The sequence below is a fragment of the Arthrobacter sp. M71 S08 genome (genome assembly GCF_059089725.1).
The window spans coordinates 1-56,071 of record NZ_JBNHEY010000001.1 but is presented as its reverse complement, the minus strand read 5'-3'; the positions used below and the strand labels follow the sequence as shown (position 1 = coordinate 56,071).

Annotated in this window: 57 protein-coding genes, 2 tRNA genes, 1 rRNA gene, 1 pseudogene and 2 riboswitches; of the genes and pseudogenes, 30 read left to right on the top strand and 31 right to left on the bottom strand. The window is 63.6% G+C overall.

From position 1 onward, the window contains the following. Nucleotides 1-124: 124 nt before the first annotated feature. From AC5RTB_RS00305 to yczE, 3 genes are all read left to right on the top strand, one after another. Nucleotides 125-721 (top strand): hypothetical protein, encoded by a 597-nt coding sequence (locus AC5RTB_RS00305; protein WP_494059069.1) that lies wholly within the window; start codon nt 125-127, stop codon nt 719-721. A 53-nt stretch (nt 722-774) separates the two neighbouring features. Then, nucleotides 775-848: transfer RNA gene (locus AC5RTB_RS00300), tRNA-Arg, on the top strand. Between the two features lie 81 nt (nt 849-929). Then, nucleotides 930-1,571: a membrane protein YczE gene (gene yczE / locus AC5RTB_RS00295; protein WP_494059068.1), complete on the top strand. Its 642-nt coding sequence runs from the start codon at nt 930-932 to the stop codon at nt 1,569-1,571. A gap of 26 nt (nt 1,572-1,597) precedes the next feature. Here yczE and AC5RTB_RS00290 read toward each other — a convergent pair whose 3' ends face one another. Genes AC5RTB_RS00290 through fdhD form a run of 3 tightly spaced genes read right to left on the bottom strand, consistent with a single transcriptional unit; the run spans nt 1,598 to nt 5,478 of the window. Next, a complete protein-coding gene (locus AC5RTB_RS00290) occupies nt 1,598-3,517 on the bottom strand; it encodes an ABC transporter ATP-binding protein (RefSeq protein ID WP_494059067.1) in 1,920 nt (639 codons plus the stop codon). A gap of 27 nt (nt 3,518-3,544) precedes the next feature. Beyond that, nucleotides 3,545-4,618 (bottom strand): LLM class flavin-dependent oxidoreductase, encoded by a 1,074-nt coding sequence (locus AC5RTB_RS00285; protein ID WP_494059066.1) that lies wholly within the window; start codon nt 4,616-4,618, stop codon nt 3,545-3,547. Nucleotides 4,619-4,647: 29 nt separating this feature from the next. Next, nucleotides 4,648-5,478, bottom strand: coding sequence for a formate dehydrogenase accessory sulfurtransferase FdhD (fdhD, locus tag AC5RTB_RS00280; RefSeq protein WP_494059065.1), 831 nt, complete (start codon nt 5,476-5,478; stop codon nt 4,648-4,650). A gap of 151 nt (nt 5,479-5,629) precedes the next feature. Between fdhD and AC5RTB_RS00275 the strand changes: the two genes are divergently transcribed. Beyond that, the gene (locus AC5RTB_RS00275) at nt 5,630-7,987 is read left to right on the top strand and encodes an FdhF/YdeP family oxidoreductase (protein WP_494059064.1); all 2,358 of its coding nucleotides are present in this window, start codon (nt 5,630-5,632) and stop codon (nt 7,985-7,987) included. A 37-nt stretch (nt 7,988-8,024) separates the two neighbouring features. Here AC5RTB_RS00275 and AC5RTB_RS00270 read toward each other — a convergent pair whose 3' ends face one another. The 8 genes from AC5RTB_RS00270 to AC5RTB_RS00235 form a co-directional block, all read right to left on the bottom strand. Continuing rightward, entirely contained in the window at nt 8,025-9,278 is a 1,254-nt protein-coding gene (locus tag AC5RTB_RS00270) for a molybdopterin molybdotransferase MoeA (protein WP_494059063.1), read from the bottom strand. Beyond that, a complete protein-coding gene (locus tag AC5RTB_RS00265; protein WP_494059062.1) occupies nt 9,275-9,559 on the bottom strand; it encodes a DUF6457 domain-containing protein in 285 nt (94 codons plus the stop codon). Before AC5RTB_RS00265 ends, AC5RTB_RS00270 begins: the two co-directional genes overlap by 4 nt. Before the next feature lie 13 nt (nt 9,560-9,572). Continuing rightward, nucleotides 9,573-10,190 carry a molybdenum cofactor guanylyltransferase gene (gene mobA, locus AC5RTB_RS00260; RefSeq protein ID WP_494059061.1) on the bottom strand — a complete coding sequence of 206 codons (618 nt, stop codon included), beginning with the start codon at nt 10,188-10,190 and terminating at the stop codon, nt 9,573-9,575. Continuing rightward, nucleotides 10,187-10,687: an HNH endonuclease gene (locus AC5RTB_RS00255; RefSeq protein WP_494059060.1), complete on the bottom strand. Its 501-nt coding sequence runs from the start codon at nt 10,685-10,687 to the stop codon at nt 10,187-10,189. Before AC5RTB_RS00255 ends, mobA begins: the two co-directional genes overlap by 4 nt. A gap of 212 nt (nt 10,688-10,899) precedes the next feature. Then, nucleotides 10,900-11,724 (bottom strand): NlpC/P60 family protein, encoded by an 825-nt coding sequence (locus tag AC5RTB_RS00250; RefSeq protein ID WP_494059059.1) that lies wholly within the window; start codon nt 11,722-11,724, stop codon nt 10,900-10,902. Between the two features lie 27 nt (nt 11,725-11,751). Then, the gene (locus AC5RTB_RS00245; protein ID WP_494059058.1) at nt 11,752-12,564 is read right to left on the bottom strand and encodes an NlpC/P60 family protein; all 813 of its coding nucleotides are present in this window, start codon (nt 12,562-12,564) and stop codon (nt 11,752-11,754) included. A gap of 5 nt (nt 12,565-12,569) precedes the next feature. Continuing rightward, a riboswitch (cyclic di-AMP (ydaO/yuaA leader) is annotated at nt 12,570-12,721 on the bottom strand. A gap of 152 nt (nt 12,722-12,873) precedes the next feature. Next, nucleotides 12,874-13,872 carry a M23 family metallopeptidase gene (locus tag AC5RTB_RS00240; protein ID WP_494059057.1) on the bottom strand — a complete coding sequence of 333 codons (999 nt, stop codon included), beginning with the start codon at nt 13,870-13,872 and terminating at the stop codon, nt 12,874-12,876. A gap of 4 nt (nt 13,873-13,876) precedes the next feature. Continuing rightward, nucleotides 13,877-14,064, bottom strand: a riboswitch (cyclic di-AMP (ydaO/yuaA leader). Between the two features lie 119 nt (nt 14,065-14,183). Continuing rightward, complete coding sequence (locus tag AC5RTB_RS00235; protein WP_494059056.1) at nt 14,184-14,888, bottom strand: iron-dependent transcriptional repressor DtxR; 705 nt, start codon at nt 14,886-14,888, stop codon at nt 14,184-14,186. A gap of 240 nt (nt 14,889-15,128) precedes the next feature. On the opposite strand from AC5RTB_RS00235, the gene serC reads away from it, so the two are divergent. Beyond that, entirely contained in the window at nt 15,129-16,256 is a 1,128-nt protein-coding gene (gene serC, locus AC5RTB_RS00230) for a phosphoserine transaminase (protein WP_494059055.1), read from the top strand. On the opposite strand, the gene AC5RTB_RS00225 is transcribed toward serC, so the two are convergent. Genes AC5RTB_RS00225 through AC5RTB_RS00215 form a run of 3 tightly spaced genes read right to left on the bottom strand, consistent with a single transcriptional unit; the run spans nt 16,253 to nt 18,606 of the window. Continuing rightward, nucleotides 16,253-17,539, bottom strand: coding sequence for an MFS transporter (locus tag AC5RTB_RS00225; protein ID WP_494059054.1), 1,287 nt, complete (start codon nt 17,537-17,539; stop codon nt 16,253-16,255). The genes serC and AC5RTB_RS00225 overlap by 4 nt on opposite strands. 33 nt (nt 17,540-17,572) lie before the next feature. Next, on the bottom strand, nt 17,573-18,217 hold the full coding sequence (locus AC5RTB_RS00220; RefSeq protein WP_494059053.1) for a DUF3027 domain-containing protein: 645 nt from the start codon (nt 18,215-18,217) through the stop codon (nt 17,573-17,575). Between the two features lie 5 nt (nt 18,218-18,222). After that, entirely contained in the window at nt 18,223-18,606 is a 384-nt protein-coding gene (locus tag AC5RTB_RS00215; protein WP_309070157.1) for a cold-shock protein, read from the bottom strand. 179 nt (nt 18,607-18,785) lie between these two features. Between AC5RTB_RS00215 and AC5RTB_RS00210 the strand changes: the two genes are divergently transcribed. From AC5RTB_RS00210 to AC5RTB_RS00185, 6 genes are all read left to right on the top strand, one after another. Then, entirely contained in the window at nt 18,786-19,061 is a 276-nt protein-coding gene (locus AC5RTB_RS00210; protein ID WP_494059052.1) for a hypothetical protein, read from the top strand. 83 nt (nt 19,062-19,144) lie between these two features. Continuing rightward, a complete protein-coding gene (locus tag AC5RTB_RS00205) occupies nt 19,145-21,535 on the top strand; it encodes a helicase-associated domain-containing protein (RefSeq protein ID WP_494059051.1) in 2,391 nt (796 codons plus the stop codon). Further along, nucleotides 21,528-23,171 (top strand): DNA repair helicase XPB, encoded by a 1,644-nt coding sequence (locus AC5RTB_RS00200; protein ID WP_494059050.1) that lies wholly within the window; start codon nt 21,528-21,530, stop codon nt 23,169-23,171. Before AC5RTB_RS00205 ends, AC5RTB_RS00200 begins: the two co-directional genes overlap by 8 nt. Nucleotides 23,172-23,234: 63 nt before the next feature. Next, entirely contained in the window at nt 23,235-23,945 is a 711-nt protein-coding gene (locus AC5RTB_RS00195; RefSeq protein WP_494059049.1) for a response regulator transcription factor, read from the top strand. A 20-nt stretch (nt 23,946-23,965) separates the two neighbouring features. Further along, on the top strand, nt 23,966-25,411 hold the full coding sequence (locus AC5RTB_RS00190; protein ID WP_494059048.1) for a sensor histidine kinase: 1,446 nt from the start codon (nt 23,966-23,968) through the stop codon (nt 25,409-25,411). A gap of 173 nt (nt 25,412-25,584) precedes the next feature. After that, nucleotides 25,585-25,875 (top strand): WXG100 family type VII secretion target, encoded by a 291-nt coding sequence (locus AC5RTB_RS00185; protein ID WP_494059047.1) that lies wholly within the window; start codon nt 25,585-25,587, stop codon nt 25,873-25,875. Nucleotides 25,876-25,973: 98 nt separating this feature from the next. Here the strand turns inward: AC5RTB_RS00185 and groL are convergent, their stop codons facing one another. The 4 genes from groL to AC5RTB_RS00165 form a co-directional block, all read right to left on the bottom strand. Beyond that, entirely contained in the window at nt 25,974-27,608 is a 1,635-nt protein-coding gene (groL, locus tag AC5RTB_RS00180; protein ID WP_490892107.1) for a chaperonin GroEL, read from the bottom strand. A gap of 298 nt (nt 27,609-27,906) precedes the next feature. Next, entirely contained in the window at nt 27,907-28,113 is a 207-nt protein-coding gene (locus AC5RTB_RS00175; RefSeq protein ID WP_090585827.1) for a cold-shock protein, read from the bottom strand. A gap of 124 nt (nt 28,114-28,237) precedes the next feature. Then, nucleotides 28,238-28,918 carry a LytR C-terminal domain-containing protein gene (locus AC5RTB_RS00170; protein WP_494059046.1) on the bottom strand — a complete coding sequence of 227 codons (681 nt, stop codon included), beginning with the start codon at nt 28,916-28,918 and terminating at the stop codon, nt 28,238-28,240. Nucleotides 28,919-28,955: 37 nt separating this feature from the next. After that, nucleotides 28,956-29,261 carry a DUF3263 domain-containing protein gene (locus AC5RTB_RS00165; protein WP_494059738.1) on the bottom strand — a complete coding sequence of 102 codons (306 nt, stop codon included), beginning with the start codon at nt 29,259-29,261 and terminating at the stop codon, nt 28,956-28,958. 127 nt (nt 29,262-29,388) lie between these two features. Between AC5RTB_RS00165 and AC5RTB_RS00160 the strand changes: the two genes are divergently transcribed. Next, nucleotides 29,389-30,126 carry a uracil-DNA glycosylase gene (locus AC5RTB_RS00160; protein WP_494059045.1) on the top strand — a complete coding sequence of 246 codons (738 nt, stop codon included), beginning with the start codon at nt 29,389-29,391 and terminating at the stop codon, nt 30,124-30,126. Between the two features lie 6 nt (nt 30,127-30,132). On the opposite strand, the gene AC5RTB_RS00155 is transcribed toward AC5RTB_RS00160, so the two are convergent. After that, entirely contained in the window at nt 30,133-31,740 is a 1,608-nt protein-coding gene (locus tag AC5RTB_RS00155; protein WP_494059044.1) for a threonine/serine exporter family protein, read from the bottom strand. Between the two features lie 57 nt (nt 31,741-31,797). Beyond that, on the bottom strand, nt 31,798-32,871 hold the full coding sequence (locus AC5RTB_RS00150; RefSeq protein ID WP_494059043.1) for a lipid II:glycine glycyltransferase FemX: 1,074 nt from the start codon (nt 32,869-32,871) through the stop codon (nt 31,798-31,800). 111 nt (nt 32,872-32,982) lie between these two features. Between AC5RTB_RS00150 and AC5RTB_RS00145 the strand changes: the two genes are divergently transcribed. From AC5RTB_RS00145 to AC5RTB_RS00095, 11 genes are all read left to right on the top strand, one after another. Continuing rightward, on the top strand, nt 32,983-33,987 hold the full coding sequence (locus tag AC5RTB_RS00145) for an aldo/keto reductase family protein (protein ID WP_494059042.1): 1,005 nt from the start codon (nt 32,983-32,985) through the stop codon (nt 33,985-33,987). Beyond that, a complete protein-coding gene (locus AC5RTB_RS00140) occupies nt 33,984-34,835 on the top strand; it encodes an NAD-dependent epimerase/dehydratase family protein (RefSeq protein WP_494059041.1) in 852 nt (283 codons plus the stop codon). Before AC5RTB_RS00145 ends, AC5RTB_RS00140 begins: the two co-directional genes overlap by 4 nt. A gap of 120 nt (nt 34,836-34,955) precedes the next feature. Then, nucleotides 34,956-35,375, top strand: coding sequence for a hypothetical protein (locus tag AC5RTB_RS00135; protein ID WP_494059040.1), 420 nt, complete (start codon nt 34,956-34,958; stop codon nt 35,373-35,375). 59 nt (nt 35,376-35,434) lie between these two features. Continuing rightward, nucleotides 35,435-35,755, top strand: coding sequence for a hypothetical protein (locus tag AC5RTB_RS00130; RefSeq protein WP_494059039.1), 321 nt, complete (start codon nt 35,435-35,437; stop codon nt 35,753-35,755). A gap of 76 nt (nt 35,756-35,831) precedes the next feature. After that, on the top strand, nt 35,832-36,278 hold the full coding sequence (locus AC5RTB_RS00125; protein ID WP_494059038.1) for a hypothetical protein: 447 nt from the start codon (nt 35,832-35,834) through the stop codon (nt 36,276-36,278). Beyond that, nucleotides 36,275-36,886, top strand: coding sequence for a hypothetical protein (locus AC5RTB_RS00120; RefSeq protein WP_494059037.1), 612 nt, complete (start codon nt 36,275-36,277; stop codon nt 36,884-36,886). Before AC5RTB_RS00125 ends, AC5RTB_RS00120 begins: the two co-directional genes overlap by 4 nt. Before the next feature lie 58 nt (nt 36,887-36,944). Further along, nucleotides 36,945-37,268, top strand: a complete 324-nt coding sequence (locus AC5RTB_RS00115) for a hypothetical protein (protein WP_494059036.1) — start codon at nt 36,945-36,947, stop codon at nt 37,266-37,268. A gap of 70 nt (nt 37,269-37,338) precedes the next feature. Beyond that, a complete protein-coding gene (locus tag AC5RTB_RS00110; RefSeq protein ID WP_494059035.1) occupies nt 37,339-38,223 on the top strand; it encodes a DNA/RNA non-specific endonuclease in 885 nt (294 codons plus the stop codon). Nucleotides 38,224-38,373: 150 nt separating this feature from the next. Beyond that, nucleotides 38,374-38,973 (top strand): uracil-DNA glycosylase family protein, encoded by a 600-nt coding sequence (locus tag AC5RTB_RS00105; RefSeq protein WP_494059034.1) that lies wholly within the window; start codon nt 38,374-38,376, stop codon nt 38,971-38,973. Between the two features lie 95 nt (nt 38,974-39,068). After that, nucleotides 39,069-39,962: an HNH endonuclease gene (locus tag AC5RTB_RS00100; protein WP_494059033.1), complete on the top strand. Its 894-nt coding sequence runs from the start codon at nt 39,069-39,071 to the stop codon at nt 39,960-39,962. A gap of 67 nt (nt 39,963-40,029) precedes the next feature. Next, nucleotides 40,030-40,359, top strand: coding sequence for a hypothetical protein (locus tag AC5RTB_RS00095; RefSeq protein WP_494059032.1), 330 nt, complete (start codon nt 40,030-40,032; stop codon nt 40,357-40,359). A gap of 38 nt (nt 40,360-40,397) precedes the next feature. Here AC5RTB_RS00095 and AC5RTB_RS00090 read toward each other — a convergent pair whose 3' ends face one another. Further along, nucleotides 40,398-41,120 (bottom strand): hypothetical protein, encoded by a 723-nt coding sequence (locus AC5RTB_RS00090; protein WP_494059031.1) that lies wholly within the window; start codon nt 41,118-41,120, stop codon nt 40,398-40,400. Nucleotides 41,121-41,362: 242 nt separating this feature from the next. Further along, nucleotides 41,363-42,601 (bottom strand): cobalamin-independent methionine synthase II family protein, encoded by a 1,239-nt coding sequence (locus AC5RTB_RS00085; RefSeq protein WP_494059030.1) that lies wholly within the window; start codon nt 42,599-42,601, stop codon nt 41,363-41,365. A 1,099-nt stretch (nt 42,602-43,700) separates the two neighbouring features. Here AC5RTB_RS00085 and AC5RTB_RS00080 point away from each other — a divergent pair. The 3 genes and pseudogenes from AC5RTB_RS00080 to AC5RTB_RS00070 all read left to right on the top strand — a co-directional run. Further along, nucleotides 43,701-43,895 (top strand): annotated as a pseudogene (locus AC5RTB_RS00080) (hypothetical protein); the annotation flags it as partial. A 153-nt stretch (nt 43,896-44,048) separates the two neighbouring features. Beyond that, the gene (locus AC5RTB_RS00075) at nt 44,049-44,459 is read left to right on the top strand and encodes a MarR family winged helix-turn-helix transcriptional regulator (protein ID WP_494059029.1); all 411 of its coding nucleotides are present in this window, start codon (nt 44,049-44,051) and stop codon (nt 44,457-44,459) included. A gap of 162 nt (nt 44,460-44,621) precedes the next feature. After that, nucleotides 44,622-45,419: a DUF2382 domain-containing protein gene (locus AC5RTB_RS00070; protein ID WP_494059028.1), complete on the top strand. Its 798-nt coding sequence runs from the start codon at nt 44,622-44,624 to the stop codon at nt 45,417-45,419. A 379-nt stretch (nt 45,420-45,798) separates the two neighbouring features. Here AC5RTB_RS00070 and AC5RTB_RS00065 read toward each other — a convergent pair whose 3' ends face one another. The 5 genes from AC5RTB_RS00065 to AC5RTB_RS00045 form a co-directional block, all read right to left on the bottom strand. After that, a complete protein-coding gene (locus AC5RTB_RS00065; RefSeq protein ID WP_494059027.1) occupies nt 45,799-46,011 on the bottom strand; it encodes a hypothetical protein in 213 nt (70 codons plus the stop codon). 344 nt (nt 46,012-46,355) lie between these two features. Then, entirely contained in the window at nt 46,356-46,619 is a 264-nt protein-coding gene (locus AC5RTB_RS00060; protein WP_494059026.1) for a hypothetical protein, read from the bottom strand. 70 nt (nt 46,620-46,689) lie between these two features. Then, on the bottom strand, nt 46,690-46,977 hold the full coding sequence (locus AC5RTB_RS00055) for a hypothetical protein (RefSeq protein WP_494059025.1): 288 nt from the start codon (nt 46,975-46,977) through the stop codon (nt 46,690-46,692). Between the two features lie 169 nt (nt 46,978-47,146). Then, nucleotides 47,147-47,223, bottom strand: a tRNA-Thr gene (locus AC5RTB_RS00050). A gap of 105 nt (nt 47,224-47,328) precedes the next feature. Beyond that, nucleotides 47,329-48,177, bottom strand: coding sequence for a DsbA family protein (locus AC5RTB_RS00045; protein ID WP_494059024.1), 849 nt, complete (start codon nt 48,175-48,177; stop codon nt 47,329-47,331). Nucleotides 48,178-48,309: 132 nt separating this feature from the next. Here AC5RTB_RS00045 and AC5RTB_RS00040 point away from each other — a divergent pair, with 132 nt between their 5' ends. The 4 genes from AC5RTB_RS00040 (at nt 48,310) to AC5RTB_RS00025 (ending at nt 53,228) form a co-directional block, all read left to right on the top strand. Beyond that, nucleotides 48,310-49,755, top strand: coding sequence for an alpha,alpha-trehalose-phosphate synthase (UDP-forming) (locus tag AC5RTB_RS00040; protein WP_494059023.1), 1,446 nt, complete (start codon nt 48,310-48,312; stop codon nt 49,753-49,755). Next, the gene (gene otsB / locus AC5RTB_RS00035) at nt 49,748-50,533 is read left to right on the top strand and encodes a trehalose-phosphatase (protein WP_494059022.1); all 786 of its coding nucleotides are present in this window, start codon (nt 49,748-49,750) and stop codon (nt 50,531-50,533) included. The genes AC5RTB_RS00040 and otsB overlap by 8 nt, the downstream gene beginning before the upstream one ends. Nucleotides 50,534-50,671: 138 nt before the next feature. Beyond that, the gene (locus tag AC5RTB_RS00030) at nt 50,672-51,760 is read left to right on the top strand and encodes an ABC transporter ATP-binding protein (RefSeq protein WP_494059021.1); all 1,089 of its coding nucleotides are present in this window, start codon (nt 50,672-50,674) and stop codon (nt 51,758-51,760) included. A gap of 109 nt (nt 51,761-51,869) precedes the next feature. Further along, the gene (locus AC5RTB_RS00025) at nt 51,870-53,228 is read left to right on the top strand and encodes a DUF4032 domain-containing protein (protein ID WP_494059020.1); all 1,359 of its coding nucleotides are present in this window, start codon (nt 51,870-51,872) and stop codon (nt 53,226-53,228) included. 101 nt (nt 53,229-53,329) lie between these two features. On the opposite strand, the gene AC5RTB_RS00020 is transcribed toward AC5RTB_RS00025, so the two are convergent. The 4 genes from AC5RTB_RS00020 to rrf form a co-directional block, all read right to left on the bottom strand. Beyond that, entirely contained in the window at nt 53,330-53,896 is a 567-nt protein-coding gene (locus AC5RTB_RS00020; RefSeq protein ID WP_494059019.1) for a hypothetical protein, read from the bottom strand. Nucleotides 53,897-54,029: 133 nt separating this feature from the next. Then, the gene (locus AC5RTB_RS00015) at nt 54,030-55,421 is read right to left on the bottom strand and encodes an FAD-binding oxidoreductase (protein WP_494059018.1); all 1,392 of its coding nucleotides are present in this window, start codon (nt 55,419-55,421) and stop codon (nt 54,030-54,032) included. Continuing rightward, nucleotides 55,418-55,900, bottom strand: a complete 483-nt coding sequence (locus tag AC5RTB_RS00010) for an SRPBCC domain-containing protein (protein ID WP_494059017.1) — start codon at nt 55,898-55,900, stop codon at nt 55,418-55,420. Before AC5RTB_RS00010 ends, AC5RTB_RS00015 begins: the two co-directional genes overlap by 4 nt. Nucleotides 55,901-55,982: 82 nt before the next feature. Continuing rightward, a 5S ribosomal RNA gene (rrf, locus tag AC5RTB_RS00005) occupies nt 55,983-56,071 on the bottom strand; the annotation flags it as partial.

The following is a 56,071-nucleotide window of genomic DNA, read 5'->3' as shown; positions in this document are numbered from 1 at the left end:
CCCGCTTCGCCCTGTGATTGCAATCACAGGGCAGAGTGTGCTCGCATCGATACCAAATCGATACCAAATACTGTCTGGATTTTCAGGCACTGCTGTTGCATGGTAACCGTCTACCATTGGAGCCATGGGCAAAACGAGGGCACAGATCGCGCGCAAGCACGGGCCGGCGGCGGCCGGGATGCCTGCGTCGCCCAGTGGACCGGAAGCCCCGCCCCGCCACAACGGAAACCTCATCCTTATACCGGCGGTTGCGGCGGCGCTCTTCCTGTTCTGGTACTTCCATCTGCTCACGCTCTCGCAGATGACCCAGCTGTCCGGCGGGCTCAGCATGCCCGACATGCTCATCGGCGGCTACGACGCGGCGTACATCGACCAGCTTCGTTCGGCGATGGACACCGCTGCGCTCGGCCAGTTGAGCTACGTGCACAAGACTGCGGGCACGCTGTTCCCGTTGCTCTTCGGTCTGGCATGGCTCCTGCTGGTACAGCTCAACGTCTCGCGGCGGTGGCTTCGTTGGGTGCTGTGGAGCCCTGTGCTTCTGTTTGTGGTGGTGGACCTGTGGGAGAACGTTGCAATCGACTCCGTTCTTGCCGGGCCCGACGCCGGTTCGGTTGCCCTCGCGTCCACCCTCACGGTGACGCGGTGGGTGCTGTTCGCCGCGAGCTGCCTAGCAGGCCTGGTTGCAGTCCTGCTGCCCCGTAGTGTGCGGTCGGCGAGCTAGGAAGACTGTAAGCTAGTACCGCCTGCGGCACTGTTGAGTGCAACGCAGCACCCGCCTCTGTAGCTCAGTAGGATAGAGCGTCCCTCTCCTAAAGGGAAGGCCGTCGGTTCGATTCCGGCCAGGGGCACATTTGCTCCACCTGGGCACTCCTGCCCACGGCACTGTCTCCCCGCTACACCACGACCCGGACGTAGCCGATACTTGGAGGGTGTCTTTTCTCTGGGTGCGTCGCATCGTGCAGCTCCTCGTTGGCCTGTTCCTTTACGGATTCTCGATCGGCATGATGATTCGGGCTGGGATCGGTGTCTCTCCGTGGGATGTGCTGGGGCAGGGTGTGTCCGTCCAGAGCGGCATCCCGTTCGGTCTGACCACCAACCTCATCGGGCTGGCGGTACTGCTCCTGTGGATTCCGATCCGCCAGAAACCCGGTGCGGGAACCGTGCTCAACGTCCTGCTGGTCGGACCGAGCGCGGAGGTTGGCCTGGCAGTGATCCCGCAGCAGACCGTCCTCTGGGTGCAGATTCTCCTGTTCACCGGCGGGCTCGTTCTTCTTGCGGTCGCCACTGGCCTCTATATCGGCGCGCGCATGGGCCCTGGCCCGCGTGATGGCCTCATGACAGGAATGCACAAGCGCTGGGGCTGGCCCATCTGGGCCGTGCGCACAGGCATAGAGGTGACGGTCCTCGCCATCGGCTGGGTTCTGGGCGGCACCGTGGGCGTAGGTACCGTGGCATTTGCGCTTTTCGTGGGGCCGCTGGTGAATCTGACACTGCCTCGCCTCCAGGTGCCGGAGAAACCAGGCGAAGCACGGCTCGACGGACATGCAGCGCCGTCCGGCGTGACGCCGTAACCCGACCGTTCCGAAGGGACGCTGGATCAGGCTCCGGGACCGGACACCGACAGGGCTTCGGCAGGCTCGTCCGCTGCGACGGCTTTCTGCACGGCGAACTGCGTGCGGTGCAGCTCGGCATACCGCCCACCCGCGGCGAGCAACTCCTCATGCGTACCGCGCTCGGCAATGCGTCCGTCTTCAACTACGAGGATCTGGTCCGCGCTGCGGATGGTGGACAGTCTGTGGGCAATTACCAGCGCCGTGCGCCCTTCCAGCGCCTCGGTGAGCGCCGCCTGCACGGCGGCTTCCGAGGTTGAGTCCAGCGCTGCGGTGGCTTCGTCCAGGATCACCACACGCGGTTGCGCGAGGAGGAGGCGTGCGATGGTCATGCGCTGCCTCTCGCCACCGGACAGCCGGTAACCGCGCTCCCCCACCATCGTGTCCAGCTGATCAGGGAGCGAGCGGATCAACGTTTCCAGCCGGGCGCGGCGAACCGCGTCCCAGATCTCCTCGTCAGTTGCATCCGGGCGTGCGAGCCTGAGGTTGGAGGCAATGGTTTCGTGGAACAGGTGTCCGTCCTGCGTCACCATGCCCAGAGTGTGCCGCAGCGATTCGAATGTCACATCGCGGACGTCTTTCCCGCCGATCCGGACCGAGCCGGCGTCCACGTCATACAGCCGGGCCAGCAACTGTGCAATGGTCGATTTGCCGGCACCTGAGGTACCCACCAGGGCTACGGTGTGACCTGGATCGATACGGAAACTGATGCCGTGCAGCACTTCCTCGCCGCCACGGGTGTCCAGCGTCGATACCTCTTCCAGCGAGGCCAGCGAGACGCGGTCCGCCGACGGATAACCGAAGCGGACGTCGTCGAACTCGACCGCCACGGGACCGTCGGGGATAGTCTCTGCGATCGGCTTCTCCTTGATCAGCGGGTCGAGGTCGAGCACCTCGAATACCCGCTCGAAGCTCACCAGAGCACTCATGATTTCAACGCGCGCGTTCGCGAGCGAGGTCAGCGGCGCATACAGGCGCGTGAGCAGCAGCGCCAGGGTCACCACTTCACCGGTGTCCAGTGCGCCCCCGAGCGCCAGAGTGCCCCCCAACCCGTACACCAGCGCCAGTGCCAGCGCGGAAACCAGCATCAGCGCGGAAAAGAATACGAACTGCAGCATTGCTGTGCGAACACCGATATCCCGTACCCGGGCAGCCCGCACGCGGAACTCCTCAGACTCCTCCTCGGGGCGTCCGAACAGCTTCACGAGGGTGGCACCGGGAGCCGAGAACCGCTCGGTCATCTGCGTGCTCATAGTGGAGTTGTAGTCAGCGGCCTCGCGGCGAAGCGATGCCAGCCTCCTGCCCATCCTGCGCGCGGGCAGCAGGAAGATGGGCAGCATGATGATCGCGAGCACCGTGACCAGCACCGACGTGCTCAACATGACGATCAGGGTAAGGATCAGGGCCACCAGGTTGCTGACCACCCCGGACAGGGTGCCGCTGAAGGCCTGCTGTGCACCAATCACGTCATTGTTGAGTCTGCTCACAAGCGCGCCGGTGCGGGTACGGGTGAAGAATGCGATCGGCATTTTCTGCACGTGGTCAAAAACCGCCGTGCGCAGATCCAGGATCACTCCCTCGCCGATCCGCGCTGAATACCACCGGGTCAGCAGTCCCACGAGCGTGTCCGCAACGGCGACGATCGCAATGACGACGGCGAGCCACACGATAGTGCTGACTGCCTCTTCGGCGATGATGGCGTTGACTACCTGCCCAGCCAGAACGGGTGTAGCGACCGCCAGGAAGGCAGACACCACGGACAGCGCGATGAAGAGAATCAGCTTGAACTTGTAGGGTACGGCGAATGACAGGATCCGCTTCAGCGTCTCCTTGGAGAATTTGTTGTTGCCGTTCTTGGCGGAGGAGATCCGGTAGAGGGAACTCCAGGCCGCGCCTTCCATGCTCATGGATGCCTCCCGTAGTGGATTCCAAGCTTAGGTCCCGCGACTGACACTTTCGGTCCGCGGTGCCGGATCGTCGCGGAGTTGTACGCCAAGGGCGTCATTAACGAGCGGCAACACCTCGGTTCCGAGCAGCTCGATCGACTCCAGAACCTGTTTCTGAGGAACGGATGAGAAATCGAGCTGGAGGATGTGCCGGTCGTGGCCCATGGCGGCGTGCGTCAGGACGATCTTCTCCGCCACCTCCTCGGGCGTGCCAACGTAGAGCGCACCAGTGCGTGCCGTTTGCATGTTGTAGGTGACCCCGCTCGGTCGGGGGAAGCCCCGCTCAGCCGAGATACGGGTCATGGTGTCGAGCCAGTGCGGACGGAACGTCTCCTTGGCTCCGTTGCGCAGCACCAGTCCGACGCCGCTTACTCCGACCCGCGGCGCGGCTCCCCCGGTTGCACTGAACTGTTCGCGGTACAGGGCTGCGTGCTGCGCGAAATTGTCAACGGCGCCGCCCAGCAGCGCGTAAATGACCGGCTTTCCCAGGCGCGCAGCGCGGACCGACGACGACGGCGTGCCGCCTGTTGCGATCCAGATGTCCAGATGCTTGCGGGTCGGCCGGGGCAGGATCAGCGCGTCCTGAAGGGGCGGTCGAAACCGGCCCGACCAGGTCACCCGCTCCTCGGCGTCTATGCGCAGCAGCAGGTCGATCTTTTCCTCGTAAAGTTCGTCGTAGTCCTCAAGCGCGGCACCAAACAGGGGGTAGGACTCAATGAAGGATCCACGTCCCGCAGTCAGCTCCACCCGTCCGCCGGAGAGCAGGTCAAGGGTGGCGAACTGCTGGAATACCCGCACCGGATCCTCGGTGCTGAGCACCGTCACTGCTGACCCGACGTGGATGGTCCGGGTTTGCGCCGCGGCAGCAGCGAGCACGGGCACCACTGAGGACACTGCATAGTCGGGGCGGTGGTGCTCTCCGACGCCGAAATAATGCAGCCCCACTTCGTCGGCGAGCCGCGCACGCTCCAGAAGGTCGGCCATCCGTTGTTCGGGTGAAACCCTAACGCCTGTGACGGGGTTGGGGTGGATATCGCCGAAGCTGAAGATGCCGAGTTCCATACTCGTGTGCAACCCCGCCCGAGGTGCCTCTATTCCGTATTAATGCGATGCGGATGCGTGTAACAGTTCAGTGTCTGCCCTCGGCTGAACCCGACAAGGGTGATCCCGGATTCCTCCGCCAAATCTGCAGCCAACGACGACGGCGCGCTCACCGCCGCGAGGGTCGGTATCCCTGCGAGATGGGCCTTCTGAACCAGTTCGAACGAGGCCCGGCCCGAGACCTGCAGGATCATTCCCCGCAGCGGCAGCAGATTCGCGCGCAATGCCCAGCCGACCACCTTGTCCACGGCGTTGTGACGGCCCACATCCTCGCGAAGGCACAGGAGCTCGCCCTCGCGCGAGAACAGGCCGGCGGCGTGAACACCCCCGGTGCGGTCGAAGAGCTTCTGGCTTGTCCGCAGCCGATCCGGCAGGGAGGCAAGGACCGCGAGGTCCACCGTGCCGCCGTCGTCGTGCACGTCAAAACGGGCCGACTTCCGGACCGCATCAATCGAGGCTGTCCCACAGATACCGCACGAACTGGAAGTGTAGACATGGCGATCCATCGACGCGTCCGGCAGCGCAACGTCCGGCCGGAGCTGCGCCTCCACCACATTGAACGTCTGCCGGCCTTCCTCATCCACGCCCGCGCAGTAGCGGAGCGCCAATACTTCGCCCTGTTCGGCAACCACTCCCTCGGACACAAGGAAGCCTGCCACCAGGTCAAAGTCATCTCCGGGTGTGCGCATGGTGACGCTGAAGGCACGGCCGCCCAACCGAATCTCCAGCGGTTCCTCACCGGCAAGTCGGTCCTCCCTCTGGGTGACCGGGCCGTCAAGCCTGTAGCGCATGATTTTGCGCCGATCCATTACTCGCGTCATCGACGTGCCTTCCGAATAAGTTTGGGTCGAGCCTAGTTCACCGCCCGCCGCCCAGCCACCGGCACATCCGGTATACCCTTCAGTGGCTTCTGAGCGACAATGGTCACGTAGGACCACTCAACGCTGAGAAGCGGCCTAGAAAGGATGCGCGATGACTCGCTCAAACCCTCCCGTAGAGGAAGCTGACGAGAACGATCTCGATGTTGGTAAGCCCAAGGACTGGGCTGCCGGACTGCCCGGCGTCTATCACTCGATGCAGCCCGCAATCAAACATATGGGCGTCGAACGGACAGTGCGCACCCTGCTCAGGATGAACCAGAAGCAGGGATTCGACTGCATGAGCTGCGCATGGCCGGATCCTTCGGACCACCGCAGCACATTCGAGTACTGCGAGAACGGCGCCAAGGCAGTCACGTGGGAGGCCACCCCGGTCACGGTTTCGTCGGAGTTTTGGGCCGAGCACTCGATCAGCGAACTGCGCGAGCGGTCCGAGTTCTGGCTCGGCATGCAGGGCCGGCTCACCGAGCCTGTGTACAAGGCCGCCGGCGAAGACCACTACCGGCCCATCAGCTGGGATGAGGCGATCACCATCGTTTCCGAGAAGCTCAAGAGCCTCGCATCCCCGAATGAAGCCGCGTTCTACACCAGTGGCCGTGCTTCAAACGAGGCGGCATTCATCTATCAGCTGTTCATCCGCGGACTTGGCACCAACAACCTGCCCGACTGCTCGAACATGTGCCACGAATCGTCCGGCGTCGCAATGGGCGAGACCATCGGGATCGGCAAGGCGACCGTCGCCTACAACGACTACCTCAACTCCGATCTGATGATTGTGATCGGGCAGAATCCCGGCACCAACCACCCCCGCATGCTGAGTGCCATGGAGAAGCAGAAGGAGAACGGCGGCCAGATCGTGGCCGTCAACCCCCTGCCGGAGGCAGGCCTGCGCCGGTTCAAGAACCCCCAGAAGCCCAAGGGTGTCGTCGGGCGTGGAACCGATCTCGCGGATCAATTCCTGCAGATCCGCGCCGGCGGGGACATGGCATTGCTTCAGGCTCTGTCCAAGCGGGTGCTCGAAGCTGAGGACAGGAATCCCGGCACCGTGCTGGACCATGAGTTCATCGCTCAGTACACCGAGGGATTGGATGAGCTGCGCGGGCACCTGGCGAACCTGGATGAGCAGACGGTACTCGAGGCAACCGGGCTGCGTTCGGAGGAGATCGACGAGCTGGCTGACCGGTACATCAAAGCCAAGAAGGTAATCATCACCTGGGCCATGGGCGTCACGCAGCAGAAGAACGGCGTCGGCACCATCAAGGAGATGATCAACCTGCTCCTGCTGCGCGGAAACATCGGCCGGCCGGGTGCAGGGGCCTCCCCGATTCGCGGGCACTCCAATGTGCAGGGCGACCGCACCATGGGCATCTGGGAGCAGATGCCGCCGTCGTTCCTTGACGCGCTCGGAAAGGAATTCCGGTTCGAGCCGCCGCGCGAGCACGGTGTCGACGCGGTGGCCGCCGTCAGGGAGATGCGCGACGGCGACATCAGGTTCTTCATGGCACTGGGCGGAAACTTCGCGGCCGCGATGTCCGATACGGCGGCGACGGAAGCGGCCATGCAGAACCTCGAGATGAATGTGCAGGTATCCACGAAACTCAACCGTTCACACACCGTGGTCGGCGAGGAAGCGCTGATTCTGCCGACGCTTGGCCGCACCGAGATCGATATTCAGGCAACCGGCCCGCAGTTCGTCTCGGTTGAGGACACCGTAAGCGCTGTTCACTCCTCCGAGGGCAGGGTTGAGCCGGTAGCGCCAGGGCTGCTCTCCGAGATCGCCATCGTAAGTAGGCTCGCGAAGGCCACTCTTGGGGACCGGGTTGCCGCTGACTGGCAGGGTTTCGAGGACGACTACGACCGCATCCGCGACCACATCGCCCATGTTGTGCCCGGTTGCGAGAACTACAACCGCCGAATCCGCGAGAAGGACGGCTTCCTGCTGGCGAACGGGCCCCGCGATTCGCGGAAGTTCAACACCCCGAGCGGCAAGGCGCTGCTCACAGTCAATGAACTGGATCCCATGGACTGCCCGCCCGGGCGCCTGATCCTGCAGACCATGCGCTCGCATGACCAGTTCAACACCACCATTTACGGTTACAACGACCGGTACCGCGGAATCAAGAAAGGCCGCCATGTCGTGTTCGTGAACCCCGAGGACCTCGCCGAACTGGGTTTCAAGGACGGCGACCTGCTGGACGTTCACGGTGAGTACATCGACGGCAAGGACCGCGTGCTGCGCAAGTTCCGCGCGGTGGCCTATCCCACCGCCCGCGGCTGCGCGGCCGTCTACTACCCGGAGGGGAACGTCCTGGTGCCGCTGGATGACACCGTCCAGGGCAGCAACACCCCCGTCTCCAAGGGCGTCATCGTCCGCCTCGAGGCAGCAGGGGACGGCCCTGCCGGCGGCAGCAGCGAAGAGAACAGCCAGAAGGACATGCCCGCAACCGTCTAACCGGCGGGCGCGCCGTGGTTCAGCTACCGGCCCCCGGTTAGCTGAACCACGGGAGGGGCAGCACGGTTACCTTCTCGTCGGGTTCGCAGCCCTGCTCCGGGATCACGAGGACCCCGTCGGCGTCTGCCAGTCCCCGCAGCATGCCCGAACGGTGGTGAACCGTTGGCATTCCGCGCCCGCTCTCGTGGCGGTATGGCACCAGCCGGGTGCGTCCGGGCAGCGGCTCGAATGCCTCACCGACCAGGATCGAGCGCGATTCAGGGAAGGCGGCTCCGCGCAGTCCGGCCAGGAGGGGTGCGCCGACCGTCAGGAGGGCCATCATGGCGGCCAGGGGGTTGCCTGGCAGACCGACGAAGAAGCGCCCGTCCGGCAGTCTCGCGAGAAGGGTGGGGTGTCCCGGCCGCATCGCGATGCCGTCGATGATGAAGTCGGCTTCGAGCACCGCCAGCGCACGGCGGATGTGGTCGGCGTCGGACGCCCCGGTGCCGCCGGTACTGATCAAAACATCGCCGGACGCCCGCGCCAGTGAAAGTTCGTCCAATGCCTCCGCGCTGATCGCGGCGACGACGTCGTCAAGATCGTCGCGTGCGCGGGCCACGGTGTCCACATGGCCGCCCAGCATGGTGACGAGGCCGGGCAGCTGCGGACCAAAGGTGTCCCGGACCTGGCCCGGCTCGGGCAGTCCCGCCTCGATGACCTCGTCGCCGGTCAGCAGCAGGGAGACGCGGGGAGCGCGAAGGACCGGGAGCGTGTCCCACCCGCAGACGGCAGCCAGGGCGATCTGTGCCGGATTGAGCACCGAGCCGGCTCGGATGGTCTCGGTTCCCTCGGCGGCTTCCTCGCCGGCCGGCCGGATATGCTCGTTCCCCGCGGGTTCGTCGGCCCGCGCGCGTTCGTTACGGGTCAGCACACCGTCGCGGACGGCTCCGTGCTCCGTACGCAGGATTCCGGTAGCCCCCGGCGGGACGACACCGCCCGTGAGGATGAAGGTTGCCTGGCCCGGTTCCAGCGTGGCGTACCCGGACTTCTTATGCTCGTGTGCGCGGTGCCAGGGACTCTCATCCTTCTGCACCGGCGTAACGAGCGTCCAGGGCGGCTCACCGTTCAGCGCCCAGCCGTCCATCGCCGAGGACGCGTAATGCGGGATGGGCTGCAGCGCCACAACGGGTTCCGCCAGGGTCTGGCCGAGAGCATCAGCGAGGTTCACGGTCTGCGCCGTCTTTGGTGTGGCGGATTCGTACGCTAGCCGCCGTGCTTCCTGCCAAGTGACGTTGTGCCCGAAACCGCTCACCGGCGGTCCTCCGTCTCGACGATGGGCGGACAGGCGGAGTGCGCTGCCTGCATTGCCGACCGCATGGCTGTGGCGCTGTCCGCCTGACCGTACCCAACTGCCATTCCTGCCGCGTAACCGGCGATGAAAGTCGTGAGCGGAGCCGCAGGGCGGACCACGGAGTGCGCGGCCTGGCCCGCCAGGGCCAGGACGGCATCAACGTCAACCTCCGTGCCCTCAAGTTCGAATATCTCCAGAAGCTTTTCGCTCCACTGCCTGAGCAGGCGATCCCGATCCTCCATGGTGAACCTCTCGCTATTTGCCCGCGTCTGGCTCCTCCACCCCGAATTGCCGGGCGTCGGACCACGTATCGATGTCGATGGTTGAGCCCGCGGGAACTTCGACTGGACTCCATGTCACCCTAGCAAGGAGGGCGCGCATAGACAGGTTTCTTACTTCCTGCAGATCAACAGCACTCGCGAGGTCAGTCCAGCGATACAGGGCTGCGAGCGGCTGGTCCCTGCCGCCGTCGTGCGCCAATACCGATAACCCGGTTGCGAGGGCACCCGCGGTGAGCGAGGGCAGTGCGTCGCTGATGCGGGGCATGTCGCACGCGAGTACAAGCACCCAGGGCGCGGGATTGTCCCCCAAATGCATGACGGCGGCGCGCACCGCCGCCGCCGGCCCACCAAATGGTGGGTCCTCCCGGATCAGCTCCGCTCTCGGAGGCAAGTCGGGCGAGGGGCCGCCGACCACGACGAGCCGTCGCGCCGATTCGAGCGCGTCACAGGTCCGCACCAGCAGCGATGTGCCGTCGACCCGCAGGGAGGACTTTGGAACCCCGCCCAGTCGGGACGACCTGCCGCCACTGAGCACGACGGCGTCGAACATCAACTCTTCGGCGGCGCTCCCGTCCGCTTCCGGGCTGCTCACGCCGCGTTGTCGGCGGGCAGGAACTCGCTCCACTGCGGCGAGGGTTTCTCAAGTTCCCGGATCTGCCAGGAAGTCCCGCGGGGAGGCCTGGGCACAACCCGGAGTGACCAGCCGAGGGACCCGAGGGTCTTGTCCCCCTTCGCGTTGTTGCATCTCAGGCAGCAGGCGACGAGGTTCTCCCAGCTGTCCTCTCCCCCGCGCGAGCGCGGGACCACATGGTCGATGGTGGATGCGGCCTTACCGCAGTAGGCGCACATATGATTATCACGCCTGAGCACGCCGCGTCGCGTTGCTACCGTGCTATTGCGATACGGGATCTTCACATACCGGTTCAGCAGAATGACTGAAGGCCTGGACAGAACTTCGTTGGGGCCAACCACCGGGTCCTCCCCTTCTGCGACGACGCTGGCTTTACCTGTGAGAACAAGCACCAGCGCCCGGCGGAAGGTAACCACCGCCAGTGGTTCATATCCAGCATTAAGAACGAGAGTGCGCATGCACATTCCTCTTTGCCGTCCATAGCCCAGAAGATTCCGGAAAATCCCTGACGTCCCTGAAGCTACAGCGAAGGTACTTCGGATTAACAGTGCAAGAGTAAGCCGTTCGGCTCATGGTTCGTCAATCGCCACACTCGCTTTTCCCGGCAGACGGGCACGAAAAAGCCCCTCGCCGGCTACGGCGAGGGGCTTCATACGAATCTGTTGCAGAGTTAGCCGCCGACGCGGATGAACACGGGGCCTGATCCGAGCTCAGCCGGCGCGATGACCGTCTGGTTGCCGTTGAACCCACCGTGGACGGCCTGGCCACCGCCGATGTAAACGGCGATGTGGGCCAGGCCCATCCCGCCGTCGGCATAGTAGATAAGGTCGCCGGGGATAGCTTCTGCAGCGCTGACCGTGCGGCCGAGGGAGAGGTAGCCGGCCGGCCATCCGTGGAAGTTGATGCCTGCAGCGGCGAGGGCGTTGCTGGCGAGGCGGGTGCAGTCCTGGGTCACTCCCAGCTGCGCCTTGGCGGCAGCAGCGATGGTGGCGGCTACGCCCGAGGACGCCTGGGCGGCTGCTGCGGGGGCAGGCGTCTTGGCGATGGCCGGCTGCGCCGCGACAGTGGCCGTTGTTTCCACTGCTACTGCGGGCTCGATTACGGCAGGTTCTGCCTCGTCGACCGGTGCAACAGCGGGAGCGACCTCAATAGTTTCGGCCTGCGGCTGAACTACAGGGGCAACCACTACAGGAGCGGCGACGGCCTTGACGGCGGTCTTGTTGAAGGAGATCTTTGCATCGGCCGGTGCCTGGATCGGCGCCGTGGCAGGCTGAACCTCAAGGGTGGTGGTGACGGTGTTGCGCTCCGCAGGCAATTCGACCGCGTTTGCGGCAACGCCGCTGGTAAGAACCAGACCGGATGCCGCGGCGATGACGGCTGCCTGGCGACCTACGCCGCCGGCGTTGCCACCGACGGCGCGCGCAATGGTGGAGAGAGAGGCTGATCGCTGCACTTCGGCGCGGTGGCGCGCGATGGCACGGATGTTCGGGGTCATATGTGTGAGCTCCAGGTTTTCTGGTTCTTAGCTAACGCGGACGAAGCTGTAGCCAGAGAGATCGGACAGGCTGTGAAGACCGGTGTTCATACCGTTCAGGCCACCGCTGATGACCTGACCGTTGCCTACGTAAATGGCAACGTGACCACCGGAGACCACGAGGTCGCCGGGAGCGGGAGTGGGGACGACTGATCCGAAAGCGAAGAAGTCGCTCGGAGCGATGTCGCCGACGGACTTGCCGATTGAGCGGAGGGCCTTCTCGACCATAGCGGTGCAATCCTGTGCGACACCGATCTGGGAGTAGGCCGAGCCGACCAGTGCTGCTCCGACTCCGCTGGCGCTGGGCGCCTTGACCGGAACGGGAGCCTCAACTGCGGCGGGCTCCACCTTCGCCGGGGCCGGGGCTGCTGCTGCGACCTGGACGGCCGGCGTCACGACCTCGACGACGGTTTCGACGGTCGAGGCCGGGGCGGGGGCCGCCTCGACAACTTCAGCCTGCGCTGCGACGGGAGCGTCCTCAACGGCCTCGACAACCGGAGCAGCTACAGCCTCGACAGCCGCACGCTCGAAGGTGACAGTCGCATCAGCAGAAGCGCTGACTGCGGTGGGCTGAACGGCGACTGTGCTGAGCGTCTTGACGGCCTGCGCCGAGCGCTGGGCGTCGGATGCGCCGTGGGCCGGAAGTCCGGCCGTGAGGACCAGGCCGGAAGCTGCCACAATGACCGCTGCCTGGCGTCCTACGGAACCGGCGTTCGAAGATACAGCCTTCGAGATTGCTGCGAGCGAGTTTGTATGAGCCGGCACCGCACGGTGGCGGCCCAGCGCAGAGCTGTTTGACACGTTAAATTGCCTCTCCCTACGCCTGCGAGGTGAGCTGTCGGATTCGGATGGGAGTCACCCGGCCGCGGATCGTCTCAAATCCTGCGACTTAACCCCAAGGACTTCTGGAAAGAAGCCCGCAATTGGTTCCCCCGCCCCTGCCATGCGATTTACGAACGGACCTCGCGCAGTGGCAGAGCTAGGCGATCTGCGCGAGAGTGCCGAACCCCCTGCGATTCGGCACGAGTTGAACGCTACCTCAGAATTTAAGGTATGTCACATTCCGATCACGGAACGGTGTGTTCTCGATTACGACGGCGTTGAAACCGTTCAAAGCCAACCCAACGGGTCGACGTTCTTGCCGTCGACAAGGACCTCAAAATGCAGGTGGCACCCCGTCGAAGCGCCGGTGGATCCCACCCTCGCGATAGCTTCACCCCGGTCAACTACCTGACCCACTGTCACGTCCATCGCGGACAGGTGGTTGTAGGTGGTCTCCAGGCCGTTGGCGTGCTTCACAACAATGCGATTGCCGCCACCGTAGGCGTGCCACCCTGCGAAAGTCACGGTGCCGGCCGCTGCGGCCTTGACGGCCGTTCCGCAGGCTTCACTCATGTCCTGCCCCGTGTGGAGCTCACCGGCGCCGGTGATGGGGCTGATTCGGGAACCAAAGGGCGAGCTCATCACTCCGCCGTCCAGTGGCGCCGAGAGGGAACCCTGGGATTCTGCGGTCACGATGTCATTACCCGAAGCCGAGACCATCTCGGCCAGTTTCGCGTCGGGATCGAACTTGCCGTTCAGAGCAGCCCGGTCAAACGAGACGTCCGCACCTGCGGCAGCCTGGACTGGCTGTGGCTCGTCCTGCTCCGCTGGAGCAGCAACAGTCAGCGCGTCGGAAGGCGAGACTGCTGCGGTTGTGGGCAGCGCGACGGTGAGGACCATTCCGGATGCAGCGGCGGCAATGGCAACCTTCTGGCTGAGCCCCGCCAGGGAAACATCCCGGCGTGCGGTGACCGCGCGTCGTCGTCGTTCAATCCGTTGCGGGTCTCGGGGACGGAGGCTAACAGTGGACTGGGCCCCAGGCGCGGATTGTGCAGGCGCCACGGAGCCATTGCGGGCTTCCCTCCGGGACATCGGCGCAGCCGCGCACGCACCAACCGGCGCCGTCGGGGTCGCGCACTCCCGGACAACTGAAGTGGCCGGCACAGCGACGTGAGCGGCTGTGAGGTGGGCGATTCGCTCGGCCCGGTGGCGCCTGTGGGCGTCACGCGGCCGCGCTTCAACGACCGGGGTGCCGGCACGGCGACGCCCCGAAGCAGTGTTTGACAAGGAGACCCTTTCTCATTTCCGCCTGCGAAGTTAGCTGTCGGGTTCGAGTATGAGAAAACTCGGTTCGAATACCTCCGATAAGGCAGCATCCGGAACTTCACCCCAAGGTCATGGCGGGCCATGACCGGTGGTGGGTCCTCCGCCCCTGTCATCTGTTCAACACTGCGTTCGCTGACAGGGTTAGGCATGCGAACCAGGTAACGCTGGAGTATCAGCGCCAGATATCAACTATAGATCGACGAGGCCGACCGTAATCATTTCGTAACCAAACTGTGGATAACCTTAGGCAATCCAGAGCTTCCCGCCTTTGGTTAAGACTGGGGATGAACGGCCACAAAAACGTGTGAAGCGACTTCCGGCGGCAGTTCCAGTGCGCCCTCTACACCGGGCACCCGAACAGACACGTAGTCACCCACCGCCTGAAGGGTCATGGACGCTCCGGGACGCAGGCCACCCTCATCCAGCTGCGTGAGCAGTTCGGGATCCACCTGGATAGGTTCAGCCAGGCGGATAAGAGTCACAGCGGAGCCGGCGGTGTTCGTCTCCAGAGCTTCGCTGAGAGTGCACACACCGAGGGTCAAGGTTTCGGAGGGCGTTCCGCCGATCGCTTCGAGGCCGGGAATGGGATTGCCGTAGGGCGACTGTGTCGGCTTCCCAAGCAATTCGTAGAGGCGCCGCTCGACCCGCTCACTCATGACGTGTTCCCACCGGCAGGCCTCATCGTGGACATAGGCCCAGTCAAGACCGATCACATCGGAGAGCAGGCGTTCAGCCAGCCGGTGCTTGCGCATCACCTCGGTGGCCCGTCGACGTCCGAGTTCGGTCAGTTCAAGGTGACGGTCACCGGTCACCACAACCAGCCCGTCACGTTCCATTCGGCCCACCGTCTGGGACACCGTGGGGCCGGAGTGACGAAGACGCTCTGCGATCCGCGCACGCAGGGCCACGATGTTTTCTTCCTCGAGCTCAAGGATGGTCCGCAGGTACATCTCGGTGGTGTCGATGAGGTCCGTCATGCGGGGTTCAGCTCCTTGGCACTGGTGCGGATTGAGCGTTGATGCAGCGGCTGCCTGCAGTCCCTGGAAGGTGGGCCGCCGTCGTCATCCCTACGCCCCACAAGGTTAACCCATTTAGTTGGCCGGTTTGACGGCTGTCCCGTTGCCGCCGAACCCAGCGGTCATAATGCGTCCCCGACGGAAACACTGGGGCAGAATGGTCTGCGACCCCACAACGCAAGTAAACGTCCTGGAGCAACCATGAGCACTTCCGCCGACATCCGCATCCCCGCCGAGCTGCTGCCACAGGATGGACGGTTCGGCGCGGGTCCTTCCAAGGTCCGCCCGGAGCAGCTGGATGCTCTCAAGAGTGCAGGTAGCGCGCTGCTTGGAACCTCCCACCGCCAGGCCCCGGTGAAGAACCTCGTCGGTTCGGTGCGGTCCGGCCTGATGGATTTTTTCGGCGCCCCCGAGGGTTACGAGGTTGTCCTTGGCGTCGGCGGGTCCACTGCGTTCTGGGATGTTGCCTCGTTCGGTCTGGTCCAATCCCGCGCGCAGCACCTTTCCTTCGGTGAGTTCGGGTCCAAGTTCGCTGCGGCGACCTCGAAGGCACCCTTCCTCGGGGAGTCCACAGTTATCACCTCCGAGCCCGGTTCACGACCGGCCCCCACTGCCGAGTCCGGCATCGACTTTTATGCCTGGCCGCAGAACGAGACGTCCACCGGTGTGGCGGCGCCCGTTGAACGCGTGGCAGGAGCAGACGACGGCGCACTCGTCGCCATCGACGCGACCTCCGCGGCGGGCGGGCTGGCAGTGGATGTCACGCAGGCCGATGTCTACTACTTCGCTCCGCAGAAGAACTTCGCGTCCGACGGCGGGCTCTGGCTTGGCCTGTTCTCCCCTGCAGCGCTGGAACGGGCAGCTGCAATCAAGGCATCGGATCGCTGGATCCCGGATTTCCTGGACCTCCAGACCGCCATCGACAATTCGAGGCTGAACCAGACGTACAACACCCCGGCGCTTGCCACCCTCGTCACGCTGAACGCGCAGATCGAATGGCTCAACAGCAACGGCGGCCTCGACTTCGCCGCGAAGCGCACGGCCGATTCCGCGGGCCGCGTATACGGCTGGGCCGACGCTTCCACCGTTGCCACCCCGTTTGTGCAGGACCCGGACCACCGGTCCAACGTCATCGCCACGATCGACTTCGATGACACCGTGAATGCCTCAGCTGTGGCCAAGACGCTGCGTGCGAACGGGATTGTCGACATCGAACCGTACCGGAAGCTCGGCCGCAACCAGCTGCGCATCGCAACCTTCGTAGCCGTCGAACCCGCCGATGTGTCGGCGTTGCTGCAGTGCATCGATTACGTGGTGGAACGCTCCTAGCCGTTCCGCTCCGCGGTGTTCCGCGCTGTGGCGGCCAGGGTCAACCTGAGCCGCCGCGGGGCGGAGTGAACCAGCCGCACGCTGACGTGGTGAGACCGCCACACCCAGACCAGCCCGGCAATAGCTGCGACGAAGCCTGATGCGGCGGCAACCACAAGCCCCCACCGTGGACCGAAGGCGTTGGTCACCCACCCGACAATCGGTGCCCCGATAGGCGTGCCGCCGAGGAAAATCGCAAAGTACAGCGCCATGACGCGCCCGCGCATCTCCTGCACCGTAGTTGTCTGAACGTACGCATTGGCGCTGGTCATGAGGGTGAGGGCGAAGAGCCCCACCGGGACAAGCGTGACGCCGAAGAGCCAGACAGTGGGCGCCAGCGCTGCCAGCATGCACGCCAGGCCGAACGCTCCCGCAGCCCCGAAGACGAACCTGAGGCGCGGCCTTTCCCGCCGCGCAGAGAGAAGGGCGCCGGCCACGGAACCGACCGCCATGATTGAGGACAGCGCGCCGAAGATACCTGCGCCTGTGTTGAACTCGGTGCGTGCCATTGCGGCGATGTAGACCGCAAAGTTGAGGCCGAAGGTCCCGACGACGAAGATCGCGAACATCACCATCATCAGGTCCGGACGCTGCCGCACGTAGCGGAATCCCGCCCGGATTTTGCCGCGTCCGGGCGCTGACCGGTTGAGGACGCGCAGTTCGCTTTGCCGGATCGTGGCAAGGACAAAGATCATCGCCCCGAATGTGACGGCGTTGATCATGAACACCGAGCCCGGGCCGACGGCGACCGTGAGCAGTCCGGCAATGGCCGGGCCGAACATCCGTGCGCCGTTGAACGAAGCGCTGTTGAGAGCGACTGCGTTTGGGAGGTATTCGTCGCGCACCAGTTCGGAGACGAAGGCCTGGCGTGCGGGAGCGTCGATTGCGGAGACAAGACCGAGTGCGAGCGCGAACGCGTAGACATGCCAGAGCTCCGCCAACCCGAGCACCACGAGGATACCGAGGCCGACGCCGAGCACCGCCATCGAGCTCTGCGTACCGATCAGCAACTTGCGGCGATCGACCGAATCGGCGATCAGGCCTGCCCACGGGGCGATGAAGAGCTGCGGACCCAACTGCAGGGCCATGACGATTCCCATTGCCGCGGCATCCTGGTCGGTAAGGATGTCGTACACGAGCCAGTCCTGGGCCGTGCGCTGCATCCACGTACCCACATTGGAGATGAGGGCGCCGATAAACCAGAGCCGGTAGTTGTGGATGTGCAGGGATCGGAACATGCCCATCAGGCAAGCCTCCTTCCTGCGGTTCTCCACACCCTAGGCAACCGGGGAGTCGCCTCCGGGGGTACTTGGGTCTTCGTCGATGGTGTGCTCGTCCGAATGCTCCTCCGAGGCTTCGCCGTCAGCGGTGACGTCGACCTCGACGGCGCGCTCGGTGTCAGGCTCGGCGACAGCGCCGCCGTCGGTCTCGTCCTCGCCAGCGGTCTCCGCGCCGGCGTCGGCATCCGGAGCCGTCGCGGCTTCCTCCCGGGTTCCAACTTCCTCGGGGGTGTCCTCCGGGCGTACGCGTTCGGACCACGGAACCCAGTCCGGCGCGAGGAGCGATTCCCGCGAGGGCAGCAGGCCTACTTCGCAGATGGTGACATCCTTGCCACGGGGAACGCGTGCGAGGGTGGCGAACCAGTGCCAGCCCACGTAGCCTGGAACGTTCGCGGCGAAACGATGCGTGACAAGCCGCTCGGCCTCGGGGAAAGCACCCAGGTGCTCCCCTACCGGAGTGTCCCCTGCAATCTCGAGCACACCGTTGCGCGCGGTGTCCACCGCCGCAGCCAGCACAGCATCAGGCTTGGAAGGCTTCCGGATGGGCCTGCGCTTGGGCGCCGCAACAGCGGGAGCTGCCGGGGCCGCTGATTCCGCTGGTCCTGCCTCCGCTGTTTCCGTCGACGCCGGGGATTCAGTCATGGGACTTAAACGTCCAGGTCATCGGCGACGGCGCGCAGCACTGCGGCAACCTTCGCGGAGTGCGACTTGTCGGGGTACCGACCGCGACGCAGACCGTTGGACACATCATCCAGCAAACGGATGAGGTCCTCGGTGATCACGGCCATGTCTTCCGCCTTCTTGCGCGTTGCCTTGGCAACGGAGGGCTGCGCGTCAAGAATGCGTGCGGATAGCGCCTGAAGGCCCTTACGTCCGTCCGCGACGCCGAACTCCAGCCGGGCGCCTACCTTGACCTCGGTGACTCCGGCAGGGAGCGCCGAGGCATGCAGGAAAACTTCCTTGCCGTCATCCGTCGCCAGAAAGCCGAAACCCTTCTCAGAGTCGAACCACTTGACCTTGCCGATAGGCACGTAATTACCTCGTTCTCGAACTGCTTGGCGCATGCCGGCCGGGCTTCGCAACGGTCATCGATCGCAATCGAGACGTTGCCGGCCAGCCAGGGCATACGCAGGGAAAAAGTCTGCCTTAGTAGGATACCCGGCACCAGAGCGCGGAGTGGCGAGGAGCTCCCTTGTACGCTAGGAGCATCATGACGCACAATCCTCCCTCTGTTCCAGCGAACGACGGCGCCGGCCCGGTCCGCAATCCCGGACAGACCCAGCGTGCGCGGCTTGTCCTGCTGATTGCCGCGGTCGTTCTTGCAGTTATTGGGCTCCTCTCCCTTGTGGTGGTGCTCCTGTCCGCCTGGGTCGGAGCAGACCCGTGGCCGGGCTTCATGACGGCTGCCTACTTCTGCCTGCCGCTCGGATTCCTGCTGATGATCGTCAACGTAGTTATCAGCGTCATCTCCCGCGGCCGCAGCTGAACTTCCCCGAACAGGCACGCGCGCCGCCGAGTTCACAAACAGCCGTGACCGCGTCCACCCGCGGTGCGAGTAACGTTAATGTGGTGTCCGCCATCCGTGCCCTCGCCGAGGATCTGGCCTCCCGTAGTGACGCCGAACTCCGAAAGCTGATGGCCGCGCGCCCGGATGTGGTGCTCCCTCCCGTACCGGATTTCGCGGCCCTCGCGGCGCGCGCCTCAACGCGGGTGAGCGTGCAGCGTGCACTGGAAGGGCTGAGTTCCCCGCAACTGATGGTGCTTGAGGCGGTGGTTCTTACCACCGACCTCGACGCTCCCGCCGGAAGCACGGCGGCAACCCTCAAAACAGCAATCGCTTCCATGAGCGCCAAGATCCTTGAGCCCTATCTCACCCAGCTGCAGGAACTGGCGCTCCTGAGAGCGGGCCCCGTGGTGAAGAGCCGCCGGTCCTACTTCCCGCTGGAGACCCTGCACGAAGCGCTCGGCCCCTACCCCGCCGGCCTGGGACGTCCGCTGGCAACGCTGGCCCAGCAATACCCGGAGTACGGCGAGCGCATCCGGTCCGGAGTTGAGTCCCTGCGCGCCTCGGGCATCCCGCTTCCTTCGGGCTCGTCCACACCTTCGGCAGATCCGGCAAGGGACCTCGCCGCGATCCTCAAGCAATCCTGGGATACGGTGCTGGACCTGGCCCCCGACAAAACGCGGGAGCTCCTGCAGAAGCTCGCGGCTTCCCCCGTCGGATCGGCGAAAGCAGGTGCACCGGGCGCCGCAACCCCGCTGGAGTGGCTGCTTGCGAGTGGGCTGCTCATCCGCCTCGACGCGAACCATGTCGAGCTGCCCCGGGAAGTCGGCATAGCAGCGCGCGGGGGCTTGGTCATTCCGTCCCTGCCGATGTCACCACCGGTTCCGCAGCTGACCTCCGTACGCGCCAGCCTTCGGGACAACGCCGCCTTCGGTGCCATTGCCGAGACCCTTCGCCTCATCACCGAGCTCCTGACGTCAGTGCAGTCAGAGCCGATCGCAACCCTCCGCACCGGCGGAGTAGGCGTCCGTGAGATCCGGCGGCTCGCTGACACCCTCCGGATTGACCGGGAACAGGTGGCCTGGCTGCTTGAGTTGGCCGCGCTGGCCCGGCTCATCGTGCTGGATCCGGACAGCTCGCGGTGGATGGCCACGGCCGACGGCTTCTGGCACCTTTCCGAACGCGACGAACAGTGGGTGCGGCTGGCGCGCGCGTGGCTCGACGCCGAACGTGCCCCCTCCCTCGTGGGCGGGCAGCTGCCCACCGGCAGTACGGTCAATGCCCTGTCGTCAGAGGCGACGCGAACGGATGCGCCGGCCGTCCGCCGTCGTACTTTGTCAGCCGCGCTGGCGCTGTCAACGGAAACCGGGCACGACGCCGGCCGCGCCTGCGTCCTTGACGCTCCTTCCCTGATCGAGCGCCTCACCTGGCAGCAACCCCGCTTGCGACGGCGCTTCACACGGCTGGTTCCGGGCATGGTCGAGGAGATGGGGCACCTGGGCCTGCTGGGCTCCGGTGCCCTGACCGAGTTGGGAGGCGCGGTCGCCGAGGACCGGTTCGACGACGCCGTCGCGGTTCTTCGCGATGCGTTGCCCGAACCGCTCACGCACTTCATGCTGCAGGCTGACCTGACGGCCGTGGCCCCGGGCTACCTCGAACCGCACGTTGCGCAGGAGCTGGCCCTGCTCGCTTCCGCGGAGGGGCAGGGCCCGGCGACCGTGTACCGTTTTTCCGCCCAGTCCGTGCGCCGCGCGCTCGACGACGGCCAGGACGCCGCGGGCGTCCTCTCCTTCCTCCAAAAGCACTCTGCAACCGACGTTCCGCAACCGCTGCGCTATCTCGTCGAGGACACCGCCTCCCGCTATGGTTCGTTGCGCGTCGGCCCCGCCCACAGTTATGTGCGCAGTGACGACGACGCCGCGCTCACCGCGCTTCTTTCCGATCCGGCCGCCGCGGCGCTGGGCCTCGTCCGGCTTGCACCAACAGTCGTGACTGCCCAGGCGACGCCAACGGAACTCGCGAGCGCCCTTCGCGAGCTCGGTTACTCTCCCGCACTGGAGGGAGGAGCTGCGCAGAGACCGGCGTCCCGGGCTGTAGGCGGCTCCGCGCCGTCGTCGTCCGCGGTGCGAACCAACCCGTGGGTCCTCACGGAAGAGGACGTCGAAGCGCAAATGAACGTACTGCGTGGCAGCGCCCGGCCGGGTCCGGGAGCAGGAGCCGAAAGCGAAGCGATGATTGGCCTGGAGACGCTGCGAACGGCTATCCGGACCAAACAGGCCGTCCGGATGGGTTTTGCGGACAGCTCGGGGAATTCCACCCGTCAGGTCTTTGTTCCACTGTCGGTTAATGGGGGACGTGTACGCGTCTTCGACCCGGAGAAGGAAACCGAGCGCGTGATCTCCGTGCACCGGATTATGGATGTGGAAACTGTGGAAGGGGCTTCAACGGATGCCTAATGGGCCGCTTATTGTCCAGAGCGACAAGACGATCCTGCTGGAGGTCGATCACGAGCAGGCCACCGAGGCCCGGCATGCCATCGCCGCTTTTGCGGAGCTGGAGCGGGCGCCCGAGCACATGCACAGTTACCGGCTCACGCCACTCGGCCTGTGGAATGCCCGCGCCGCCGGGCTGGACGCGGAGCAGGTGCTGGACACGCTGCTTAAGTATTCACGCTTCCCTGTGCCGCATGCCCTCCTCGTCGACATTGAGGAGACCATGTCCCGATACGGGCGGCTGCGTCTGGAGAAGGACGCGCAGCACGGCCTCGTGCTGCGCACCAATGACTACCCTGTCCTCGAAGAAGTACTGCACGCGAAGAAGATCGAGCCCCTCCTCGGTCCGCGGATCGACGGCGAGACGGTGGTGGTGCACTCCTCGCAGCGCGGGCAACTGAAACAGCTTCTCCTCAAGCTGGGATGGCCTGCCGAGGATTTCGCGGGCTACGTCGACGGCACGCCGCACCCCATCGTGCTGAACGAGGACGGCTGGGCTTTGCGCCCCTACCAGAAGGTGGCTACGGAGAACTTCTGGGCGGGCGGTTCTGGCGTCGTCGTGCTCCCTTGCGGCGCGGGCAAGACCCTCGTCGGCGCTGCAGCCATGGCGACGAGCTCCACCACCACGCTCATCCTCGTGACCAACACTGTGTCCGCCCGGCAGTGGAAAGACGAACTGCTCAAGCGGACATCGCTGACGGAGGACGAGATCGGCGAGTACTCCGGATCCGTCAAGGAGGTCCGGCCTGTCACGATTGCCACCTATCAGGTCCTGACCCTTCGCCGAGGCGGGCTCTATCCCCACCTCGAACTGCTCGACGCAAATGACTGGGGCCTCATCGTCTATGACGAGGTGCACCTGCTTCCCGCGCCGATCTTCCGCATGACGGCCGACCTGCAGGCCCGCAGGCGCCTTGGCCTCACCGCAACCCTCGTACGCGAGGACGGCCGGGAGGGCGAGGTGTTCTCCCTGATCGGACCGAAACGCTATGACGCGCCGTGGAAGGACATCGAGGCTCAGGGCTACATAGCACCTGCGGACTGCGTCGAGGTTCGCGTGGACCTCCCCCGTGATGAGCGGGTTGCGTACGCCATGGCCGACGACGGCGACAAGTACCGGCTCTGCGCCACCTCCGAGACAAAGACGTCGGTGGTGGAGAAGCTGGTCGCCTCCCACAAGGGCGAGCAGCTCCTGGTCATCGGACAGTACATCGACCAGCTCGACGAGTTGGGTGAGCGGCTCGACGCCCCGATCATCAAGGGCGAAACGTCGGTGAAGGAACGGCAGCGGCTTTTCAATGCCTTCCGCTCTGGGGAACTGCACACCCTGGTGGTATCGAAGGTGGCAAACTTCTCGATCGACCTGCCGGAGGCCTCAGTGGCAATCCAGGTATCGGGTTCGTTCGGCTCCCGACAGGAGGAGGCCCAGCGCCTGGGTCGGCTGCTGCGTCCCAAAGGTGACGGACGCGCGGCGCGGTTCTACACCGTCGTCGCGCGTGACACCCTGGACCAGGATTTCGCCGCCAAACGGCAGCGGTTCCTGGCGGAGCAGGGCTATGCCTACACGATCATGGACGCCGCGGATATTGCGAAGAGCTGACTTCTCACGGACGTTCGGGGAACATCCAGAAAACTCCCAGCAACTGGGAGCAGACTGGGAACCGTGAACAAATCAGGACCTGAAGCCAAGCTGCTTGTAGTTGACGACGAGCCGAACATCCGGGAACTGCTCTCCACCTCGCTGCGGTTCGCGGGATTCGACGTGGTCGCCGCCGCGAACGGGCGCGACGCCCTTGCCGCTGCCGAGACGCACAACCCTGACCTCGCCGTGCTCGACGTGATGCTGCCGGACATGGACGGCTTCACAGTCACCCGTCGGCTCCGCGCCGCCGGCCGCCACTTCCCGGTTGTCTTCCTGACCGCACGCGATGACACCGATGACAAGGTCACCGGCCTCACGGTGGGCGGCGATGACTACGTCACCAAACCCTTCAGCCTGGACGAGGTGGTCGCCCGGATCCGCGCGGTCCTCCGCCGCACCCAGCCTCACGACGACGACGGCGCCGTCATCCGCGTCGATGACCTCGAACTGGACGACGACGCCCACGAGGTGCGCCGAGGCGGCCAGGTCATCGACCTCTCCCCCACCGAATTCAAGCTCCTGCGTTACCTGATGATGAATCCCAACCGCGTGCTCTCGAAGGCGCAGATCCTCGACCACGTGTGGGAGTACGACTTCAACGGGGACGCCTCCATTGTGGAGTCCTACATCTCCTACCTGCGGCGCAAGATCGACAAGAACCCGGACGCCCCGGCCCTGATCCAGACCAAGCGCGGGGTCGGTTACCTGCTGCGCACCGCTGACAAGCGCTAGCAATCATTCCCGTACCCGCTGTGATTCGTCGCTGGAAATCTGCCTCACTCCGCACGCAGCTGATCGCCATCATGACCCTGCTCATGGTGTTCACCGTTGCCATCACGGGCATTGTGACGATCTCCCTGCTTCGGAACAGCCTTGTTGTTCAAATGGACCAGGACATCGAAGCTAACGCACAGTCGGTGACCAACAGCATCGGCGCCATGGGCAGCGACACCAGCCAGAACCTGTTCCGCTTCTACGGCGTATGGCTTGATGCCGATGGTGAAACAGTCCGCTCCACACACCCCGCCGGCCTTTCTGAGGTGCCTGAACTTCCTCGTCTTGACCGGGACGATGTTGATCGACTCGGCCAGAAGGGTTTCACCGTCCCCGGGAGCAGGGGTGAGAGCGAGTGGCGCGTCATTGTGTTCCCGCTCGTTGAGGACGACAGTTCCGTTGCCGTTGCCACGCCGATGTCCACGGTGAACGACACCGTCTCCGAGGCAGGCCGCATCATCTTCACGGTCGGACTCTTTTCGATCGCCGCGGCCTCAATCGTCGCCTACCTTGCGGTCACCCGGCAGTTTCGCCCGCTCAGCCGGGTGGAACGAACGGCGGCCGCGATCGCCGGCGGTGACCTTTCGCGGCGCGTCGAGGTTGAGCGCCCCGCCACCGAGGTGGGCAGGCTGTCCCGCTCCCTAAACGCGATGCTCGCGCACATCGAGTCGGCATTCGCCGCCAGGATGGAGTCGGAGCGGAAGATGCGACGCTTTGTTGCGGACGCCTCGCACGAACTGCGCACTCCCCTGGTCACCATCCGCGGATTCTCAGAGCTCTACCGCCACGGTGCCCTCCAGAACGACGACGACGTCAAAGCCGCGATGGGTCGCATCGAAAGTGAAGCCAAGCGCATGGGGCAGCTGGTCGAGGACCTGCTGACACTGGCACGCATCGATGAGCAGCGGCCATTGGAGTCCCAGCCACTTGATCTGCTGGTGCTGGGCAATGACGCCGCCATGGACGCGCGCGCCATCGCGCCTGAACGGGACATCAGGGTGATAGGGCTCGACGGCGGCGCTGCCCGGCATACGCCGACCGTCGGCGACGAGGCCCGCCTCCGCCAGGTGGTCGGAAACCTGATGACCAATGCCCTGCGCTATACGCCCGAAGGGTCACCGATCGAGATTGCGGTCGGCGTTGCTCCAGTCATCCACGGCAGGAGCGATTCCGTGCTTGAGGTTCGCGACCACGGTCCCGGAATCTCCGAGGAAGACGCCGCACGCGTTTTTGAGCGCTTCTACCGGGCAGACTCGTCGCGCTACCGGGAAACCGGCGGCACGGGTCTGGGTCTGGCGATTGTCGCCGCCCTGGTTGCACAGCACGACGGAAGCGTGCGGTTGGAAGAAACTCCCGGAGGTGGCGCCACCCTGTCGATCAGGCTGCCGCACGACGCCGAGAGCGTCCCTCCGGCTGACGACTGACTTCTCGACTGCTCCTCGAGCAACAACATCTGTAGTATCGCCGGCCGGTCCTCCACAGCGAACCAGGCAGGTGCGGTTTACCCACATTCGCCCGGTTGCGGGCCCGTCGGCCTCCCGGCGCGCCTAGCGTCAGGAGCGCAGGGCATCCCGCAGGAGAAACTCAGGAGGAACAGATGGCCTATTTCAACGTCAACACCGACTCATTGGCGGCCAAGAGCGCAGATGTGCAGAACACCATTGCGCGGCTTCAGGCGGAGGTGAACGCCATGCAGTCAGGCCTGAGGTCCCTTGAGTCCGAGTGGCAGGGCCAGGCATCGCAGAACTTCCAGCAGCTGGTGACAGACTGGCGTGCCACCCAGGCCAGGGTGGAGGAGTCACTGACCAGCATCAATCAGGCGCTCGGCGTTGCAACAGAACAGTACACGCAGGCTGAGCTCAGCAATGCCCGCATGTTCATTCACTAGCCCTTGCCGCAATCTGAACAGCAGAAGGCCGCTCACCCGTAAGGGTGAACGGCCTTCTGCCTGTCTATGCAGTTGAAGCTGCTGGTGAGGCGGGAAGCTTAGAAGCCGCCCATACCGCCCATGCCGCCCATTTCGTCGCCGCCGCCTGCGGGAGCAGCCTTCTCAGGCTTGTCCGCGACAACAGCTTCGGTGGTGAGGAACAGGCCCGCGATGGAGGCAGCGTTCTGCAGAGCAGAGCGGGTAACCTTCACGGGGTCGTTCACACCGGCAGCCAGGAGGTCCTCGTAGTCACCGGTTGCGGCGTTGAGGCCGTGGCCTGCGGGCAGTCCGCGAACCTTCTCGATAACGACGCCGGGCTCGAGGCCAGCGTTGAAAGCGATCTGCTTGAGCGGGGCGTCGATGGCGATGCGTACGATGTTTGCACCGGTCGCTTCGTCGCCTTCGAGGTTGAGGTTGGCGAATGCCTTGGCGCCGGCCTGGATCAGGGCCACACCACCACCGGCAACAATGCCCTCTTCAACAGCAGCCTTCGCGTTGCGGACGGCGTCCTCGATGCGGTGCTTGCGTTCCTTGAGCTCAACCTCGGTTGCAGCGCCTGCCTTGATGACTGCAACGCCGCCGGCCAGCTTGGCCAGGCGCTCCTGCAGCTTCTCGCGGTCGTAGTCGGAATCAGAGTTCTCGATCTCGGCACGGATTTGTGCAACGCGGCCGGCGATTTCCTCTGCGTTACCGGCACCCTCAACGATGGTGGTCTCGTCCTTGGTGACAACAACCTTGCGTGCCTGGCCCAGGAGGTCCAGGGTGGCGCTCTCCAGCTTGAGGCCAACTTCTTCGGCGATGACCTGGCCACCGGTTAGGATGGCGATGTCAGCCAGCTGGGCCTTGCGGCGGTCGCCGAAGCCCGGAGCCTTGACGGCGACGGACTTGAAGGTGCCGCGGATCTTGTTGACTACGAGGGTAGCCAGTGCTTCACCCTCGATGTCTTCAGCGATGATCAGCAGCGGCTTGCCGGACTGCATGACCTTCTCGAGGACAGCAACGAGGTCCTTGACGTTGGAGATCTTTGAGTTGACGATCAGGATGTAGGGATCTTCGAGGACCGTCTCCTGGCGCTCTGCGTCGGTGACGAAGTAGCCGGAGATGTAGCCCTTGTCGAAGCGCATGCCCTCGGTGAGTTCAAGCTCGAGGCCGAAGGTGTTGGACTCCTCGACGGTGATGACGCCTTCCTTGCCAACCTTGTCAAGGGCTTCGGCGATGAGGTCACCGATCTGCTGGTCACCGGCGGAGATCGAAGCCGTAGCTGCGATTTCTTCCTTGGTCTCGATTTCCTTGGCGGAAGCGAGGAGCTCGGCGGTGACGGCGTCAACGGCCTTCTCGATGCCGCGCTTGAGGCTCAGCGGGTCAGCACCGGCGGCTACGTTGCGCAGGCCTTCCTTGACGAGTGCCTGGGCGAGGACGGTGGCGGTGGTGGTTCCGTCACCGGCGACGTCGTCAGTCTTCTTGGCAACTTCCTTGACCAGCTCGGCGCCGATCTTCTCGAACGGATCGTCGAGTTCGATCTCCTTCGCGATGGAAACACCATCGTTGGTGATCGTGGGAGCGCCCCACTTCTTTTCAAGGACAACGTTGCGCCCGCGGGGGCCCAGCGTAACCTTGACTGCGTCAGCGAGGGTGTTCAACCCGCGCTCGAGGCCGCGGCGTGCCTCTTCATCAAAAGAAATGATCTTGGCCATAACGGCGTAGGTCCTTTCGGGACGGTCATGCGTATGCTGCTACCGGCCTGTGATGCCCGCGACGGACGAGCAGACCCGGGAAGATCTCTGTACCTCCCGAACCGGCCCTCACCACAGAGGTTGCCTGGTTCACTCATGGGGCGGCGCCTTAGCAGTCGTCACACCTGAGTGCTAACTCCATAATTAGCACTCACGCACTACGAGTGCAAGCTGTTCGCCTCAGGGAAAACAACGACGACGGCGCGCCGCCCCTCATAGGGGAAGCGCGCCGTCGTGTTTGGGTATTGCGTGGGTCGGCTCAGGATGCGAGGCGCACCGCCTCAGCCTGCGGCCCCTTCTGACCTTCACCGATCTCGAATTCGACCCGCTGGCCCTCGTCGAGCGCGCGGTAGCCCTCCATCTCGATTGCGGACCAGTGCACAAAGACATCCGCTCCGCCTTCATCAACGGTGATGAAGCCGTATCCCTTTTCAGCGTTGAACCATTTCACGGTTCCCTGCGCCATGTTGTTCTCCCACTGTGTAGATCCCCCGCCGGCTGATCGTGGCGGGGCTGAGATACATCTAATCCCAGAACACCTGACCAGTGATGCAGAACACAATGAATGTTATTGATCCTTAACCGGATGCCTACTGGAAGCCCGGACCAACCACGACTGTGATGTTGCCGAAGCCGGCGTCGCCCTGGACGGTTCCGATGCCCAGAGTACCCGCCAGCGCTTCGGCCGTGGCGCGCTGTTCTTCACTGTTATAGAGGACGATCGACCGCTGCAGCTGTTGACCGGACCAGTTGCCGATCTGGGTCACATTCCAGCCGTCGCCCTGCAGGCGTCCAGCCGCGGTGCTCGCCAGTCCGCCGACCGTCGTAGCGTTCAACACGGCGACGGGCTGCGCGCGGTCGACGGCGTCAGAATCGGTTGCCTCGGCGGTCGGGTCTTCCTCGGACGTCGGTTCAGTGCTGGGAGACCCGAACTCCGTGGGCGTCGGTTCAGTGCTGGGAGACCCGAACTGGGTGGGCGTCGGTTCAGCGCTGGGCTCTCCGGCTGCACCCTCGCTCGCCTCATCCCCGGCTGAGGTGGACGGCATCAGGGCGGGACTGCTGGACTCGGAAGTGACCGCGCTGACCTGCCCGAGACCCAGGCGTGGGAAAAGGAAGTATGCGGCCAGTCCAACCGCGAGGACCAGGATCCCTGCGACGACCTTCAAGGCAAGGCCGCTTGACTGCTGCGGCGCCATCCGCTCACGGTGGACTCCCTGCCGAGCGGCGGATTCGGGCACCCGGTCGAATTCGTCGCGGGGATATTGGGTCATGTGGCGTGGAATCCTCGGCTCGGGAGCGGCGTGCGTTCTAGACGTCAACGCCAAGACGGCGCGCGGAACGGGCGCGTTGGCGGGTTGTACGTAGTCTACGCAATCTCTTCACGAGCATCGGATCGTGGGCGAGGGCGGCTTCAGTATCAATGAGCGCGTTGAGGATCTGATAGTAGTGCGTGGCGGAGAGATCGAACATCTCCCGGATAGCCTGCTCCTTGGCACCCGAATACTTCCACCACTGCCTCTCGAGCTCAAGCATGCGCTGTTCGCGCTCACCCAGACCCAATTCCCGAGTTTCCGCGGAGCCTTCACGATCCGTCTGCGCTGCCGGGCCCTGCATACCCACGACACACCGTCCAATCCACCGTTTCCGCGCGATCTACTTCGTCCATGCTAGTGGCGAATCACACCGTTGTCATTTGCGCTGCCTCTGGAGGCAGCGTCGTGAAACGGGTCAAGATGGACCCATGAACGACGACGGCGCCCCCACCCTGCCCATCCCCCCTGCCCTGGGGGCAGCTCTGCCGTTTGCCGCTCCGGCAACCCTCGACGACGTCATGGCGCCGGACTGGGCTGAGGCTCTGAGACCGGTCCAGCCACACGTTCACGATTTGGCCCGGGCGTTGGCACTCGAACAGCAGAATGGCGTCCAGGTGCTGCCGGGCCCCGACCACATCTTGCGGACCTTTACCTACCCGCTGAGCCATGTGAAGGTCATCATCGTGGGACAGGATCCCTACCCGACGCCCGGCCACTCCGTAGGACTCGCGTTCTCAGTGACCCGGCAGACCAAGTTGCCGCGCAGTTTGGTGAATATCTACAAGGAACTCGCATCAGACCTTGAGGCCCCGGCTCCCACCCACGGTGATCTTTCCGGCTGGGCGGACGAAGGAGTCTTCCTGCTCAACCGGGTCCTCACGGTGCGCGCGGGCGAAACAGGATCCCACCGGAAGCTGGGCTGGAACGCGGTCACTGACGCCGCGGTCCGGGCGCTGGCTGCCCGCGACCAGCCGCTGGTGGCCATCCTCTGGGGCCGCGAGGCCGCGCAGCTCAAACCGCTGCTCGGATCCACGCCGCTCATTGAGTCCGCCCACCCGAGCCCGCTGTCTGCTTCCCGCGGTTTCTTCGGCTCCCGGCCCTTCAGCCGCGCCAACGCACTCCTGGAGCAACAGGGCGCCGCCCCCGTGAACTGGTTGCGTAGCTAGTCCCGGTCAGCGGCGGCGGTTACGACGTCGTTCGTTGCTGCTCAGGTTCTTGGTTAAGGGCCGGGCAAGGTTATCACCGAGGACCACGCCTCCGGCGATGGCGAGGATAATCGTCAGCGCGTTGAACAACCCGATAGCACCGGCTCCGGAAAGGTCAGTCTCGATCGTGAGGTCATACATCGACCGGAAGATCGTGAGTCCCGGGTAGAGGAACATGACGGCCGGCACCGCGACAACAAGCTGCGGAGCGCCCATCCGAAGGGCCACCACCCTCGCAAGCATGCCGATCAGCACAGCCGCTATGGCCGGCGCCAGTCTGTAACCGACGCCGAGGCTCACCACCAGCGAGTAGAGCAGGAACCCTGCGGTCGCGATGAGTGAGGTGGGGACGATGAGTGACATATCCGTCTGCTCGGCGACGCAGATCATCGCGACCGCGATGAAGACGAGCACCGCAACCACGGGCCACGGATACAGGGAGCCCTCCGACGTCGTCACATTCAGCTCGGGGATACCGATGAGGCTTCCGAGCACGAGCGCGACGGAGATGCCGGACACGAGGCCCGCGAAAACGAGGAATGCAGAAAGGAACCGGCCTGCTGCGGTGACCGGGAAGCCGTTAATCGCGTCCTGGGTAGCAGATACCAGCCGACCCGTCGGAAGGAGGAGAAGGATGCCTCCGACCACCACAAGGGCGGGCGAAATCGGGACGTTCAGCCACCACAGGAGCATCGCGATCAGCGTGACCAGCGCCGCCGATGTCGCCGTCGCAAAGAACTCCGGCACCCTCCAGCGACCCAACTGCCGTGAGAGCAGGTCGACACTGATGCAGCTTGCGAACGAAATAAGGGATCCCAGCGGTCCGCCGCCGATGAACGCGACGATAGCCCCCGCGAAGACGCCGAACGCTGCCGTTACCATCCAGCGCGGGAACGGCTTGGGTCGGTGGGTGATCTCGTCGAGCCGCCGGATCGCTTCGGAACGGTCGACGCCGCCGTTGACGATATCGGTCACTAGCTGATGGACCCGGGTCAGCCCGGCATAGTTGTTGGTCCAGGATCGAACCACCCGTAGAACGGTGGTGGGCGTCTGGTCCTTGGCTGAGTAGTTCAGCACCACCGACTGGTTGGTGACGTCCACCTCGATGTGGTCGAGTCCGAACGCGGCGGTCACGGCAATGATGCTCGTCTCCACCTCGAGCGCTCCCGCGCCGTACCGGAACATCGTCTCTGCGAGACTGAGGGCGAAATCGAGCGTGCGGCGAGCGCCGACGTCGGGCCCGCCGGCCTGGATGGTCGGATTCGCGTAGGGGCTGCCTGCGAGCCGCTCTACAAGGTTCATCGCCTGGGTAGGCGGCGCCTCTCCCTGCACCAGGCGCCGCAACATCTTGCGGGCCGCGAGCTGCGAACGGTCAGGACGGGCGGATTCCGGGGTGATCGGCAGAGCGTGTGTCGGATTTGCCGGCGGCTGTCCGGGAGCACCGGCTTTCCTGGCAATCTTCGACTTGGCCTTTCCCGGGGTTACCGGAGGCCTCACAACAGGCAGCTGTTCGGCCACCGGAGAGGGGTTGGTATCCGGGCTCCGGCGCTTGCTGGCACCGGTCTTGTCTGCCACTTCTTATGCACCTTTCATGACGCGAGCTTGCTCGTCGCGCCCGGATTTCATTGCGATTTAGTAGAACGGTTGATGTGTGCGCCGCCAGTAGACCTGGCGCATAACCCGCTCGCCCAGCTTCTGCCATGCACGGTACTTCATCGGACTTAGTACCAGGTCATAACACCCCACGAAATCCGTGACTGTTTTCGTGAAACTCGTCTTGAAGAGGCCAAGCCCGTGGTGCTGGTGGCTTTTATCCTTCAGCTGATCGCTTGGCGGCGTTCCACAGAAATCGTATTCAACAATATTGTGCTCGGTTTTGAGGTCATTGATCGCCTTCCACTGCAGGAGGTGCGAATCTCCGTACTGGGAGCGCCCTGGTTTGGAGCCGCCGTCCTTGTACGTGCCCTTACGGCCGTAGTTGATGACGAATGCGCCAACCGAGGGCTCACCGTCTTCATGTACGAAGTACAGGCGCCCCTGCCCCGCGGATATGAAGTTCGACCAGAAGCGCTTGTAGTACTCGAACGAGCGGAGGCGTGCCGCTGACCGGTCCTCGATATGTGCCATGAGGCGGTACATCGTGCGGAAGTTCTCGTCCGTGGGTTCCATCTGCTGGACAGTGACGCCTTCCCGCTCGGCACGCCGGACGGCGTTGCGGCCGCGTGAGTGCAGGTTGCGAAGCAGCTGATTGGGTTCGGGAGTGGTGTCGAGAATGGCCGTGTGGTCGTTTGGCTGAAGGTTGAAGGATTTGACCAGGCCTGCGCGGCGGAAGAGGGTACGGACGTTCTCGTTGTCCACAATGTCGGGCTCGATCTTCACCGCGAAGACCGTCAGCTTGGAGTCCTGAACGAATTGTTTGCAGGCATCCAGCACCGCCGGAACGTCCTCGGGGGCAGCGACATCGGGGCCCTTGATCAGATACCAGAGGCTCCCGAGCAGCGGGACCTTCTTCTCGAGGACGAGGTTGTAGGTGCTGTATTCGGCGGATTCAAACACCAGGAACAGCGGCTTCCAGCCATGGTGGGACTTCACCTCGGCAAACGCGGCAGACTGCAGCAGGTTGCCGCCGTTGGGGTTGGTTATGACCAGGGAATCCCAGTTCTTGCGTTCTTCCTCAGTGGCAAATCGCGCAGTAAACGTACCCATGGTCCTCAATCACAAACTGGTCGGCAGGCGTCGATTCAGTGTAGCCGTTTGTCCCCAGGGAGCTGACTGCGCCCTATACCGCTGGGGAAGAGGATGGATAGCATCGAAACCATGGAATTCAGATACCTCGGAAACAGCGGACTCAAGATCTCGGAGATCACCTATGGAAACTGGCTGACGCACGGTTCCCAGGTGGAGAACGACGTCGCCACCCAGTGCGTGCGCGCAGCTCTCGACGCGGGCATCAGCACGTTCGACACGGCAGACGTGTACGCCAACACCGCGGCTGAGACCGTACTTGGTGTGGCCCTCAAGGGTGAGCGCAGGCAGTCACTGGAGATTTTCACCAAGGTCTACGGGCCAACCGGCCCCAAGGGCCACAATGACACCGGGCTCTCCCGCAAGCACATCATGGAATCAATCGACGGCTCCCTTCAGCGGCTGCAGACCGATTATGTGGACTTGTACCAGGCCCACCGGTATGACTTTGAGACCCCCCTCGAAGAAACGATGCAGGCCTTCGCCGACGTTGTCAGGCAGGGCAAGGCGCTGTACATCGGAGTAAGTGAGTGGACGGCGGAGCAGTTGCGGGATGGGCATGCGCTTGCCAGGGAGCTTGGCTTCCAGCTCATTTCCAATCAGCCCCAGTACTCCATGCTCTGGCGGGTCATCGAGGAGAAGGTGGTGCCGACCTCTGAGGAACTGGGCATCTCCCAGATCGTGTGGTCACCTGTCGCCCAGGGTGTGCTGACCGGAAAGTATCAGCCCGGCCGGGCACCCGAGGACGGTTCGAGGGCGGCCGATGACAAGGGCGGCGCGGACATGATCAAGCGCTGGATGTCCGACGAGGTCCTGACCGGCGTGCAGAAGCTGCAGCCCCTTGCTGACGAGGCGGGCCTCAGCATGGCGCAGCTTGCCATCGCATGGGTGCTGCAGAACACCAACGTCGCTTCCGCAATTATCGGTGCATCCCGCCCGGAGCAGGTTGAATCGAACGTTGCAGCCGCCGGAGTCAGACTTGAGCCGGCACTCATGAAACAGATCGATGAGGCGATCGGCGACCTTGCCGAAACGGATCCTGCCAAGACCACCTCCCCTGAAACCCGCCAGGCATGAAGCTCGCCGTCACCGGATCCAGCGGCAAGCTTGGACGCAGCGTGGTCTCGGGGCTAAGGGAGGCCGGACACGAAGTCCTCGGCTTCGACCTGCACGGCGAGCGCGGGCCGGGATTCCTCTCGATTGACCTGACCAATTACGGCGACGTTGTCGACGCGTTCATCGGAGTGGACGGTCGGCACTCCGGTTTTGACGCGGTCGTCCATCTCGCCGCGATCCCTGCTCCCGGTCTGCAAGCCGATGCCGCCACCTTCCACAACAACATGCTGGCGACGTACAACGTGTTCCAGGCCTGCAGGAGGGCCGGGATTCGACGGATTGTGTACGCCTCCAGCGAGACCGTTTTGGGGCTTCCCTTCGACGAGGATCCTCCGTACATCCCGGTCGACGAGGAGTATGACGCCCGACCGGAGAGCACCTACTCGCTGGTCAAGCACCTCGAGGAGCAGATGGCCATCCAGCTCACCCGCTGGGACCCAACGCTGAGCATTACGGCCCTGCGGTTCTCCAACGTAATGGACCCGGAGGACTACGCGGCGTTCCCCTCGTTCGACTCGGATCCGCTGCTCCGAAAGTGGAACCTGTGGGGATACATCGACGGACGGGACGGCGCTCAGGCCGTGTTGGGCGCCCTTGAGAACGCTCAGGATGGGTTTGACCGGTTCATCATCGCGGCGTCCGATACGGTGATGAACCGATCGAGCACATCTCTGGCAGCAGAGGTTTTCCCCGACGTCGAGGTCGTCAAGGAGGTCGGCGAGCACGAGACCCTCTTGTCGATAGACAAGGCGCGGCGTCTGCTTGGATTCGAGCCCAAGCACAGCTGGCGGGATCACACAGGCGGATAGACAGTGGTGGTGCTTCCGAGTAGCCGGAAGCACCACTACAGCTAGCCTCCAACTGAAATGATCAGTAGGCTTACTGTCACGGAGCGACGCTCCAGAAAGCAATCGTCGAAAGGATCGGTCATGACTGAGAATCTCCCCGATGAGGAACTGAACGTGGTCGGCGAAGAGCCGGACGCCGTGAACGAGTCGATCGCACCCGAGGCCCTCGACCCCGTGCGGGACGGCCAGCCGGACGATTACCCGACTGCTGCGGAGAATGATCCGGAGAACTGGCAGCAGGACCCGCTGCTCCAGGATGAACCCGGAGTCAGCGCCGGACTTGAGGAGAGCGACCAGAGTTTGCGCGACGAGACGGAGGAGGTGCGCTTCCGCGACGGCGACGAGCAGGTGCCGCCCGAAGAACCCACCATCGGTGAGGCCGCGGCGGACGTCGACTTTGGCGACCCCATGAGCGATGAGGAAGTGGACGCGAGCGATGACGTTGCCAATTTCGGAGGGTCGCCGCTGAGCCAGTTCGAACCCGAGGACCTGGACCGCTAGTCCCGCCCTCGCGCCGACGCGCGCCGGTAGACTGAAACTGTGAAAAAACTCGCCGCGCTATGCCTGCTCGTGCTTTCAGTGCCCTGCTCGTGGGGTGCAACCAGATCGAGGAAACTGCGGGCGGCATAGCCGGTCACACGGCGTCCCAGGTAGCCGGCGCCGCTGCGGAAGAAGTCCGATCACAGGTGTGCTCCATGGTGAGGGATGGAAACATCAGCGCTGAAGACCAGGAACTGCTCGCAGGACTGGTCGACGCTGCCGGAACCGCCGGGCTTCCTGCGGAAATCGCAGACCCGCTCCGCGACACCGCGGAGGCGGGAGATCAGGTGCCGGCCGATTCGGTGAACGCCCTGAATGAGGCGTGCACGCCGTCGTCGTAAACGCCGGAGGTCGCGTTTAGGTGTCGATTGTCCATCAAGTGTTCTATTGAACGGACGGTCGCAGTACCTTTTCCCTATGAGAGGCGGCTCCCCCCGGGTCGTACGTGATGCGACTGCTTATCAGGACGCGGTTTCGCGGTCCATTAGGGCGGCGTGTGCCCGATGGGTCGCGATTGAGGTGGAGTTCGGCCTGTTGAGCGGAGCGGACGTTGATGAACTCCTTGGCCCCCACTTCCCGCCGGCAGGATGCCTCGCCGCCGAGCGGAAGATTCTGGGCGTGGCCACCAAGGCCGGACGCGTCCTGTACCCGGGGTTCCAATTCGACATGGAAGCGCGCGCGATCCGGCCCATCGTCGCCGAAGTGGCGCAGATCGGCCTGGACGGTGGCTGGAAAGACCGCCATATTCTGCAGTGGTTCTGCGTACCGAACGGGTCGCTCCACGGCGAGCGGCCGGTCGATCTTCTGGATGACAGGGAACGGCTGCTCGCTGCAGTCCATGCGGATCTGGAAACAGTGTGGTGAGGCGTCTCGCTATCAGCATGATGGCGGCGGTGCTGTTGCTCTCGGGTTGCGGCGCCGTGGCAGAGCCTGGTGACAGCGTGAGCGAAGAGCCGCTTCCGCCTGCTTCCGAAGAACTGATCGGGCAGGGCATGGTGATCTCGGATGAAGATGGGCCCGTGATGCTCTGCCTTGGACCGGTGATGGAGTCCTACCCCCCACAGTGTTCCGGTCCGGAGATCATCGGATGGGACTGGGACGCCGTCGAGCATTGGGAGAGGTCAGGCGATGTGACCTGGGGTACCTACGCGGTGCACGGCACCTGGGATGGAGACGCGTTCACCCTCACGCGACCGCCGATCCCGTTGGCCCTGTACGACCCTCCGGCGAATATCGATCCACGCACGGAACCGGCGAACCGCGGAGCGGGCGACGACGCCGAACTGGAAGCGCTTCAGCAAGAGCTCCACGAGACGGAGGGCGCCGGGATACTCACATCGTGGGTTGAGAACGGCTACGTGTTCGTCACGGTGGTGTATGACGACGGCACTCTCCAGGACGCTTATGACGCCAAGTACGGGGACAACATGGTGGCCGTTCAATCGGCCCTGCAGCCGGCAGACCCTGGTTGATCCAGACTCACCGAGCTCTTCCCGCAAGAATGTCAGAGGCGCGAAGTACCTTGGTCGCATGAACGCTTCAGCCACTTCTTCAAGCATCAACACAAGCATCTCCATAAGTACCGTCCGCCACCCCGAGAGGGGGCGCCGGTACACCATTGAGGAACTCCGCAGCCTTGCTGATGAGGGTGATGCATGGGCACTCTGCCAGGTCGACCAGTGGGAGCTCGAGTTCGCCAATGAGTACTCCGGCATGCTGTCAGAACGGTGCACTGACCACAGCTGCGAAGGCTACGGAGAACCGGTGGATATGTGCTGCGACCAGAACGGCGAGCTGATCGATGTTGATCATGGCGACTGGGGGCACAGCGTCAACTGGGTCCGGGCGGCCTGATTTCCCACCGACGGCCTGCGTTCACCGCCCGGCCACCTGTTACTGATATGTTCCGGCGATGGACGCTCTCATGCCTGAACCGCAGCCGCTGATGGCCGAGGACCTCGCCGGTCGTCTCGGTTTCGATGAGGAGTTCCTCGGTGTTCAGATGCCGCTGCCGTCAGTGGCGGGCTTTGATACGGTCCTGCTCCCCTACACGCACTTCTCGGTGCTGATGCGACCTGACAAGCGTCTGGCAGCTGTCGCCGCGCTAGGTATCGATGGCGCCATGCTGATGAACCTCGATCGTTCGGGCATCGACTGGCGCATGGATCCTCGATTGAGCGATGACATGCAGACCGGCGAGAGACTCTACGCTCGGAATGACATTGACCGGGGACACCTGGTGCGCCGTGCGTCGGCTGTTTGGGGCAAGACCCGCGCAGAAGCAGAACAAGCGAATACCGACACCTTCTTCTACACGAATGCCGCACCGCAGGCTGCCAGGTTCAATCAGGGTCTTGAGTTGTGGCTTGGGCTTGAAACCTATCTGTTGAAGAACGCCGCCGACAATGCCAGGCGCCTTGCTGTGTTCACTGGGCCCATCTTCAGTGACCAGGATCCGGTGTACCGGGGAACCGAGATACCGCTCAGGTATTTCAAGGTCGCTGCTTTCCTCTTCGAAGGCGCGCTTGCCACGACGGGTTACGTCGTGGATCAGACCCCTCAACTACGGGGTCTGCCGGACGTCGAGCTACCCGGTGCACTGGACGAGACTCCCCCGCTGGGCCCTTTCCGCACCTTCCAGGTGCCGGTCCGAGACATCGCCGCCCTCACCGGGCTGAGCCTGGCGCAGCTTGTGGAGGCGGACCGCATGCCGATCGCGGCCAAGCTGCCGACAGCCACCATCACGTCGGTGTGGAGGGAGCTATCCACGCCGGAGTGCCTCGATCTGGACTTCGACCTGCAAGGTTAGAACACCCTGAACAATTCGGGATCGCCACCATGTGAATCGGGGCACATCTCAATCCTCCCTTTGGGCCTTATCGGTGCGATAACCGTCATTCGGGCTGATTGGTCGGAGAAAGCCGTAAGACGAAGCGAACGCACCGGATACAGTGGAGGTATGTACCTCGACCACCCGCAAGCCCTGGCCGACGATGCGGTCCTCGAGAACCGCAGATCCATGTTGGCTACTGCGCCACACGTTCAGAGCCTGGAGCAATGGCGAGCCAGCTACGCAGCCATCAGGTCAACACCCATTCCCCACTTCGACCCGGCTGATGCCGGAGACCAGGCACGCGTTCTCTTCGTGCTGGACCGTCCGCAAGAAGAAGTGCTCTCCGAAAGCGGAACCGGTTTCGTATCCGTAGACAATCCCGACAGCGCCGCTGAGCGATGCTGGATCGAGCGTGATGCCGCCGGCCTGCACGAAGGCGTCCTGATGTGGAACATGGTTCCCTTCCTCGTATCCAACCCCAATGCTGACAACCGGACGGCGGGCGCAAAGGCGTTGGGCTCGGTGCTCCGCCTCCTGCCGCGACTGGAGGTTGTCCTGCTCTGCAGTGATGCCGTGCAGCAGACCTGGGACAAGCACCTGCAAGACCGGGTCCCCAGAGTCACCGTAATAAAGGCTCCCGGTGTAGGCCCGCAGTCTTTGTCCCGCAAGGCAAAGCAGGACGAGCTTAGAAAGGCCGTCGAGCGCGCAAAGCGCCTGGTCGGCTGACGAGGGTCATCTCATCGAAGCGTTCTGCCTGCGACGGTAACCGTCAGGAAGGCAGAGCCGTCGCAAGTCTTCCGTCTGAGTGACACACTGACGTCATGGCGGCAGTGGTTCTGGGCTGGGACCCGGGTAAATGGAACTGGGATGGGCTTTATCCAACGGTAGTCGGCGAAGTGCGTCGTTCCGGTTGGTATGTGGAGCCCTGGCCGATCGGCGCCGGGAAGACCCTGCCGCTCGGCACTGAAGCCTGGTTGTTCGTGCATGGTGGTAGGCCAAACCAACGAGGCTTGATCGGGCACGGGCTCACCGTTAGTAAACCATCCGAGGGGCCGTCCTTCGATCCGGATCGGGACAGCACACTCGCGTATGTCGGTGTGCAGTTCGACCTCCTCCTGCCCGAAGGGGAACAGCTGCGCACGGATGAACTCGTGGCTCGCATTCCCGAAGTCGACTGGGAGACGGTGTTCACCTCCGGTATGTATCTTCCGTCCACTACGGAGGCGGCAGTGAGGGCTGTCTGGACCGAACACCTGCTGGCCAGCGCGTCTACGGGCGAGGACATCCTCGACCCGCTACCTGGCTCATATCCGGAGGCCGCGTTGATTCGCCTTCCCGTCAACCGGTACGAACGCAGTCCCGAAGCGAGAGCCGTCGCGATCGCCCATCATGGGACCAACTGTCATGGTTGCGGCTTCGACTTTGAGGCCATATATGGCGCCGAGGGAACCGGCTTCATTCACGTGCACCATACAGTGCCGGTCTCCTTGCTTGGTCCCGACTATGAGATCGACCCGATCACAGATCTGGTCCCGCTGTGCCCAAACTGCCACTCCATGGCTCACCGCAGACGCCCCACCCCGTATACCGTTGCCGAACTGCGCGCCATGATCGCGGCCGCGGGACATCTGCCGGGCGTCGTCGTCACCGCGGAGCAACAGCGAGCACAGAACGCTGCACTGCGGATCACCGAAGCTCGCTCCGCTACAGACTGAGCAACAAGGACCGAAATTCTCCGGCCTGTGACGTAACTTTGTGTGATCGTCCGCACACATAGTGGTTATGACCGCACAGACCATCGAACGCTATCCGGCCGCTCCTCCAGCACAGGGGAAACTCTGGGAGGTGAAGGTGGGCGCGGCTGCCGGCCAGTTCCTCAGCACTCCCCGGAAGACCGCGGAACGGATCGCAGCGATTGCCGAACGCCGCATGGCTCAAGGCCGTCCCGTGATGTTCACAGTGCTTCGGCCCGATGAACACGATCGACCGGAATGGGATGCAAGTGACGAGGTCGCCAGCATCTTCGCCAATACTGGCTGGCCGGTTTCGGGGTGCGCAGAGCAGCGTGCGCAGGTTGTCGACCTCCTCGAAGCGATTCTCGTCGAGGACTGACAGGAGCCTCCCGCCTCCGTTCCTCTTCTTCGCGGAACCTACCGGGCGATGATGGTGACGTTGGAGTAGCGCTTGAGCGTCTCCCTCACATCGGGGTCAGGCACCATAGGTACGGTCATGACCACATAATCGCGGGGCGGCACGTTGGTGCCGATGCTGATCGGGAAGGAGAACGAGCCGTCCGGACCCGCGTTCACCGCCGGTTGGGCGATGTAGTTGTAGTCGGTGTTTGGCCAGGCGAGCATGACGTAGATTTCCTGCCCCGGAGCGTAGCCGTCGCCTGCGACGGTGAGCGTCGCGCCCTGCTGGACGATTTGTGTCGGCGCAAAGGTGCCTGCCGGGACCGGGTATACCGTCGGATTCTCGAAGTAGGACGGGTCGCTGTGCGGCACGCCTGGTAAGCCAGGAGTTATGGGCGCGAGAGGGTTCGGTTCACCGTGCGGCGGCGGCACGAACGGATCATCCGGTCCGGCGGGAAGCGGCGCGACGGTAGGAAGTTGCTCCTCCGGTGCTTCCGTCGTCGGCTCAACGCCCGGTTCTGACGACGGTTCGGTGCTCGGCTCGGTCGTCTCCTCAGCTTCCCCCGGCTCCGGACTCACGGTTTCCTCTTCCACTGGGGTGGCAGAGGGCGAAGCAGAAGGCGAGGCGGCCTCGGAGGTCGCCGCGGGGCCGGCCTCCGTCTCATCGGCAGGGGCACTGGAGCAGCCTGCGAGGAGGGTGGCGACCACGGTAAGAGTGATGACGACTGGCAGCTTCGACAAGGGCTCATACTTTCGTGAAGAGGTGGATAGGTGATGGCGAGGAACCGCCTGGCAAGAACGCTGCAGTGCTGCATCCCCACAGCGGACGCTACCGCCTGAGAAGCCCACCCGACAGCACGGAATGATCACGTGAGCGAACCGTTATATGCCGCCGCAGCATTCCGCGGCACGGCAGGCAACGGGACGACGCATCATCGATGTGTCGTCCCGCTGGGCGTTCCCTAAGGTGCTTTTGTGCAGCGCTAGATCAGCGTCGCTGAACGGTCGAACAGCCTGCTCGAGGCGATCTCCGCCCCACGCCCCAGAGCCTCAAGCTTGGCGGTGGCGATCTGCGGGTGGAGTCGCCCTCCGAGGCCGCAGTCCGTTGAGGCGATGACGTTCTCCCGTCCCACCAAGCTCGCGAAACGTTCGATGCGCTGCGCGACCAGCTCAGGGTGTTCAACGACGTTTGTCGCATGGGAGACGACGCCGGGCACTATGAGTTTGCCGTCCGGCAGTGTGGTGTCCTGCCACAGGGCCCACTCGTGTTCGTGGCGTGCGTTCGCTGCTTCGAAGGAGTACGACCCGGCGTTAATGCTCAACACAAGGTCCAATATGTGCCGGAACTCGAGGTCCGTGGTGTGCGGGCCATGCCAGGATCCCCAGCACACGTGCACTCGGACCTGGTCCTCCGGCAGCCCCTGGAGCGCATAGTTGAGGGCCTCGACCCGGGTTCGGGTAAAGCGCTGGTAGTCCTCGACGCTCGGTTCAGGATTGATCTGATCCCAGTTTTCAGCGAGGGAGGGGTCATCGATCTGGACGATGAGACCGGCGTCGACAATGGCCCGGTATTCCTCGCGCAATACGTCGGCCCATGCGTAAATGAACTCCTCCTCACTGGCGTAGTAGTCGTTGCCGATCCTGCTCGCTGACCCCGGTGAAAGTGCGGTGATAAACCCCGTTGTGATGTTTGACGCGTCAAGACCCGCCTTGAGGTTCGCTATGTCGGAAGCCAGTGCGTCCTGGCCGATGTAGGAGATTGGACCGGTCGCGGAGGGGAACGCCGTCGCGTTCTTGCCAAGCTGGATCCCGCTCTCCGGGTCCTGATACGCCGCTGCGAAGCGAGTCCAGTCACGCCGGTCAGCGAACGACGTCAGTTTGATCTCACCGGGTTCGCTGCGCACCGCATCCGCGAGGATCGGGTTGTAGTCCGTAAGCTCAAGGCCCGCAGTGCGCTGGAAGCTATAGGTCCACCAGGCGCCGTAATCAACGGCGTTGGACATGGCCTTGCCGTACTCGCCATCGCCCGGGATGGTGATCCCGAGATCCTTCTGCCATTGGACGAGATCAACCACGGCGGAGGTGAGCAGGCCCTCGAATTCCGGGGTTCGCTGCAAGGTGAAGCCATCGTCGGCGAACGTTCTGGCGGCGTTGGCTGCGATCAGTTCCGGTGTGCGCGGCATGGAACCGGCGTGGCTGGTGTGAATGCGATCAGTTGTCATGGTGCTGTTCCTTCCATCGGTCCTGCCATTAGCACCCTTCCGGATAGGAGGTCCGGGGGAAGCTGCAGCGTCACGGAGGCAGGTCTCTCAACTGCTCTGGATGGTGGGGTTTAGGGCTCTAAATCCACCGGTGACGCAGGCACGCCCTCTCCACGGCCACAGGCCGAGCACCCACAGGAAAGGCTTCCACCATCATGGTGGCGCATTCACCCGCCACCCAAAATCGCCCGTCACGAACGGAAACGAAGAGGGAGAACGAACCTTTATCAGCATTTGCGTAGGGAATCAGAGTTCGGCCAAGGGTTGAAAGATGAGGAAGTTGCGCCTAACTTGCGGTCCTCGATCCCGATGACCGGGTGGGATTGGCCGACGAGCTTCCGGCTACCGTCGCGCGACGTATTGGTCCACGCGAAATGGCGCCGACCTGGTTTGCCCAGAAGAAGGTACCGGGCCAGGGGTGGAACATCCCTACGGCCGGCCGCTCTAACGAGACGGAAGCTGCAAGTCGCCGACCATCCCCGGCCTCGCTTAGCCAATCGGCTTACGGGCAGGGGCAGTTGTCCCCGGGTTACGCTGATTTGATGACTTGGGTCTAACTGGAGTGGAGCAATGACCGTGCAGATCGAACCTCTTGGCCGCTTTGACCGAGGGATTGCGACTCGCAAAGCAGGAGCGCCCTAGAGGCGCGTCTGACTTGTCGCTCCAGTCGGTAATAAGTTTGCTTCAGCGAGCCGACAAGTCGGCGAAATCGGGCCGGTCTCTGAAAGCCCAAGGGCGCCGTAAACTAGCCAGCCCCAGCTGGGTTTTGCCGGTGTCCTCTTCCACCGAGACAGCCTAGACAGCCTAGACAGCGAGAGACGATGAGCGACCAGAAGGGCCAAGACAATCCGGAGCCGCCGATTTCCGGCGACGAGGCGGCCACACTGCTGGGCTTCCTGAGCAGGCCCGCTTCGAGGATGACATGTCCACGGAATGGCTCCACGGCCGCCCGCAGCTCCCGCCGTGGAATTCCGTGGACTGGAGCGAGGACGGTAACTGAGACTGGGTATCAGCCGCTGGGGACACTCCGGAGCAACTATATGAACAATGGCACGACGCCGTTACCCGCTCCCGCGCGTTGTTCTCGGAAGCGTTGGCCGACGGCGGCTTGGAGCGGCAGGGCACGGTAGCATCCCAGCCTGAGCTCCCGACACTGCGTTACATTCTGCTCAACATGATCGAGGAATATGCGCGCCATTGGCCATTCTGGGGTCTCCATCCCAAAGGCAGGGTGTCTCACGCTAGAGAAAGCTAGAAACATCACGGTTACCGAGGATCATCCCCGAAGAATCCTCATCTCGTACTTACTGCCAGGAAGACCAAACAGAGGCGACTGCACGGGAGCCATAAAGTAAGTATGCTTATTTTATTGAGGGCGACCCCGGTTCCGGAGGTGAAGGTGATGACGGTGTCCCAACCTGAGATGTCGCACGAGCTCCTTGCGCACGCGTCGCGGACGCTGGCCCGGGCATGGAACCAGCGCCTGAGTGATCTGGGCATAACCTACGCCGGCTACATCGCCCTTTCGGTCATAGCAGCCGATCCGGCATCCCAACAGGCTTCATTGGCACACGCACTTCATGTACGCACACCTACTCTCGGCGGCGTTCTTGACCGGCTCGAACGCCAGGGGCACCTGGTTACCTATCGCGGGCGCAGCGATCTGAGGTACCGGAAGATCAGCATCACCGCCCATGGGCAGCAGGTTCTGCAACGAGGCAAAGATATCGAGAGGACCCTGCTCGCCCACGCGGAGGGTTTGCGGATCCAACTCTTGCAATTCCTCCCCCAATTAATGCCGCAACCAGGCGTTGCCTAACCCTCGTCTGAAGCACATCTTCCGCACGAGAGCCCTTCCCAGTAGCCCGCCTACCAGTAGCCCGCCTACTAGTAAGCATGCTTCCTATTTAGGGTGTTTTATGGTTACGGTTAGGTCACATCATCGGTGGGGGCCGACTCACCTTAGTAGAAGGAGAACACCATGATTTCCCAGGACAACATTTCCCAGATCCTCGAATCCGGCGGCAAAGTCATCGATAACGACGGCGACAAGGTCGGCTCGGTCGGCCAGATCTACGTCGATGATCACACCGGCAACCCCAGCTGGGTCACCGTCAACACTGGGCTCTTCGGTTCGAACGAGTCCTTTGCACCCCTTGAGGGTGCATCGCTTGAGGGCAACGACGTCCGCGTCGGATACTCCAAGGCCAAGATCAAGGACGCACCCAACGTCGCCCCTGACGGTCACCTGAGCGAGCAGGAAGAGTCCGAGCTCTACCGCTACTACGGCCTCTCGACCGGCGGCTACGACGCCGACACCACCGATTACACCACCGGAACCACCGGTAACTACCAGTCCGACCGCGCCACCGTCGGCCATGACACCTCCGGCCCGACCACGGACGATGCAATGACCCGCTCGGAAGAGCAGCTCCGCGTAGGAACCGAACGCCGCGAAGCCGGACGTGCCCGACTGCGCAAGTTCATCGTCACCGAGAACGTCACCAAGACGGTCCCGGTCCAGCGCGAAGAGGTCCGCATCGAGCGTGAACCGATCACCGACGCCAACCGGGATGAAGCCCTCGCCGGCCCCGCCATCAGCGAGGAAGAGCACGAGGTCGTCCTCCACGAGGAGCGCCCGGTTGTGGAGAAGGAAGCTGTCCCGGTCGAGCGGGTCCGCCTGGACAAGGAGACCGTCACCGAGCAGCAGACCGTCACCGAGGAAGTCCGCAAGGAGCAGATCGACACTGATGACGTCGATGGCGTCCGCGGACGCTAACTAGCAACTCCCGCTGCAAGCATCCGGCCCATCTCCCCTCGCGGGAGGTGGGCCGTTTGTGTTGGTCACAGACACCGGTTCCAAGAGTGAAGACATCCGCCTCACCGCCGGTTATAGGAGAGCCCGGCACCTGATTCCACCCCGCCCGGCGGATGGGTGGTATGCGCTCTGCGAGAGCCGGGTCAGTAACCGCAGAGACGGCTGCGAGGTTGTCCAGCGTGCCGTCAATCAACACCCAGTATGCTACGGGCAGGGTTACTGACAGCTCGTCATCAGGTCCCATACAAGCAGGATGGACATGGTGGCGCGCCCCTCAGGACCACAGACAGCGGTTAGTCTGCCGCCACAAGTAGGCCCTGGTGCAGCAGCCACGAGGCGATCACCCAGCCAGGGGCCGGCGGAAACTTCTCCTTGCTCCACTGGGCCGAGTACCCAATCTGGTGCCGGCGGCCACCGCGAACAGCAGGAGAATCCCAACGGCGAATGCGACAGTTGTCCCTACTCCATAGGACATCGCTTCCTCGCCGGATCCGGTCATGAGGTCGCCGCGCTGCACGTCAAGCCAGATTGCCGCCGCCGACAGCAGAACCATTAGAGGCACCTGGGGTAACCCAGCCAACAGAGACAACGGGATACTCAAGGCGATGCCCATGAGGCGGATGACCAGGTAAGCGGACAAGGGTGCAGCCAAAATCAATGCGACGAGCCAGACGGGCGGAACTTCCTGTGTCGTAGAGGGTCTGCGGACAAGTATCGGGATGAACACCAACGTTGTCGCGGCTGCCGCCGCGGCAGCCACCCAGCCGACACCTCTGGAAGATTCCCCTCCAGTCGGACGATCATCGTCACCAGAAGCATTCATGTCGGCCCGTCTTCACTCATAGGTTGATTTCAGTTTACGCTCCTCACCCCCACGGCCGGTGGAAAATACTGGCGTCACAGATGGTCACGCATCGCCGCAATTTGGTGTGAAGGGACACTCTCTCTCAGGTTCTGTTCCAGCCAGTGGAAGAACCGTTCTGCCTCATCCCCCAGGCTCGCCATGAACGAGACCGGCTCAACCATGACGCGCGCGTTCCCGACGCTGAAGAAGGTCCGGCCCCGAACAGTCTCCAGGACGACCGGGATTGGCTGATCAGGGAAGGAGACCTCTGCGCGGCCGTTCTCCGGAAACTCCTCGACCAGGTTGAAGGAGTCCAACGATCTGGTCGTACCAGCGCACCCTCTCCTGGTCCGGCACACCCATCCCTCGCAGCCCCCTGCACAATCCTCAGGGTGATCGCTTTGGTTCGGCTAACCCCTTCGAGCTTGGCTGTAGTGCCGCCCTCAAGGCCAACTCGAACCTGCGCGCTGTCGATCCCTTTCCTCGCTTGGCCTTATACCAAGTAATGAATTCGGCTTCGTCGTACCGGACGAACCCCTGAAGCTTCACCACCCGTGGGCCGATACCCGAGGAGTACCAGTTGGCTAAGGTTTTGGGGATGCCGGGATACTCGGCGACTTGCTTCCAGGTGAGGACCTTCACCGGGGCTGACATGTTCTCTTCGAATGCGTTCATATAGGTCTCTATGCGCGGTCTCAGGCGACGGGTGTCATCCGCGCGAGCGACCGGCTTGAGTGCGAGAAGAATAAACGTCCGATAAACGTCCAGAGGAGACGATCGGACAAGTATAGAGACACGACTAACCCCTCCTGATAGGTGTTTCACCTAGTCAGAAGGGGGTAAGTGGAGCCCCCTGCCGGATTCGAACCGGCGACCCCCTGTTTACAAGACAGGTGCTCTGGCCAACTGAGCTAAGGAGGCGGACTGGCTAGGCCAGCAGGCGCCGTCGTAAAACAACTTTCAACGGCGCTACACAAGATTAGCCCAGCGCCGCGGTCGGCGGGAAATCAGCCGGCGTGAAAATCGTCAGTTCCTGGCTTCGACCTTCTCCTGGGTGACCGTTGCGAAGTCGCTTACCGCGTCCGGTACCTCCTCGCCGTCGACGAACACGGTGGGAGTGCCGTTGATCCCGTACTTTTCTGCTGCCTGCGTTCCGAACTTCACCCACGGCCGGAAGGTATTCTCATCGAGGCAGGTCGTGATGTCCCCGGCCCCGGCAGTTGTTGCCATCTCCGCCAGTTCCGCGTCCGACAGTTCCCCGTTCTCGAAATTGGCGAACAGGGCCGCCGAGAAGTCCCAATAGGCCAGCGGCGAGCTATCCGCAACGCAAGCGAGGGCGGCAGCACCCCGGGAGGAATAGTCCGTCTGCGAATTGGGGTCGAGGTACGCGACGTTCCGGTATTCGAAAGTGATGGCGCCTTCATCCAGCCAGGTTTGTATCTGCTCGGCGTGAGTCCGCTCGAAGTTGGCACAGTGCACGCAGTTCACGTCGACGTAGGCCACAACCTGCACCGGTTCGTCAGCACCAGTAGCAGCGACACCGGGCGGCGGGCCTGCTGGGCTGGGCGCTTCCTCCGGCAGTGCGGCGACATCAACGGTGTCCACGGTGGTGGGCGCAAGCTCGGTCGTGGATGTCAGGGTTATCCCGCCGTACTCGTTTCCATGTTCAGGGGCCGGACCTGCGTCGGGAACCTGGTTGCGCAGGTTCCCGGCAACGATGAGACCGATGATCACGAGAATGGCAACGACCGCCGCCACAACTCCCCACTTGATGAGGAAGGACGCCCGCTTCTCCCGCTGCTGCCGCTCTTCCATCTCCTGCCGCGCCTCCGACTTCCGCTGGGCCTTGCTGGGTCTGGGGTTACTGGGCGTCATCAGTCCTCGTTGTCACTTCGGTTCCGTCTTTGAACCACTTTAGGCGACGAAGCTGGACGCTTTCCCGCCGCACAACCGCGCCACCCAACCAGCTAAAGTCATAAGTAGGCCTACCATCGTCAGGGAGACAGTATGCAATCAGGTGACACAACGTACGGTGAGTTCAAGTTCATTGTCGTGTCCAACCGGCTTCCGGTTGATCGCGTGACCGACGACGACGGCAACGGCACCTGGCGGCGGTCACCCGGCGGGCTGGTCACTGCGCTGGCTCCCGTAATGGAGAAGGCCGACGGCGCGTGGGTGGGGTGGCATGGTGCTGCTGACGAGACCCTCGAAGCCTTCGACCACACCGACATCCGGCTCGTTCCCGTACCCCTGAGCGCAGATGAAGTCGAGTTCTACTATGAAGGCTTCTCGAACGCCACGCTCTGGCCGCTGTACCACGACGTCATAGCCCCGCCCGAGTTCCACCGCCACTGGTGGGATTCATACCGCAGGGTCAACGAGCGCTTCGCGGCAGCGACCGCGGCCGTAGCAGCCGAAGGCGCCACCGTGTGGGTGCAGGACTACCAACTCCAGCTCGTTCCCAAGCTCCTCCGCGAAGCCCGACCGGACCTGAAAATCGGTTTCTTCAACCACATTCCTTTCCCTCCGCTCGAGATTTACGCGCAACTCCCGTGGCGCCGTCAGGTCATTGAGGGACTGCTCGGCGCCGACCTGATCGGCTTCCAGCGCCCCAGCGACGCCAGCAACTTCCTGCGCTGCGTGCGCCGCTTCCTCGGGCTCGCGGTCCGCCAGCAGCAGGTGCAGGTGAAGGGCGCAGACGGTTCACCGGACTATGTATCCCGGGCCGAGGCTTTCCCGATCTCCATCGACGTTCAGCGCATCGTCGATCTGGCGAACCGCCCGGACATCATCGAGCGCTCCCAGGAAATCCGCCGTGAACTCGGAAATCCCAAGCACATCCTGCTCGGCGTTGACCGCCTCGACTACACCAAGGGCATCGGTCACCGACTGAAGGCGTACGAGGAGCTCCTCGCTGACGGCCTGGTGCAGGTCGAAGACGCCGCGCTCATCCAGGTGGCAAGCCCCAGCCGGGAACGGGTAGAGCAGTATCGGCTGTTGCGCGAAGAGGTCGAAGGCGCCGTCGGACGCATCAACGGCACGTACGACACGATCGCCAACACCGCCATCCGCTACCTTCACCACAGCTACCCCGTGGAGGAAATGGTCGCGCTATACCTTGCGTCCGACGTCATGCTTGTAACCGCGCTCCGCGACGGCATGAACCTGGTTGCGAAAGAGTACGTCGCGGCGCGGACGAGCAACCGCGGTGCGCTGGTGCTCAGTGAGTTCGCCGGAGCGGCAGACACGCTGCGTCAGGCCATTCTGGTCAATCCACACGACATCGACGGACTCAAGAGCGCCATCCTCGCCGCGCTTGAGATGACCCCGTCCGAGGCAAGCCGCCGTATGCGGACCATGCGGCGCCAAGTGCTGCAGAACGACGTCGAACGCTGGTCGAAAGCGTTCCTCTCCGAACTGCAGAACGGCACCCGGGAGGAACTCCTTGTCTGAAACGCTCAGTCCCGAACTGCTTTCCGCACTGGCGACGGCGGCCGCCACGGACACCCTCCTGGTCGCCCTGGACTTCGACGGCACCATGTCGCCGCTGGTTGACCGTGCCGAGGACGCCCGCGCACTGCCCGGATCGGCGGCAGCTCTGCGTGAACTGGCGCAACTTCCAGGTACGACGACGGCGCTCATCTCCGGACGCGCGCTTGACAGCCTGCGCCTGGTTGCCTCCCCGGAACCGGAAACCCTGCTCATCGGCAGCCACGGCGCCGAGACCTGGACCGGGCCCGATGGTGCGCCGCTCGAGTTGACTCCTTCACAAGCCGAGATTCTCCGCAATGCCACCGAGGCCGTCCGGAAGGTTGTCGATGCCCATCCCGGCACGCTGCTGGAGCTGAAACCGGCCGGCGTCGTTCTGCACACCAGGACCGCTGATGCCGAGACGGCCGAGTCAGCGGCTTCGGTTGCGCGCACCGAACTGTCCTCGTTGGAGGGCGTCCATCTGAGCGACGGCAAGAATGTCCTTGAACTGTCCGTGGTGCAGGCTGACAAGGGCAAAGGCTTGCAGTCACTGCGCGAGTTGACGGGCGCCACCGCGGTGGTTTTTGCGGGTGATGACGTCACCGATGAGCATGCTTTCAAGACCCTCACCGCACCGGATGTCGGTATCAAAGTCGGTGACGGGGAGACAGCTGCGCAGTACCGGATTATCTCTCCGGAACAGCTTGTTGCGGTGCTGGAGGAGTTGGTCACGTTACGCGGCGCTGGCGTCTCTGCCTGACTTCGTGCCATACTCTCTTCTTGTGACTCAGTTCACGTTAGGTCGAACTCGGCCTCCGAGCTGAATCGCTCCAATTGAATATTTTCCATTCACTACGGATCGTCGGGCACGTACCTGCCCGTGAAAAGGATAAGAAAAATGGCAACGGTAACGTTTGACCAGGCTACGCGCCTGTACCCGGGCACTGAGAAGCCCGCTGTAGACAAGCTCAACATCGAGATCGCAGACGGCGAATTCCTCGTTCTCGTCGGACCCTCCGGTTGCGGAAAGTCCACCTCACTACGCATGCTGGCCGGTCTGGAAGACGTCAACTCCGGCCGCATCCTCATCGGTGACCGCGACGTCACCGACGTTCCCCCGAAAGACCGCGACATCGCGATGGTTTTCCAGAACTACGCGCTGTACCCTCACATGTCCGTTGCCGACAACATGGGCTTCGCACTGAAGATCGCAGGCATCTCAAAGGAAGAGCGTGCCCAGCGGGTCCGCGAAGCCGCAAAACTTCTCGACCTCGAGGACTACCTCGACCGCAAGCCAAAGGCTCTCTCCGGCGGTCAGCGCCAGCGTGTTGCAATGGGCCGCGCAATCGTTCGTAACCCGCAGGTCTTCCTCATGGATGAGCCGCTGTCGAACCTCGACGCCAAGCTCCGTGTTCAGACCCGTACGCAGATCGCTTCGCTCACCCGTCGCCTCGGTGTCACCACCGTGTACGTGACCCACGATCAGGTTGAGGCCATGACCATGGGTGACCGTGTTGCAGTCCTCAAGGACGGCATCCTTCAGCAGGTTGACACTCCGCGCAACCTTTACGAGCGCCCTAAGAATGTGTTCGTTGCCGGCTTCATCGGCTCCCCCGCCATGAACCTGCTCGAGCTGCCCACCACGGAGGCCGGCGTACAGTTCGGTGACACCACCTACCCGGTTCCCCGCGATGTCCTGGGCAACGCACACGGCAGCACCGTGACTCTGGGTGTCCGTCCCGAAGACCTGGGCCTCGTCGGTGCCGGCGAAGGCCTGCGGGTTGAGGTTGACGTTGTCGAGGAACTCGGCGCTGACGCATACCTTTACGGGCACACCTCACTCAACGGTCAGGATCACGACATCGTGGCGCGCGTCGACGGACGCCGTCCTCCGATGAAGGGCGACACCGTGTACGTGCGGCCGGTAAAGGGTCACACGCACCTGTTCGACACCAAGGACGGGCTCCGCCTGGCTGACCACGTGTAATATCCCGCCCTCATGGCGGTTCGGTAAACATCCCGCGATGGCCCCTGTCGGTTGACGGTAAACTCAACCGACGGGGGCCACCGTCGTTTTTAGGACAGATGAAATCACCATGACTGACTCGAACCAAGCCAACTGGCATCACGAGCCAACGGACTACGATCAGCCCGGCAAGTTGCCCCGGACCCGCAGCGCACTCGACGAAGGCTCACTGGGCTCGCTCAACATCCTGGCAGCGGCGACCGACCCGGAGCTGCTCGACCTGCCGTGGCACCTCGCGCTAGAGGAATGGCCTTCCGAGTACCTCGCCGCGCTTCCTCGAGGCATTTCCCGGCACATCGTCCGGTTCGCACATCTGGGCGGATCCGTGATCGCGGTGAAGGAGACCAGCGAGCACATCGCCCGGCACGAGTACCACATGCTCCGCAAGCTGCAGCGTCTGGATGTACCGTGCGTGGAGCCGGTGGCCGTCATCTCCGGCCGCAAGACGCTGGATGGCGAGGAACTGAATCCAGTCCTGGTAACGCGTCACTTGAAGTTCTCTATGCCGTATCGCGCGCTGTTCTCGCAGATGCTGCGGAAGGACACCCTGACGCGCCTGATCGACGCCCAGGCGCTGCTCCTCGTCCGTCTTCACCTTCAAGGTTTCTACTGGGGCGACGTCTCGCTGTCCAACACACTCTTCAGGCGCGACGCCGGAGCCTTTGCCGCCTACCTTGTGGACGCCGAGACCGGCGAGCTCTACCCCGGTCTGTCCACGGGTCAGCGTGAATACGACCTTGAGATTGCACGCGTCAACATCGCCGGCGAGCTGATGGACCTCGCCGAGGGCGGGCTCATCGAGGAGAAGGTGGATCCGCTCGCTACCAGTGAGCTCATCATGGACAGCTACCGCCGCCTGTGGACCGAACTCACGGAGCAGGAGTCCTTCGAGCTGGGTGAACGCTGGCGCGTCAACGCGAGGATCCGTCGTCTGAATGAGCTGGGATTCGACGTCGAGGAGTACGCGATCAAAACCGTCTCCGAGACTTCCCAGATCCAGCTACAGCCGAAGGTGGTCGACGCCGGACATCACAGCCGTCGTCTCATCCGCCTCACCGGCATTGACGCCCAGGAGAACCAGGCACGGCGCCTGCTCAACGACATGGACGCGTACCGGGCAGACAACTCCCCCGACCTGGATGAGGAGATCAGCGCGCACCAGTGGTTCTCCCACGTTTTCGAGCCGATCGTCCGTGCGGTTCCCCGGGAGCTGGGCGGGAAGCTTGAGCCTGCAGAGGTGGTCCATGAGGTGTTGGAGCACCGCTGGTACATGTCCGAGAAGCAGGACCGCAACGTTCCGCTCGCCGAAGCCGTGCAGTCCTATCTCGACTCCGTCCTGCGGCACCGCCGCGACGAAGCCGCGATCATGCTGACCGCCGACACCAAGACGCTGAACATCATCAGCGGCGGCGCGCAAGAGGGCAGCTAAGCCAATTTGGTAGCACAACTGACGAAAGAAAAACGTCCGCGGTTCAGGGCGTCTGCCCCGATCCGCGGACGTTTTTCTTTTGGGGTCCTAGTCCGTGCTCATTACGGGTTCAGCTGAGTGCAGTCAATCTGTTGGCCCTGGAACTCGTGAACGCCGGGGCCCGCGGATTGGCAGAACTCGATGACCTCCTGCGAGAACGGAATGAGCGCAATCAGGCCGATGATGGCGATGATGCCTGTGATGACCCCGATCGTACCGATGATGATACCGGCGAGGGCGAAGCCGTTGCCCATGCCGGCCTTCCGGGACTTCACCATTGCGATGATCGAAATGATCAGGCCGACAATTGAGATGGGCCAGATGATGGCGCAGATAAGTCCAACGATGCCGAGGGTTCTTCCGGGGTTCTCTACCGGCTGGCCGTAGCCTCCGCCGTATCCGCCCGGCGTCGCGTAGGGCGAACCCTGCGCCTGCCCGTAATCAGCGGGAGGCTGCTGGCCGTAGGGCTGTCCGTAGGGCTGTCCGTAGGGCTGGCCGTAACCGGGAGGCTGCTGCCCATGGGGCTGGTTCGACGACGTCGGCTGCTGCCACTGCTGCCCGGCCGGGTAGCGGGAGGAGTCGTCCTGGCCGCCGTTCTGGCCCGGCTGCCCGGTGGTGTTGTCTGACACGGTATTTCCCCATTTCTCAGGTGTGACGCCACTGGCCCCTGCCGCGGCGCTGGCTAGTTTCAGTCTATCCGCAGGACACAACCGCCACCGGCGACGCAGTGCCGCAGTGCCGCAGTGCCGCAGTGGCCGCGTGTCAGGGAATCGCCTTGCCTGGGTTGAGGATCCTGCGGGGGTCGAAAACCTCTCTGATCCGCCGCTGCAGATCCAACACCTCCTGGCTCTGCTCCCACGGGAGCCACCGCAGTTTGTATTGCCCGACCCCGTGTTCCCCGGTGATTGTTCCACCGAGCCCAATAGCGACCCGCACGGATTCGTCCAGGGCTGCATGCAGCCTCTCCACACCTGCCGCTCCCTCATCCCGGGAGACCCAGAATGTAGGGTGCAGGTTTCCGTCTCCGGCGTGGGCAACGATGCGAAGACGGACACGGTTGTCGCGCGCGATCCGCTCGAGTTCGGCGGCGTAGTGGACAAGCTGGGAGCGCGGAACAGCTACGTCCTCGCCGACCCGGAAGTCGTCGTCGACGCCGTCCCCCCTCGCATTGCGCCGCAGATCGAGGAGCATCGCGGCTTCCGTATCGTCCTCCGCTTCCACCGTCGCACCCGCCTCGGCAAGCACCTTACGCACGACGACAGCTTCCGCCTCCGCACCGAATCCATCGGTCTGGACGAGCAGGAGAGTACCACCTCTGGCAGCGAGGTTCGACTTGAACGCTGTATCGAGGATTCCCAGTGTGTTGCCGTCCAGGAGTTCAAGGATGGCCGGCTGGACACGTGCCGCGCCGATGGCGAGGACGCCGGCGGCTGCTGCCGGAAGGTCGGGGAAGAAGGCAGCGAGGGTGCGCGTCTCGACGGGGAGGTACTTCAGGCGCACCGTGATTCCGACGACGATGCCAAGGGTTCCCTCGGACCCCACGAAAAGCGCAGTCAGGTCATATCCGGCTACCCCTTTGAAAGTGGTATGCCCGGTGTGAATGAGCGTGCCGTCGGCCAGCACGACGTCGAGGGCCAGTACGGAATCGCGGGTCACCCCGTACTTCGCGCAGCGGAGCCCACCTGCGTTGGTGGCAACGTTGCCGCCCAGCGTTGAGATCGTATGGCTCGCTGGGTCAGGTGCGTACATCAGTCCGTGCGGTGCGACAGCGATGTTGAGGTCAGCATTGATCACTCCGGGCTCGACGACGGCGAGTTCGTCCTGCGGCCGCACCTCAAGGATCCGGTTCATTCGTTCGAGGCTGAGCACGATGCACCCCGGTACGGCATGCGCACCTCCTGAAAGGCTTGTGCCTGTCCCCCTCGCGACAACCGGAACATTCCATCGGTGAGCACACCGTACGACGTGCTGCACCTCCTCGATGCTCTCGGCCAGCACGACGACGGCCGGCTCGGCTGGCTCCGCTACGGGGCCTTGATCGCGGGAGTAACTCTTGAGGGCGTCACCGTGGGTCAGAACCCGGGAGCCCTCCACCTTGGCGATAAGTCCTGCAACCAAAGTGGACGCGGTAGGACGATCGGCATCTGCTGTCATGCCGACCCTCCCATGAAACGTCTGTAGGACGCCACCACAGCCGACCACCCAGGAGCAGCCGCGAACTGTTCATGCCCCGGTTTCCCGCTTGCCCAACCGTCATGGACGACGCGGACGCGTGTGCCTGCGCCGTCGGGAGTGAACGACACCGTGACATGGCTTGAGAGGTTGGGATTGCCCTGGTGGTGCCACGCAAGCTGTAGATCTCTCACCGACGGCGCCCCAAGGAGGGTTGCCCACAGGAAGGAGTTACCCGAGGCATCCTCCTCGAACAGCTCGCCGTCAGTGAACTCCGGGTGAGTCCCCTCGCCGAAGCGGGTCTGGTCCGCAGGCCACCACAGGTGGATGCCATCAGTGAAACCGGCGAAGGAATCGTCAGCAGTCTGGGGAACAGTCACCTCAGCGGTGAGTGTCTCAGGAGGGGTAGCGGAAGCAGCGGCCGCCGGGCCGGCGTCGCCATGGGAAAAGAGACTGTCCATAGTGCGACTTTAGTGTGGTTGGTGGGGTGTGGTTAAACAGGAAGGGCCTCACCATTCTGGTGAGGCCCTTGCCTTAAGTGTTGTCCGGCGGTGTCCTACTCTCCCACACTCTCTCGGGTGCAGTACCATCGGCGCTGTGGGTCTTAGCTTCCGGGTTCGGAATGGGACCGG

Bases quoted from the DNA above. Each gene is read 5' to 3' on its own strand.
- AC5RTB_RS00305 (WP_494059069.1), top strand. From the start codon at position 125: ATGGGCAAAACGAGGGCACAGATCGCGCGCAAGCACGGGCCGGCGGCG.
- AC5RTB_RS00290 (WP_494059067.1), bottom strand. From the start codon at position 3,517: ATGAGCATGGAAGGCGCGGCCTGGAGTTCCCTCTACCGGATCTCCTCC.
- AC5RTB_RS00285 (WP_494059066.1), bottom strand. From the start codon at position 4,618: ATGGAACTCGGCATCTTCAGCTTCGGCGATATCCACCCCAACCCCGTC.
- fdhD (WP_494059065.1), bottom strand. From the start codon at position 5,478: ATGACGCGAGTAATGGATCGGCGCAAAATCATGCGCTACAGGCTTGAC.
- AC5RTB_RS00275 (WP_494059064.1), top strand. From the start codon at position 5,630: ATGACTCGCTCAAACCCTCCCGTAGAGGAAGCTGACGAGAACGATCTC.
- AC5RTB_RS00265 (WP_494059062.1), bottom strand. From the start codon at position 9,559: ATGGAGGATCGGGATCGCCTGCTCAGGCAGTGGAGCGAAAAGCTTCTG.
- AC5RTB_RS00255 (WP_494059060.1), bottom strand. From the start codon at position 10,687: ATGCGCACTCTCGTTCTTAATGCTGGATATGAACCACTGGCGGTGGTT.
- AC5RTB_RS00250 (WP_494059059.1), bottom strand. From the start codon at position 11,724: ATGACCCCGAACATCCGTGCCATCGCGCGCCACCGCGCCGAAGTGCAG.
- AC5RTB_RS00235 (WP_494059056.1), bottom strand. From the start codon at position 14,888: ATGACGGACCTCATCGACACCACCGAGATGTACCTGCGGACCATCCTT.
- serC (WP_494059055.1), top strand. From the start codon at position 15,129: ATGAGCACTTCCGCCGACATCCGCATCCCCGCCGAGCTGCTGCCACAG.
- AC5RTB_RS00225 (WP_494059054.1), bottom strand. From the start codon at position 17,539: ATGGGCATGTTCCGATCCCTGCACATCCACAACTACCGGCTCTGGTTT.
- AC5RTB_RS00220 (WP_494059053.1), bottom strand. From the start codon at position 18,217: ATGACTGAATCCCCGGCGTCGACGGAAACAGCGGAGGCAGGACCAGCG.
- AC5RTB_RS00210 (WP_494059052.1), top strand. From the start codon at position 18,786: ATGACGCACAATCCTCCCTCTGTTCCAGCGAACGACGGCGCCGGCCCG.
- AC5RTB_RS00200 (WP_494059050.1), top strand. From the start codon at position 21,528: ATGCCTAATGGGCCGCTTATTGTCCAGAGCGACAAGACGATCCTGCTG.
- AC5RTB_RS00185 (WP_494059047.1), top strand. From the start codon at position 25,585: ATGGCCTATTTCAACGTCAACACCGACTCATTGGCGGCCAAGAGCGCA.
- groL (WP_490892107.1), bottom strand. From the start codon at position 27,608: ATGGCCAAGATCATTTCTTTTGATGAAGAGGCACGCCGCGGCCTCGAG.
- AC5RTB_RS00175 (WP_090585827.1), bottom strand. From the start codon at position 28,113: ATGGCGCAGGGAACCGTGAAATGGTTCAACGCTGAAAAGGGATACGGC.
- AC5RTB_RS00170 (WP_494059046.1), bottom strand. From the start codon at position 28,918: ATGACCCAATATCCCCGCGACGAATTCGACCGGGTGCCCGAATCCGCC.
- AC5RTB_RS00165 (WP_494059738.1), bottom strand. From the start codon at position 29,261: ATGCAGGGCCCGGCAGCGCAGACGGATCGTGAAGGCTCCGCGGAAACT.
- AC5RTB_RS00160 (WP_494059045.1), top strand. From the start codon at position 29,389: ATGAACGACGACGGCGCCCCCACCCTGCCCATCCCCCCTGCCCTGGGG.
- AC5RTB_RS00150 (WP_494059043.1), bottom strand. From the start codon at position 32,871: ATGGGTACGTTTACTGCGCGATTTGCCACTGAGGAAGAACGCAAGAAC.
- AC5RTB_RS00145 (WP_494059042.1), top strand. From the start codon at position 32,983: ATGGAATTCAGATACCTCGGAAACAGCGGACTCAAGATCTCGGAGATC.
- AC5RTB_RS00140 (WP_494059041.1), top strand. From the start codon at position 33,984: ATGAAGCTCGCCGTCACCGGATCCAGCGGCAAGCTTGGACGCAGCGTG.
- AC5RTB_RS00135 (WP_494059040.1), top strand. From the start codon at position 34,956: ATGACTGAGAATCTCCCCGATGAGGAACTGAACGTGGTCGGCGAAGAG.
- AC5RTB_RS00130 (WP_494059039.1), top strand. From the start codon at position 35,435: ATGCCTGCTCGTGCTTTCAGTGCCCTGCTCGTGGGGTGCAACCAGATC.
- AC5RTB_RS00125 (WP_494059038.1), top strand. From the start codon at position 35,832: ATGAGAGGCGGCTCCCCCCGGGTCGTACGTGATGCGACTGCTTATCAG.
- AC5RTB_RS00115 (WP_494059036.1), top strand. From the start codon at position 36,945: ATGAACGCTTCAGCCACTTCTTCAAGCATCAACACAAGCATCTCCATA.
- AC5RTB_RS00110 (WP_494059035.1), top strand. From the start codon at position 37,339: ATGCCTGAACCGCAGCCGCTGATGGCCGAGGACCTCGCCGGTCGTCTC.
- AC5RTB_RS00105 (WP_494059034.1), top strand. From the start codon at position 38,374: ATGTACCTCGACCACCCGCAAGCCCTGGCCGACGATGCGGTCCTCGAG.
- AC5RTB_RS00100 (WP_494059033.1), top strand. From the start codon at position 39,069: ATGGCGGCAGTGGTTCTGGGCTGGGACCCGGGTAAATGGAACTGGGAT.
- AC5RTB_RS00095 (WP_494059032.1), top strand. From the start codon at position 40,030: ATGACCGCACAGACCATCGAACGCTATCCGGCCGCTCCTCCAGCACAG.
- AC5RTB_RS00085 (WP_494059030.1), bottom strand. From the start codon at position 42,601: ATGACAACTGATCGCATTCACACCAGCCACGCCGGTTCCATGCCGCGC.
- AC5RTB_RS00070 (WP_494059028.1), top strand. From the start codon at position 44,622: ATGATTTCCCAGGACAACATTTCCCAGATCCTCGAATCCGGCGGCAAA.
- AC5RTB_RS00065 (WP_494059027.1), bottom strand. From the start codon at position 46,011: ATGGTTCTGCTGTCGGCGGCGGCAATCTGGCTTGACGTGCAGCGCGGC.
- AC5RTB_RS00055 (WP_494059025.1), bottom strand. From the start codon at position 46,977: ATGAACGCATTCGAAGAGAACATGTCAGCCCCGGTGAAGGTCCTCACC.
- AC5RTB_RS00045 (WP_494059024.1), bottom strand. From the start codon at position 48,177: ATGACGCCCAGTAACCCCAGACCCAGCAAGGCCCAGCGGAAGTCGGAG.
- AC5RTB_RS00040 (WP_494059023.1), top strand. From the start codon at position 48,310: ATGCAATCAGGTGACACAACGTACGGTGAGTTCAAGTTCATTGTCGTG.
- AC5RTB_RS00030 (WP_494059021.1), top strand. From the start codon at position 50,672: ATGGCAACGGTAACGTTTGACCAGGCTACGCGCCTGTACCCGGGCACT.
- AC5RTB_RS00025 (WP_494059020.1), top strand. From the start codon at position 51,870: ATGACTGACTCGAACCAAGCCAACTGGCATCACGAGCCAACGGACTAC.
- AC5RTB_RS00015 (WP_494059018.1), bottom strand. From the start codon at position 55,421: ATGACAGCAGATGCCGATCGTCCTACCGCGTCCACTTTGGTTGCAGGA.
- AC5RTB_RS00010 (WP_494059017.1), bottom strand. From the start codon at position 55,900: ATGGACAGTCTCTTTTCCCATGGCGACGCCGGCCCGGCGGCCGCTGCT.